This window comes from Ferrimonas marina (genome assembly GCF_900129905.1).
GTDB lineage: Bacteria > Pseudomonadota > Gammaproteobacteria > Enterobacterales > Shewanellaceae > Ferrimonas > Ferrimonas marina.
Map to the genome: position 1 here is coordinate 341,696 of NZ_FQXG01000001.1, position 55,921 is coordinate 397,616.

The window sequence follows — 55,921 nt, forward strand, 5'->3', positions numbered from 1 at the left end:
AGGCCCATCAGTTTCTTCACCAGGTTGCCGTGGGAGATAACGATGTAAAACCCGATCATCATCAGGATGATCACCACCCAGTAGTTGTACTGCGCTAACAGATTCACTTCGCCCCCTTGGACTGCATCGCCCGCTCAAAAAAGGTGAAGAACAGCAGGATGATCACCGCGGTGACCGTCACCCCAACCCCCAGTTCCACCAGGAAGATCCCCATGTGCTGGCCGGACAGGGGATCCGCCGCCAGGGCGTCGTAATCCAAAAAGGCCTCGCCGCTGAGCATGGAGACCATGCCGACACTGCCGTACAGCAGTACCCCGAGGGCGGAGATAAAGCGGATGACGGGCATCGGGAAGATCCGCTGGGCCCGCTCCAGGCCGAACACCATGGCGTAGAGGGCGATGGCGGCGGCGAAGATCACCCCGGCCTGGAAGCCACCGCCGGGGCCAAAGTCACCGTGAAACTGGACATAGAGGGCAAACAGCATGATGGGCGGGATCAGCAGTTTACTGGCCACCCGCAGGATGCGGTGATCCGGGAAAGCCTCATCACCGTCCTGATGCTGACGCTTTTTGCGAATGCCCACCGCTGGGCCACCAAGCAGTGCCAGCACGCCGATACCGGCGGTGAAGATCACCACGGTTTCGCCAAAGGTGTCGTAGCCGCGGTAGCTGGCCAGTACCGAGGTCACCATGTTGGGGATCCCGATCTCCTCCATCGACTCCTCGATGTAGTAGCTGGAGACCTGTTGCTGTACCGGGGTGTTGGGATCGCCAAACATCGGCATATCGATCAGGCCATAGAACAGCAGGCCGCCAGTGAGAAACACCACCACCAGGGCGGCTTTGGGCTGGATGCTGTCGGCCTTCTCAAACCGGCTGGTGACCATCAGCGCCGCCAGCATCAGCAACGAGGAGATCCCGGCACCCACGGCGGCTTCGGTGAAGGCCACATCCACCGCGTCCATGGTGACGAAGAACACCGCAGAGACCAGGCTGTAGAGGCCACAGAGCATGACCGAGGAGAACAGGTCCTTGGTGCGGGCGATGGTCAGGGCCAGCAACACCAGGAAGCTGAGCAGCACCACATCAATGACAAACTCGATCATTGTTTGATCTCCTTTTGTCCTTGGCTGGCTTGCGCTTCTTTGGGACTGCCCTGCGGGCCCAGCAGGGGAGCCAAGCCGCCTTTACGCGCGGCCTTGGCCAGGGCATGGGCAGCGGTGGGGCTGGTAAGGGGAATGAACACCAGGATGAAGCACAGCTTGGCGATCACCAGCCAGTGGATGCCGGGCTGGAGGATAAGGCCAAGTACCAGCAAGCCGCAGCCCAGGGTGTCGGTGACGCCGGCGGCGTGCATTCGGGTATAGAAATCAGGAAAGCGGAACAGGCCGACGGCGCCAATGAGGCAGCAGCCACAACCGGCAATAATCAGGGCTGCGCTGAGCAGCGATAACAGCTCGGTCATCATTGGGCCTCCTCCTCTTGCTGTTCGTGTTGCTCGAAGAAGCGCAGCACACCGACCACACCGATGAAGTTGATCAGGGCGTAGACCAGGGCGATATCAAGAAACTCCGGTCGACCATTGAGAAAGCCAAACACCGCGATGAGCAAAACCGTTTTGGTGCCAAAGATGTTTACCGCCAGGATCCGGTCATACATGGTGGGCCCCAGCACAGCCCGCAACAGCGCCAAGGCCATCGAAACCAGTACCGCAATGGCGGCCACGGCAAATACCGTCATTGGCTTAACTCCTTAACCCGTTGAATAACCGAAACCTCTTGCAGTGCGGCGATGTCGTCATGGTGCAGAGCGTGCACCGTAATAGTGGTTTCATCGATATCCAGGGTGAGGGTACCGGGGGTGAGGGTGACCGAGTTTGCCAGCATTACGCGGCTGGCATCGTCCTCCAAAGGGTGCTCCAGCACAGCGACCGCCGGGGCCAGCTTCTTGGGGCCCTGGATGACCAGCTTGATCACCTGCCAGTTGGACAGCAGCAGCTCCTTGATGAGCCAACAGAAATAGCGTGGCAGTCGGCGGGCGAGATGCAGCGGGTAGGGCTCTTCATCCACCAGCTCCATACGGTGGGCCAGCCACATCACCAGGGCGATGGAGGCGACACCGAGAGCGAGGATAAAAGAGGTGTAATGACCTGAATTTAAAAGCCAGATCAGGGTTAAGCAGAGCAACAAGGAGAGTGTATATCGCATCCGACTGCGTTCCGCATCCTTACAAACCAGATGCCCAATTTATACCACGCAACAGGGCGGCAACACTACGTCTTCAATTACTTGAATTGCGGTCACATGTCACATAATGGTTTGATATCACAGGTGATTATTTCTGAAACCTATCAAGTTATGGCGGAAGTGGTTGAAATGGCCTGTTTCCAATAGCTTAAGGCCTTCAACCCGATCCCTCTGAACCACAGGCAGATAGGGCCTCTGAGGTCATCGGTACAGCAAGAAATCATCCCAGCCTGGTCGTCGGGATTGAAGAAAGAAGGATGTTCTTGGCGAGGGAATGCTGCTCTGCCTGCACATCGATCTCTTTCCCGCCATTTGTGCAAAAGCTGCATAAGTACTGTTCCGCTTGCCTGCTTTTTCAAAATCCACGCTTCCCTACAATGCTGCCCATTCGCTGGGGCAAGCCCAATCAGTTGCAAGGCCCAAGACAGGAACTCGAGTAAAGGTTTCTGTTTGTGTTGGCCTTAACCCGGGCTTTCCCAACCCCTATTCGTTCGTAACGAGGAGAGCAGTCATGGCCATCCCAGGACTCAAGACCCCAGATCACATCGGTTTTACCGTACCCAACCTGGCAGAGGCGATTGCCTTCTTTCAGCAGCACTTTGGCTTTGAGCTGGCCTACGAGTTTGGCCCCTTTGCCTCGGATGACAGCTGGATGGCGGATCACCTCAACGTCGATCCCCGAGCTGAGATCAGCAAGATTGCGGTGATGAACGGTAACAGCATCAACCTCGAGATCTTTGAGTATGCCGACACCGTGGCTCGCAACAAGGTCGCGCCCAACAACGCCGACATCGGTGGCCATCACCTGGCGTTCTACGTTGATGATATGGCAGCGGCGGTGGCCTACCTCAAACAGCAGGGGCTTACCGTGTTGGGTGAACCGACGCAGATGACTGAGGGGCCGAGCGCAGGGGAGTCCTGGGTGTACTTCCTGGCGCCCTGGGGTATGCAGTTGGAGCTGGTGTCTTACCCCGCCGGCAAGGCCTATGCCCGTCACTCCGACGTTGCGCTGTTTGACCCACGATGAACCTTCTATTTATCGCGCTTATCGTGGCGGCAGGCATGGGGCTGTCGTTTGAAGCGGGCCTGCTGGGCCCGCTGGGTGAAGAGGTGGGCCACCTCTGGGCCACCCTCAGCATATTTGGTGTAGGCACCGCCCTGTTATGGCTGATCCGCTTGTTTAGCCCGGAAGGGCGCTTTACCGACTGGAACAGCATCCCAAAATGGCAGCTGGTGGGGGGATTGCTGGGGCCTATCTATGTGGTAGCCCTGACCCTGTCGACGCCGGTTTTGGGGGTCACCATGACGATGATCTGCGTGTTGCTGGGGCAGGTGACCAAGAGCGTTGCCATCGACAGCTTTGGCTGGTTTGGCGCGCAAAAACAGGCGTCCAATCCATTGCGATTACTGGGCCTGGGCTTTGTGGGTTTGGCCTTATGTTTTGTCTACCTGGGGGCGCAATCATGACGCTGATTATCTTACTTGCGGTCGCCTCCGGGATGGCACTCAGTGCCCAGGCGGCGATCAACGGACGGCTGGGGGCGCGGGTTGGGGTGATTGAAAGCGCGCTACTGACCTTTGCCATGGGCACGGTGATCACCGGTTTACTGATCTTCTTTTTTGAACCCAGCTACGACGCCACCTTGCTGACCGTGCCCAAGTGGCAGTTAGCCGGCGCGCTGTTTGGCATCGTCTACATGATTGTCATGGTAGCGGCGGTGCCCAAGGTGGGCGTGACCATCGCGACAGTGGCAACCATCTTGGGCCAGATGAGCATGAGCCTGGTAATCGACACCCTGGGCTGGCTGGGTAACGCGCCCATCGAACTGAATTATTGGCGACTGGCGGCCATGGCCTGCATCGCCCTGGCACTGGTGTGTATCTACCTTGCCAACCAACAACCTGCGTCGACCGCGCAGGAAACTGAACTGAAAGAGGAGCCGCTGCATGTCAGCTAAAACACTGATCGTCTTCTTCAACTTGAAGCCCAATACCACCGAAAGCGATTATCTGAATTGGGCCAAAGAGGTCGACCTGCCGACGGTTAATCAACTGGGCAGTGTCTCATCGTTCGAGGTATTCAAGGGGCTGACGATGTTTGGCGAACAGAAGCCCTCGCCCTGGCAGTATTTCGAGGTGATCCACATCGCTTCTGAACAGGCCTTCCTGGCGGATGTTCAAACCGAGGAGATGCAGAAGGTGGTAGCCCAGTTCAACGCCTTTGCCGAGGATGCCCACTTTATCGTGACCGAGAACATCCTGGCGGCCTGATTATCAGACACCGAAGCAAGCCCGGCGTGGCTTGCTTTTTTTATGGTCGCTACATAGGCTTGCCCCATCGACAAGGAGAAGCTGGTGAACTACGACGTTTCTTTGTTGGAGATCAAGCTGTTTCTCCTGACCACCCAGCTGGGTAACTTCTCAGAGGTGGCCCGCCGGGAGAACATGAACCCCTCCTCGGTTTCCCGCAAGATCGCTCAGCTTGAAAAGAAGGTGGGCACCAAGCTTCTGCATCGCCACACACGTTCCATTTCGCTGACCGACGAAGGGCTGGCCTTCAGCAAGTTTTGTGGCGAGGCCATCGGCCAATACGAGCGGGTAGTGGGACAGATCGAACAGCGGGCGGATACCCCCCGTGGCACGGTCAAGATCAGTGCGCCGGTGGCCTTTGGTCGCTTACACATCGCCCCCTACCTTCCTGAACTGCTGGCGCGCTACCCACTGCTTAAGCTAGAGATCCACCAGACCGACGCCTTTATTGATCCAGCAGCGGAAGCGGTCGATCTGATGATCCGCATCGGGGTCCCGCAGGACTCCTCGCTGAGGCTGAAGCGCTTTGGTCTTCAGCGCTTCGTGATGGCGGCCAGTCCGGCCTACCTCAAGGCCCATGGCACACCTCAGCTGCCGGAGGATCTCAAACACCACAACTGCTTGGTGTTTAAAGGCCAGACCGGGTTGCAACGCTGGTATATCGGCAAGGAGACGCTGGTGCCTTACGAGGTGAGCGGGTCGACCTACGGCAACAACGCCGAGACCCTGGTAACGGCGGCGGTGGGTGGCAGTGGCATCGTGCTGTTTCCCACCTGGCTGATTGGCGAGCAGCTGGCCAATGGTGAGCTGGTGGCTGTCTTGGCGCAGTACCAGGTCTCCACCAGTACCGAGCAGCAGGTGATCAGTGCGCAGTACCTGGACACCGCCAAGCTGGCCACCAAGGTGCGGGTGCTGATCGACTTCCTCGCGGAGAAGTACCAACACCCCAATCACCCTGGGCTTTGCTATTGGGACAGAGGGTAGGGGGTCTTTAGCCTATCTATCCAAGGGCCTTGCTCTTTGTCGTCACAAAACATGAGCAGCGATCATGAGGCCTGTCTCGGCCGGCCACATAACGCGCAAGGTAACGCGCAACGAAAAGCCGCTGCACTGCAGCGGCTTTTCCTGTTGCCCCTTCAGGTCTAACGCCATCTGGCTTAACCGCGGAACGGGTTGCGCATCTCCGACACGTTCTGCCAGCGGCCATCACGCTTTTGCCAAACCGAGTTGTATTTGAATACCTCAGTTTTCTGGCCGGGCAGCTTGACGTTAGCCAGGCCCCAGGCCCAGGCCATGTCCTGCGAGTCACTGACAAAGGCCTCCACCGGCTCCCACTCGAATGCGGCATCCTCCAGCTCGAGGAAGGCCTTAAACATCGCCATCTGTTGCTCGCGGCCCCGTAGGATCTGGCCATCGAAGTCGAACAGCAGACCGTTTTCATCAAGTCCTGCAGCCAGGGCATCCAGGTCTTTCGTCGCCAGGGCGCGATAGAGCTTGCGCTCCATCTCCAGGATCTCCTGCACCTGCGGTGTGTCCTTGAACATGGGGGTGCGCAGTTTGGTGGTGTCTGTGATGGTCAGGGTGTCATTGACGATAAATTGCATCTTGGTCTCTCTCATTCGGTCTAGTGACAACAGGTCAGTCGTTGTTGTTTCGGATCTCAGCGGCCACCTTCCATTGGCCGTTCTCTTTCACCCATACCGAGACGTACTTGCCGTGTCTTTGCTTGCCGTCGGCGTCGGTGATGGTGATTACCCCATGAACCCAGCCCATGTCGTCCGAGGCACTGACCTGGGCTGACACCGGCTCCCAGAAGAAGCCGCCGTTGCCTTGACCACCTTCGGTTTGGGCGCCGGAGTCTGACTCACTGCGGCTTTGTTCTGGTTGTTGAGCCAGGGCAGCGTCGTACACGTCGCTGGCCAGCTTGGCCTCGCTGCCAGGGGAGAACATCAGGGCATCTTTGGCGTGCAGTGCTTTCATCCAGGCTATGTCTCGCGCCATGGTGCGGCGGTAGGCTTCCCGTTCGAGCTCCATCAAGGTCTGTTCGCTTTGGGTCTGGGCGTTCATGGCAATGTCTCCGGGTGAGTAGGTTGGCAACGGGGTCAATTATCCCCGCCGCTAGCTGTGGCCAACAGCCCCTAAACCGGCACCTTATTCGTGCCTAAATGGCACTAATAAGCGGAGGATTGTTGTGCTACCGGACCTGACTGCGGCCATCTAGGGCTTGTTGGTTGTAGGGTGGCTAGGAGCTTGTGCAAAAACAGCACTAAAATCCGAACAGGACGTCCTTGTGCCAGGGGAAGCGAGTATGGATCTGACCGGCCGATTACTGTTGTTGCTGGATGTGGTAGAGCGGGGCTCCTATGCCAAGGCGGCGGAGCTTCGAGAGATCGACCGTTCGGTGGTCTCCAAGCAGATCGCCAAGCTGGAGCAGGAGCTGGGGGTGCGCTTGCTGAACCGGACCACCCGCAGCTTTGCCTTGACCGAGGCGGGCAGTGAGGTGGTGAATCGAGCGCAACTGCTGCGCCAGACCCTGGCGGAAACGGTAGAGGCGGCCAAGCGGGCACACCAAAGGCCGACGGGAGTGTTAAAGATCGCCACCATGTCGGCCATGGCACGTCATATCCTGCGTCCGGTGATCCTGGCCTACCAGCAGCGCTACCCCGAGGTGGTTATCGAGCTGCGGGTCGACAATCGCATGGTGGATATCGTGGGGGAGGGGTTTGATATCGCGTTTCGGATTGGCGAACTGCAGGATTCCACCTTGATTGCCCGCTCTATCGCCCGCACCCGCCAGTTGCTGGTGGCTTCCCCCGGCTATCTGGCCCGCCATGGCACGCCCAACACGCTAGAGCAGCTTCAGGCACTGCCTGCTGGCGGCTACGTGGTGGACAGCTACCGGGAAACCCATTTGGACTACCTGGATGGCGACGGACAATCGCAGCAACTGCCAATGAACATCCGTTACTACACCAGCGACATCGAACTGTTATTGCAGCACGCCGTCGATGGCCAGGGACTGGTGCTGGTGCCTTCCTTCTTGATTCGGGATGAGATCGCCACAGGGCGTCTGGTTGCCGTAATGACCCAGCTGACACTGCCGGATTTTCACGATCTCTATGCCGTCTACCCTCATCGCGATCTGCCCCGGCGCACCCGGTTGTTTCTCGATGCGGTGATGGCGCACATCGGTGACGGCACCCCCGTGTGGGAGCGGCGGATCCCCGGTTTTGACAGGATGTACGGCCACAGCGGCTAGGTAGAATGCAGGCACAAAAAAACGCCGGCCTAAGCCAGCGTTTTTTGTTTCAGCCTTGCGGGCTTACTTGGCGTTCATCAGCGCCACGGCGTTGTCCAACATGCGGTTGGAGAAGCCCCACTCGTTGTCGTACCAGGACATCACCTTGACCAGGCGACCGGAGACGCGGGTTTGGGTGGCGTCGAACACGGAGGAGGCCGGGCAGTGGTTGAAGTCGGAGGACACCAGCGGCTCGTGGTTCACGTACAGTACCTCGGCCAGGACCGGATCGGCGGCAACCGCCTTCTCGATGATGGCGTTGATCTCTTCCACGCTGGTGTCTTGCTTGGCGATAAAGGAGAGGTCAACCACGGATACGTTCAGAGTCGGAACACGTACCGCGCCACCGTCCAGTTTGCCAGCCAGCTCAGGGATCACCAGGCCAACCGCAGCAGCAGCGCCGGTCTTGGTGGGGATCATGTTGGCTGCAGCAGCACGGGCACGACGCAGATCGCTGTGGTACACGTCGGACAGACGCTGGTCGTTGGTGTAGGCGTGCACGGTGGTCATCAGGCCGCTTTCGATGCCAACGGCATCGTGCAGTGCCTTGGCGAAGGGCGCCAGGCAGTTGGTGGTGCAGGAAGCGTTGGAGATGACGGTCATGTCGGCGCTCAGCACGTCCTGGTTCACACCGTAAACCACGGTAGCGTCAACCTCTTTGCCCGGAGCAGAGATGATCACCTTCTTGGCACCCGCATTGATGTGGGCAGAGGCCTTCTCTTTGGTGGTGAAGATCCCGGTGCACTCGAATACCACGTCAACGCCCAGCTCGGCCCAGGGCAGTTCAGCCGGATTGCGCTCGGAGAAGGTCTTGATCAGGTCGCCGTTGATCTTGATGCCACCCTCAACCTGTTCAACGTCGGCGTTGAAGCGGCCATGTACGGTGTCGTACTTGGTCAGGTGCGCATTGATGGCGGCGTCGCCCAGATCGTTGATGGCCACGATCTGGATGGGGTAATCCTTGTTGCTCTCGTACAGAGCCCGCACTACGTTACGACCGATACGGCCATAGCCGTTAATGGCAACTTTAATCATCCTAGTGTTTCCTAGTTAAGTTAGCAGTTCAATCTGTAGTAAATTTACAGCAAATTCTCGCCCCATCAAAGGGATTACGGGCAATTTGTCGGTAATAGAACAGAAAAATCCCGCCGAGTGGCCACTGCTTCTCAACTTTAGTACAGCACCGGGCCCTTACCTGGCCCGGATCGCCAGTGTGTTGTGCTTCAGAGCCACAACTGCACAGCAATTAAGCAGTTAAAATGAAATTGAATTACAGATTAAACTGTTTTGGATCCCACTGGCCGGACTTGAGACCTTGCTCAATCAGCTCAACCTTGGCCATCAATTGAGGCACCTGCCGTGGGTCGAGCTGATGATGGCGTGCCAGAGCATTGGCGCTGAAACTGCGATCCTTTCGGTGCGCCAGTGCGGCGAACAAAAAGGCCTGCTCAGGCTTGCCGAGGGCTGTGTAGGCCTGGCTCAACGAGTCCCACTCCAGCGGGGATTTTGAGGCCTGTTGCGGTGCCAACAGAAGGTATTGCAACAGGTGATGGCGGGTCTTTTCCGGGTCGCGGCCACTGAAGTAGAGGCCCGCCAGGCGGTGGCCAATCTCGCCGCTTACCTGGCCTTTTGCCTCGCCTTCGAGGAAGCGTTCCAGCCCTGCCTGGTTCTTAAAATGCATCCAGTGATAAAGACTTAGGCTGGGATCCGGGTGTTCGGCAGTGTCCTTGAGGCGCTGCTCCAGGCTCTGGTTTGCCTGCAGGTACCAGTGCTCGCGCAGACTGCCGCTGGTTGACACTACCTGGGCCACTGAGGCCATGCACTCAACGTGTTCCGACAGCAGTACCAATTGGGCCAACTGACCGTCAGGGGAGGGGGGCACACCGGCCTCGGCACGGCTGCGAATGAGCGCAGCCCGGCTGGCGTTACACCAGCCCCGATCATTCAGGTCCTGGCAGAGCTGCGGTTGCTGCTGACACAGCGCCGCTAAGGGGGTGGTGTCCTGGCATGCCACCAGGCCCAGGGGGATAAGACACGCAATCCATTGCAGTTTCTTCATGACGGTTAATTACCAAAATACGGCCATCCGTGCCGATATTTATGTTGGTAAGCAACAGGTTAGCAAAACCACCCAAGTGGTCAAGCTCTATGCTTTCAGCGTAAAATAGTGTCAGCAACAGGCCGTTGTCGCATCGAGGTTCTGGCCTCGATGAAACCTGCCTGTCCCTCAATCGTGTATTTAGCTGCTGCTGATTAGGAACCCCCAATATGACCGCTGATAAACACCTGCAAAGCTGGCAGGAACGCTTTGAACTGGCCGAGGCGATGCAACCCCTGCTGGGTAAGCTGTATCGCAATCAGGGCGTTGAGGTATTGATCTACGGGCGTCCGCTGCTCAATGCTTCCACCATTGATATCACCAAGGCACACCGCCTGGTGAAGAAATATGAAGGCGATAAGCTGCGTCTTCGCGACAGTTTCCCCTTTGTCGAAGCCCTGAGCCGCTTGAACGTTAAGCACGCTCGTGTCGACATCGGCAAGCTGGCGGTCAACTACTGGCGTAACCACACCGACGGTTCCGAGATCGACGCCTACATGGCGGAGCAGCTGGCACCGGCGCTGAACAAAGAGATTGAGCCCCGTGACGTGGTGCTGTACGGCTTCGGTCGTATCGGTCGCCTGCTGGCTCGTCTGCTGATTGAGCGCACCGGCGTGTCCAACACCATGCGCCTGAAGGCGATTGTGGTGCGCGGCGGTCGTGACGGTGATCTGGAGAAGCGTGCCAGCCTGCTGCGCCGTGACTCTATCCATGGCCCGTTCAACGGCTCCATCGAGGTGGATGCTGAGAACAATGCCATCATCGCCAACGGCACCTACATCCAGGTGATCTACGCCAACAGCCCGGACCAGGTGGACTACACCCAGTACGGTATCGACCGTGCCCTGGTGGTGGACAACACCGGGATCTGGAAGGACGAAGAGGGCCTGGGCTTGCACCTGAAGTCCAAGGGCGTTGAGAAGGTGCTGCTGACTGCACCGGCCAAGGGCGAGATCAAGAACATCGTCCACGGTGTTAACGACAGCATGATCACCGAGCAGGACAACATCCTGTCCGCGGCGTCCTGTACCACCAACGCCATCACCCCGGTGCTCAAGGCGGTGTACGACAAGTTCGGGATCCGCAGCGGCCACGTGGAAACCGTGCACTCCTACACCAACGATCAGAACCTGATCGACAACTACCACAAGGCCGAGCGCCGTGGTCGCAGCGCCCCGCTGAACATGGTGATCACCTCCACTGGTGCCGCTAAGGCCGTGTCCAAGGCGTTCCCTGAGCTGAAGGGCAAGCTGACCGGTAATGCCATCCGGGTTCCGACCCCAAACGTCTCCATGGCGATCATGAACCTCAACCTGGAGCAGGCCACCACTCGTGAAGAGATGAACGAGTTCCTGCGCTGGACTGCGCTGCACAGTGATCTGCAAAACCAGATTGATTACACTGCCTCCACTGAGATCGTATCCACTGACCTGGTGGGCAGCCGTTTCCCGGGCATCGTTGACTCTGAAGCCACCATCGTTGATGAAGACCGTGCCGTACTGTACGTCTGGTACGACAACGAGTTCGGCTACAGCTGCCAGGTGATGCACGTGATGCAGGAGATCCTGCAGGTCACCAACGTGGTTCTGCCCTAACCGGCAGCACCAAGGAGAGCCGGCCTCGAGCCGGCTTTTTTTATGCTGAAAAACCTGTCGCTTTACCTGCTTGTTGGGGTGTTGGCCCTGGCCCTGGGTGGCTGGGCTCGTGGTCTGATGATGGCGCCGCTGGACACCCAACTGCCGGAACAACGCTTGCCCACGCTGGCCGGCACATCGACGTCACTGCTTGACCCTGACGGACCACAACTGCTCTACCTGTTTGCCCCCTGGTGCACCTTCTGTAAGGCCACGGTGGACGATGTGCTCGACCGGCAAGGGCAGGGGGCTTCGATGGCGGCAGTGGCGCTGTCCTACCAGAGTGTTGACGAGGTGGCGGAGATGGTGGGGGAACACCCGCAGCGTCACCAGGTGCTGCTGGGTGGCCCGCAGTTATCGAGCCAGCTGGGGGTGCGCGGTTTCCCCAGCTACGTGATTGTCGATGCACAGGGCCACCTGCTGTGGCGTCGCAGCGGTTACATGCCAGATTGGATGCTGGGGCTCTACCTGCGCTGGCACAAGGTACTGTGATTGGCTTTGACCTGTGTCACAGGTATATTGGTGGCCCCTGAATCAACATGGAGTGCCCGATGGCGTTGATCCATTGCGCGGCGTGCGGGAAGCGTATTTCCAGCAAGGCCCCCCATTGTCCCCATTGTCAGCACAGCCTGTCGTCCGATCCTGAGGCGGTGGAGCGTGCCCAGCGGATCCGCAATATCCGTAACGAACAAAAGCTGATGAACCACAGCTTCCTGGCGCTGTTTCTCTTCGTCGGTGGCTTTGCCATCTGGTGGTGGGGCGGCGAAGCCAACGAGAACTGGCGTCAGCCGGTGGGCGTGGGCTCCATGGTGCTCGGCTTCTTAGGCTACCTGGTGACCCGGGCCCGGATCATCCTCAGTCGGAGGCAGCGCTGATGGAATGGCAACAGATGATCGACAGCCTCACTCCCGAGTTGGTGGAGCGGCTGCAGTACGGCGTGGAAACCGGCAAATGGCCCGATGGTACGCCGTTGACCGATGAGCAGCGCGACAGCGCCATGCAGGCAGTGATGTTGTGGCAGGCCCGCCATGATGACCAACACCAGCACCTCACCGTGGGCAGCGGCGGCCAGCTTAACCAACTGTCCAAGGCGGAGCTCAAGCGCCAGTTTGTCGAAGAGCCCATTACCCGATTGAAGCCGGAGTAAACGGACAGAATCAAAAAAAGCGCCCTAAGGGGCGCTTTTCTCGTCTTATTTAAGTTTACGGTTGATATAAGCTTGCCGTCTTAACTCTTTGATAATGACTTTGCCGGGTTGCCGGCAGCAACCAATGGGGCGTCCCGCCCCCTTGGAACCCCCGCTTGCCTCCGGCCGTCGCTTTTCCTCACTCTCATGGCCAAAGTCTGCGGCTCTGGCTTGAGTCGACATCCCTGTCTCCGCAAGCCACTCAGGCCATCCTGGCCTTCGACCTTATCTTTGACCACTTCGCTCGGGCGACTCCAAGTCGGCGAAGAGCTGGCGGGTCACATATTGCCAGTGTCTTAAAAGAGCTACGGAGGTGCCCTTAGCAACTCTAGAGGGGACTTTTGCTATCTGAACCGGGGCTACTGGCTTAATTCGCCGCGCAGGGATTGCTGCATCAGGGCCTGGCGCTCGGCAAAGCTCAATGGCTGGGACAGTAAGAAGTGCAGCTTGGTTAGCGCCGCTTCGGTGGTCATATCAAAGCCGGAGATAACGCCGCTGCGGGACAGGGCGTTGCCGGTGGCGTAGCCGGCCATGTTGACCTTGCCCTGCAGGCACTGGGTCAGGTTAACCACCAGGATCTCCCGTTGCTGCGCTTGTGCCAGCAGATTGAGTAGATCCGCCCGCTCCGGTGCGTTACCGACGCCGTAGGAGAGCAGGATCAGTGCCCGTACCGGCTGTTGCAGCAGATTGGCGATGACCTCGGTGCTGATCCCAGGGTAGAGGGTGACCACACCGATCGCCTGGGGGGTGATCGGGTGTACCGTCAGCGGGGTGTTTTCGTCACTGGGCAGGGCCGGGTGACCGGGGCGGATCTCGATGCCTGCTTCCAGCAGCGGCGGCAGATTGGGGCTGTCGAAGGCGGCGAAGCCGTCGGCGTGCACCTTGGTGGCACGGTTGCCCCGCAGCAGCACGTTGTTGAAGAACAGGCACACCTCGGGGATCGGGTAGTTGGCCGCCAGGTACAGGGCATTGAGCAGGTTTTGCTGACCGTCGCTGCGCAGCTGCGCCAGCGGGATCTGTGACCCTGTGACGATCACCGGCTTGTTCAGTCCTTCCAGCATAAAGGAGAGCGCCGAGGCGGTGAACGCCATGGTGTCGGTACCGTGCAGGATCACGAAGCCATCGAACTGGTCGTAATGGGCCTGGATGTCGTCGGCGATCAGCTGCCAGTCGTCCGGGCTCATGTTGGAGGAGTCGATCAGGGCGTCGTACTCGTGGATCTCAAACGCCGGCATCTCCTGGCGCTGAAACTCAGGATTGGCCTTGACGCTTTCGGTCAGGAAGCCGGCGACCGGGGCGTAGCCCTGTTCGGTTCGCTGCATACCGATGGTGCCGCCGGTGTAGGCGACGTAGATGCGTTTGCGCGGCATGGTATAGCCCAAAGGATTGAAGATGCCGGGATTATAGCGGTGAATGGGGGAAAAGAAAGCCCGGCGGATGCCGGGCTTGTGAGGTTAGAGTTCGCTGCCGCACTCGAGGCAGAGCAGGTAGAGATGCTGGGGATCATCCAGGGTCAGCTGCTGCTTCAGTGGCGCCAGGAACTGGTGCGCCAGTTTGCTCCAGCTGGCGTTGTGGCTCTGCGGCAACCAGGCCTGGGCTTCACCCAGCAACTGCTGGATAAACTCCTGCTCCGGGCTCAGGGTGGGGCCGATGATGCGCTGCTGGAAATCATCCAGTTGCGCCAGGGCAGCGGCTGTCTCCACGGCCTGATCCAGATCGCCCAGTTCATCTACCAGGCCGATACCCAGCGCCGCCTGGCCACTCCAGACCCGGCCCTGGGCGATGTTATCCACCTCGTCGACGCTGAGGCCACGAGCCTCCGCTACCAGCTCGATGAAATCGCGGTAGCCCTTGTCCATGTTCAGCTGCAGGATCCGCTTGAAGCCATCGGGCAGGGGGCGCAGCACGCTCAGGCCGGCCATTTCGGTGGTAGCGACGCCGTCAACGGAGACACCGATGGCGTCCGCCGCGTCCTCAAAGGTGGTGATCAGGCTGATGATGCCGATGGAGCCGGTAATGGTGTTGGGCTGGGCGTAGATATGATCGGCATTGGCCGCGATCCAGTAGCCACCGGAGGCTGCTACGCTGCCCATGGAGGCCACCACAGGTTTACCGGCCTGCTGCAGGGCCACCACTTCCTGGCGGATCTGCTCAGAGGCGTAGGCGCTGCCGCCGCCGCTGTCGATGCGCAGCACCACGGCTTTCACGTTGTCGTCCTGACGGGCTTCGCGCAGCAGTCGGGCAGTGCTGACGCCACCGATGGTGCCGGCAGGCTGTTCGCCATTGAGGATGGTGCCCTTGGCGACGATGATGGCCACCTGCTGATCGCCGTTGGGCGGCAGGGTGGGGCGAACATGGCCCAGGTAGCCATTGAGGCCAATCGCCTTCAGTTCATGTTCTTCACCCTTGCGGTGACCAAACTGGTCAAACAGGGCCTGGCGCATCTCGATGTCAGTGGCCAGGCTGTCCACCAGGCCGCCGGCCAGGGCCAGCTTGGCAAAATCACCGTCTTGCTGTTCCAGCACTACGGCCAATTGATCCAAATCCAGGTTCAGTGCGGCCGGGTCCAGGGTGCGGTTGGCGCTGACCTTGGCGACGTAGCTGCTCCACAGATCATCCAGCACCGCCTGGTTGGCTTCCTTGGCCTCGTCGGACATGCTGTCGCGGGTGTAGGACTCGGCGAAGGACTTGTACTTGCCAACCCGGAACAGGTGGGTTTTGACCTTCAGCTTCTCCAGCACCTCTTTGTAATAGAGGCGGTAGATCCCCATCCCCTCGATGGCCACCATGCCGCCGGGGTTGAGCTGGATCTCGTCGGCGAAGCTGGCCAGGAAGTAGTTGCGCTGGTCCAGGTAGCCCGCCTGCATCAGTACTGGCTTGCCGCTCTCTTTAAACTGCTCAATCGCCTTGCCGATGTCGTCCAGCTTGGCCATCCCTGCTTGCAGCGAGCCGGGCTTGAGCACCAGACCGGCGATGCGGTCATCCTCACCGGCCTCGCGGATCGCCAGCAGGATGTCGGCCAGCAGGATCTCACGGGGGGCATCACTGCTTTGGGTGATCATCTCCAACGGATCTTGATGGCGCTTCTGTTCGACCACGATGCCATCGAGGTTGAGCACCAGCGCAGAGCCTGGCTCCAGCTCCACGGTGTCGTCCTGGCTCAGACCCACCAGCAACAGGCCGAGCAGGCCAAAGAACACCAGGTTGACGATGATCTTGCGCAGGGTGTTGAAGACCGAGCCGAGTAAGCGGAAAAAGCGCCCAATCAGAGAGGGTTGTTTTGACATAAGTGTCCATCCAAAAAGGGTATCTTCTCTATGCTATCCCAACCGGCCGCCAACCGGGAGTGGGAATTGTAACGCTTTATATTGGTTGATGACTTGAGCTTCTAAGAGCCTCGCTATAGTCTAGAACAAAGGTTTTAAACAGGTGTTTAAAGGATGAATAACCCGTACCCCCATATGTTGGCGCCCCTGGACCTGGGCTTTACCCAATTGAACAATCGGGTCCTGATGGGCTCGATGCACACCGGCCTGGAGGAGGAGAGTGGCGGCTTTGCCAAGCTGGCCGCCTTCTATGCTGAGCGGGCCAAGGGGGGCGTGGGCCTGATGGTGACGGGGGGGATCAGCCCCAACTTCCGTGGCCGCCTCTATCCCCAGGCCAGTCAGCTCTCCTTCCCCTGGCAGGTGAGCAAGCATCGTCAGATCACCGACGCGGTACACCGGGAGGGCGGTAAGATCTGCATGCAGATCCTCCATGCCGGTCGCTATGCCTATCATCCTCTTGCGGTGGCCCCCAGCGCCATCAAAGCCCCCATCTCCCGTTTTAAACCCCGTGCGCTGAGCAGCGGCGGGGTGCGCACCACGGTGCGCCAGTACGTGCGTTGCGCCCGGTTGGCCGCCAAGGCCGGTTACGACGGCGTCGAGGTGATGGGTTCGGAAGGCTACCTGATCAACCAGTTCCTGTGCCGGGCCACCAACAAGCGCAACGACGAATACGGCGGCAGCCTGGAGAACCGCAGCCGGATGGCGCTGGAGATCGTCCGTGGCATTCGCGAGGCGGTGGGCCCCAACTTTATCCTTATCTTCCGTCTTTCCATGCTCGACCTGGTGGAGGGGGGCAACAACTGGGATGAGGTGGTGCAGCTGGCCAAGTGGCTGGAGCAGGCCGGGGTCAGCATCATCAATACCGGCATCGGCTGGCACGAGGCGCGGATCCCCACCATCGCCACCAGCGTCCCGCGGGCCGCTTTTGCCGAGATCACCGAGCGGTTGCGCAAGGAGGTGTCGGTGCCTGTGGTGGCCACCAACCGGATCAACACCCCGGAGACCGCGGAGCAGATCCTCAGCAGCGGCCAGGCGGACATGGTGTCCATGGCCCGCCCGATGCTGGCAGACCCCCATTTCGTTAATAAGGCAGCAGAGAACCAACGGGCAGACATTAACGTCTGCATCGGCTGCAACCAGGGCTGCTTGGACCACACCTTCCAGCTCAAGCGGGCCACCTGCCTGGTGAACCCCTTCGCCTGCTACGAAACCGAGCTGTCGCTGGTGCCAGCCAGCCAGGCCAAGCAAGTGGCGGTGGTGGGCGGTGGACCTGCCGGCATGGCGGCAGCGACCTATGCCGCTGAGCGCGGCCACAAGGTGGTGCTGTTCGAGCAGCGCAGTGAGCTGGGCGGTCAATTTAACCTGGCAGCGCAGATCCCCGGTAAAGAGGAGTTTCACGAAACCCTGGCCTACTTCCGTCACCAACTGAGCAAACACAAGGTGGAGCTTCGGCTGGGCCAGCCAGCGACGCCGGAGCAACTGGCGGCGTTTGACGAGGTTATCCTGGCCACCGGTGTGGTTCCCCGGGTTCCCGGCATCGACGGCGTTACCGGCCCCAACGTGGTGACCTATCAGCAGGTGCTGCGCCAGGAGGTGGAAGTGGGCGAGCGGGTCGCGCTGATCGGCGCCGGCGGCATCGGCTTCGACATGGCGGAGTTTCTGTCCGAACAGCACGAGTCCGCCAGCCTGGACGTGGGCCGCTGGTTGGCTCAATGGGGCATCGACATGGACTACCAGACCAACGGTGGCCTGTCAGAGCGTGACCCGTCGGCGTTTGAGTCTGCCCGCGAGATCTTCCTGGTGCAGCGTAAAACCAGCAAGCCTGGCAAAGGTCTGGGTAAAACCACCGGCTGGATCCACCGGGCGGTGCTAAAGGATCGTGGCATCCAGTTTGTCACCGGCGCCGATTACCAGAAGATCGACGAGCAGGGGCTGTATCTGAGCTGTGATGGCCAGGAGCGGCTGCTGGCGGTGGATACCGTGGTGCTCTGCGCCGGCCAGGAGTCCAACCGTTCGCTGGCGGAGCAGTTGGCGGAGCAGGGCGTGGATTACAAGTTGATCGGCGGCGCCGATGTGGCGGCGGAGCTGGACGCCAAGCGGGCGATTCGTCAGGCTGCCGAGGTGGTCAACGCCATCTAATCCGCTGAGTTGAAACACACTGCGGTGCAATACAAGGAGGCTGGTGAAAACCGGCCTCTTTTTCTATGGTGAAGGCATTAACGTCAGGGGTTTGCCAAGCCATTAAACCCTGTCCAAACCCTTATCTAGCCATCTGAACATGGAGCCCTGCCATGGCCGACCAACCGGAGTGCACCCTCAATCCCTACTTGGTGGTGTCCGATGCAAGCGCCGCCATCGACTACTACCAGCGCCACTTCGGCGCCAAATTGGTGCTGTCGATGCCGATGCCCGACGGCAAGATGGGCCACGCCGAGCTGCAGCTGGGCAACAGTCTGTTGATGCTGGCGGACGAGTTTCCCGACATGGGCTTTCATGGTCCCCACCATTACCAGGGAAGCCCGGTGTCGTTCTGCTTATATGTCGAAGATGCCGATGCGGTGGTGGAGGCCGCGGTGGCGGACGGCGCTGAGGTGCAGCGCCCGGTGGCGGACCAGTTCTATGGCGACCGAGCCGGCACCATCAAGGACCCCTTCGGCCATACCTGGACCATCGCCACCCGCAAGGAGAGTCTGACCGAAGCGCAGATCCAGCAGCGCTTCGCCGAGTTCCTAGCTAAGCAAGCAGAGTGAGGAAGCAGGCAGAGTAGGGAAGCAGGCATATAAAAACGGCGCCCGTTAGGCGCCGTTTTTGTTTGATTGAAGAACTACTCAAAGAGCTACTCCAATTCTAGATCTGTCACCGGGCGGCAGCAGCAGGGCAGGATCTCCCCGGGCCGGGTGTAGGCCATGGGGGCAGTGAGGTAACGTACCTCACCCTGTTTCAGCGTGGTCTTGCAGGCGCCGCAGTAGCCCTGCTTGCACTCGCTGTAGTGCCCGGACAGATGTTGGAGTAGAGGGGTGCCGTCATCGGGGACGCTGATATGCCGCCCCCGATAACGGACCTGATGGCTCACAGGGTGAACCCGGACAGGTCATCCTCTTTGATCTCGCTGTCGATCTGGTTGGTCAGGTAGGAGCTGACCTCCACTTCCTGGGGCGCTACCTGTACCGCATCGGATTCCAGCCACTTGCTCATCCAGGGCAGCGGGTTGGTGCGCTTGTCGAACAGCGGCGCCAGACCGATGCCCGCCATCCGCTCGTTGGTGATGAACTCAACGTAGTCCTCGATGATCTGCTGGTTCAGACCCATCATCGAGCCATCCTTGAACAGGTAACCGGCCCAGGCCTTCTCCTGCTCGGCGGCACGGCGGAAGATCTCGATGGACTCGGCGTGACACTCCAGGGCGATCTCCGCCATCTCCGGATCATCACGACCGTCGGCCATCAGGTTGATCATGTGTTGAGTGCCCACCAGGTGCAGCTGCTCGTCACGGGCGATCAGGCGGATAAGCTTGGCGTTACCCTCCATCTTTTCGCGCTCGGCAAAGGCGAAGGAGCAGGCGAAGGAGACGTAGAAGCGCACCGCCTCCAGCACATTGACCGACATCAGACAGAGGTAGAGCTTCTTCTTCAGGCCACGCAGGGTCAGGTTGACGGTTTCGCCATTGATCTGGTGCTCGCCTTCCCCGAACTGCTGGTACAGCTGGGTGGCTGCGATCAGGTCGTCGTAGTAGAAGGCGATGTCACCGGCGCGCTTGAGGATCTCCTCGTTGACCACGATGTCGTCAAATACCACACCGGGATCCTTAACGATGTTACGGATGATGTGGGTGTAGGAGCGGCTGTGGATGGTCTCGTAGAAGGACCAGGTCTCAATCCAGGTTTCCAGCTCCGGCAGGGACACCAGCGGCAGCAGCGCCACATTGGGGCTGCGGCCCTGGATGGAGTCCAGCAGGGTCTGGTACTTCAGGTTGGACAGGAAGATGTGCTGCTCGTGTGGCGGCAGGGCATTGAAGTCAATGCGATCCTGGGTCACGTCCACCTCTTCCGGGCGCCAGAAGAAGGAGAGCTGCTTCTCGATCAGATCCTCGAAGATGCGATGACGCTGTTGATCGAAGCGGGCCACGTTAACCGGGTTGCCCAGGAACATCGGCTCCTTCAGCGCGTCGTTGGCAATGCGAGAAAAGGTGCTGTAGTTGTGGTTCATGATGCTTCCTTAGATCTTGCAGGCGCCACCGGCGCAGTCGTCGTCGGCAGAGTTGGCTTTGCTGGTCTGGGCGTCGGACTGACCGTCGCGGGTGTTCTGGTAGTACAGGGTCTTGAGACCGTACTTGTAGGCCAGCAGCAGATCGGTCATCAGCACCTTGAGCGGCATCTTATTGCCCTCGAAGCGACCGGGGTCGTAGTTGGTGTTGGCGGAGATCGCCTGGTCGACGAACTTCTGCATCAGGCCCACCAGCTGCAGGTAGCCGGTGTTGCTGGGGATGTCCCACAACAGCTCGTACTGCTCTGCCAGGGTATCGATGCCCGGTACCACCTGTTTCATCACCCCATCCTTGGAGCCCTTCACGCTCACCAGGCCACGGGGCGGCTCGATGCCGTTGGTGGCGTTGGAGATCTGGCTGGAGGTCTCGGACGGCATCAGCGCCGACAGGGTGGAGTTACGCAGACCGAACTCACGGATCTCGTGGCGCAGGCCCTCCCAGTCCAGGTGCAGCGGCTCGTCGCAGATCTCGTCCAACGCCTTCTTGTAGGTGTCGATGGGCAGGATCCCCTGGCTGTAGGTGGTTTCGTTGAACGCCGGGCAGGCGCCTTTTTCCTTGGCCAGTTGGTTTGACGCCTTGAGCAGGTAGTACTGGATCGCCTCGAAGGTCTTGTGGGTCAGGTTGTTACCACTGCCATCGGAGTAGCGCTTGCCGTGCTTGGCCAGGTAGTAGGCGAAGTTGATCACGCCGATACCCAGGGTACGGCGGTTCATGGTGCTGATGTGCGCTGCCTTGACCGGGTAGTCCTGGTAATCCAACAGGCTGTCCAGCGCGCGCACCGCCAGTTCGGCCAGTGACTCCAGCTCGTCCAGGCTGTCGATGGCACCGAGGTTGAACGCGGAGAGGGTGCACAGGGCAATCTCACCGTTTTCATCTTCCAGGTGATCCAGCGGCTTGGTGGGCAGGGCGATCTCCAGACAGAGGTTGGACTGCTTCACCGGCGCCACGGACGGGTCGAACGGGCTGTGGGTGTTGCAGTGGTCGACGTTCTGGATGTAGATACGACCGGTGCTGGCGCGTTCCTGCATCAGCAGGGAGAACAGGGTGATCGCCTTGATCTTGCGCTTACGGATGCTGTCGTCCTGCTCGTACTGTTCGTACAGCTGCTTGAACTTGTCCTGATCGGCAAAGAAGGCGTCGTACAGGCCGGGTACGTCGGAGGGTGAGAACAGGGTGATGTCACCGCCATCCACCAGGCGCTGGTACAGGGTGTGGTTGAGCTGCACGCCGTAATCCATATGACGGATACGGTTGGCCTCGGTACCACGGTTGTTCTTCAGTACCAGCAGATCTTCCACCTCCAGGTGCCACAGCGGGTAGAACAGGGTGGCAGCACCACCACGAACGCCGCCCTGGGAGCAGGACTTCACCGCGGTCTGGAAGTGCTTGAAGAAGGGCAGCAGGCCGGTGTGGAAGGCTTCACCGCCACGGATCGGGCTGCCCAGGGCACGGATGTTGCCGCCGTTGATGCCGATGCCGGCGCGCTGGCTGACGTACTTGACGATGGCCGCGGAGGTGGCATTGATGGAGTCCAGGCTGTCGCCACACTCGATCAGTACGCAGGAGCTGAACTGACGGGTGGGGGTGCGCACGCCACTCATGATCGGCGTCGGCAGCGAGATCTTGAACTGGGACACCGCGTCGTAGAAGCGGGTGACGTACTCCAGTCGGGTCTCTTTGGGGTAGTTGGCGAACAGACAGGCGGACACCAGCATGTAGAGGAACTGGGCGCTCTCAAACACCTCACCGGTCACCCGGTTCTGCACCAGGTACTTGCCCTCGAGCTGCTTCACCGCGGCGTAGGAGAACTTCATGTCCCGCCAGTGGTCGATGTGGCGGTTGAGGATCTCGAACTCTTCCCGGGTGTAATCCTGCAGCAGGTGCGGATCGTAGCGACCGGCCTCCACCAGCCCGACCACATGATCGTACAGGTGCGGTGGCTTGAACTGACCGTAGGCCTTCTTCCTCAGATGGAAGATCGCCAGGCGGGCAGCCAGGTACTGGTAATCCGGGGCTTCTTCGGAGATCAGATCGGCCGCGGCCTTGATGATGGTCTCGTGGATGGCGTTGGTCTCAATGCCATCGTAGAAGTGGATGTGGGCGGCCAGTTCGACCTGGGAGACGGAGACGTTATCCAGGCCGTCGGCGGCCCAGTAGATAACGCGGTGAATCTTTTCGAGATCAATCGGTTCCTTCCGACCGTCCCGCTTGCTGACAAGTAGGTTGCTGTTCATCGCCTATGCGCTCTACCTTGTTGGTTCCCTGAGAGATAAATATCGGGTTTGGGCCCCCATCTGGCATTTGCTGCTATACCGGGCCCGCCCAAAAAGCCGCAGATCCTGCGACACTGCATATTCTGGTTTTGTTGTGCGCAAACACTATATGTTGTGTTGCATTAACGTACCCATACAAGATAGGGCGGTTCGTCGAGGGTTTCAATAGACAAAAATGTGGAAAGTGTGTGCATAACTTGGGAGCAAGTAGGAAGGTTAGTGGCGCCTTACCGTCAATGGCTTGACGCTATTGACGCCACCAGATTGCAAACACTTTTTGGCTTTTTTATTTGTTCGATCCTTTGGTGATCGAGTGCTGTTTTCCTCAACAGTCCAGCGTTTTACAGACCCATCAGCGGCATCAGCTCGCTCGGGCACTGGCACAGATGATCGCCACCCCAGGCCTGGGGTTGATCCTCCGGCCGCAGGTAGCCCCACAGCGCCACCGCACCGGCCATGCCCGCGGCTTGAGCCGCCTGCATGTCCCGCTCAGCATCGCCGACGTAAAGGATCTGGTTGGGATCCAGCCCGATCGCTTCAGCCCCGGCCATCATCGGCTTGGGGTGAGGCTTGGGGTGCTCGAAGGTATCGCCGGCGATGCGGCAGCGGGCCCGGTCCAGGCTGGGCCAGAGGTCCAGCAGCGGCTCGGTCAGCCAGCCCGGCTTGTTGGTGATGATCCCCCAGGGGATCCCGGCACCGTCCAGTCCGCTGATCAGATCCTCCACCCGATGGAAAAGCCGGGTCTCTACCGACAGCGCCTGGCGGTAGGCATCCAGCAGGTGGTGGCGCATCGGCAGGATGTCGGTACGGGCCAGGTTGGCGCCCATGACCGCACCCAGCAGGCCGTTGACCCCATGGGAGCTGACCTGGCTGGCGATGGCCGGGGTCAGTTCCGGATAGCCAAACTGACGGAGCGCCACGTTGGCCGCCGCGCCCATGTCCGGCGCGGTGTCCAGCAAGGTGCCGTCGAGATCGAACAGGATCCCCTGGTATTGGCTCATTCCGCCTCCGGTTTCACGGCATGCAACAGATAGTTGATCTTCATCGACTTGGTCATGGAGAAGGTCCCAGTCAGCGGGTTGTAGGCGACGCCATCGGCGTGCTGCACCTTAAGGCCCGCCTGCTCACACCAGCGGATCAGCTGGGAGGGGCGCAGGTACTTGTCGTAGTCGTGGGTGCCCTTGGGCAGCACCTTGGCGATGCGCTCAGCGCCGAGGATGGTCAGGGCGTAGGCCTGCGGGGTCTTATTAATAGTGGAGAGGAACAGGTGGCCGCCGGGCTTGACCATGGCCGCACAGGCGGCGATCACCGCACCCGGGTCCGGCACGTGTTCCAGCATCTCCATGCAGGTCACCACGTCGTAGTGGTTACCGTGGTGGGCGGCGTGCTGTTCGGCGGTGCCGTTGAGGTAGTCGATCTCCATGCCGCTCTCCAGCGCATGCAGGCGGGCCACCTCCAGTGGTTCCTCACCCATGTCGACGCCGGTGGCCTTGGCACCGCTGCGGGCCATCGCCTCGGTCAGCAGGCCGCCGCCACAGCCGATGTCCACCACGGTCTTGCCAAACAGGCCGTCAGCGTGACGCTCAACGTAGGCCAGTCGCAGGGGGTTCATCTTATGCAGGGGGCCGGAGTGGCCCTCCGGGTCCCACCAGGTGGCTGCCAACTCTTCAAACTTGGCCACTTCCTTGGGATCGACGTTGGGATGCTGATTCATATCTTTGTTACTGCCTGGGTTGAAATTTCGCGATTCGATTATATCGACAGCAAGCCGACAGCGGAATCGGTTCTCAGACTTCTATTGCTATTTGCTTGTGTTAGAATCCGAAATCACTGTTTTTTCCAGTAGGACCGAGGCATGGATCCAGGGGTCTGTGCTGACAAGGGATCGAGTATTGTATGACTGATCTGGCCAAAGAAATCACGCCAATAAACATCGAAGAAGAACTAAAGAGCTCTTACCTCGATTACGCCATGAGCGTGATCGTGGGGCGTGCTTTGCCTGACGTACGTGATGGGTTGAAACCGGTACACCGTCGCGTTCTTTTCGCAATGAATGAACTGGGCAACGATTGGAACAAGCCCTATAAGAAATCCGCCCGTGTGGTCGGTGATGTCATCGGTAAATATCACCCCCACGGTGACAGCGCGGTCTACGACACCATCGTTCGTATGGCCCAGCCTTTCTCACTGCGTTACACCCTGGTGGACGGCCAGGGTAACTTCGGCTCCGTCGACGGCGACTCCGCTGCTGCGATGCGATACACCGAAGTGCGGATGGACAAGATCTCCCACCAGCTGCTGGCAGACCTGGATAAAGAGACCGTTGACTACGTCCCCAACTACGACGGCACCGAGCAGATCCCCGCGGTTCTGCCCACCCGGGTACCCAACCTGCTGGTCAATGGCGCCTCCGGCATCGCCGTGGGCATGGCCACCAACATTCCGCCCCACAACCTCAACGAGGTGGTGGATGGCTGTCTGCACCTGATCGACAACGAACACGCCACCATCGACGAGCTGATTGAGATCATCCCAGGTCCCGATTTCCCCACCGGCGGCATCATCAACGGCCGCAAAGGGATCTTCGATGCCTACCGCACCGGCCGCGGCAAGATCTACGTTCGTGCCGTCACCGAGGTGGAAGCCGATAAGAACGGCCGTGAGGCGATCATCGTCAATGAGCTGCCTTACCAGGTGAACAAGGCCCGCCTGATCGAGAAGATCGCGGAGCTGGTAAAAGACAAGAAGATTGAAGGGATCAGCGGCCTGCGTGACGAGTCCGATAAGGACGGCATGCGCATCGTGATCGAACTCAAGCGCGGTGAAGTGCCCGAGGTGGTACTGAACAACCTGTACGCCCAGACTCAGATGCAGACCGTGTTCGGCATCAACATGGTGGCCCTGGCCAATGGACAGCCCAAGCTGTTCAACCTCAAGGAAACCCTGGAAGCGTTCATCCGCCACCGCCGTGAGGTGGTGACCCGTCGTACCGTGTACGAACTGCGCAAAGCCCGCGACCGTGCCCACATCCTGGAAGGTCTGGCCATTGCACTGGCCAACATTGATCCGGTGATTGATCTGATCCGTAACGCCGCCACCCCGGCCGAAGCCCGCCAGGGCCTGCTGGATCAGGGTTGGGATCTGGGCACCGTGGCCGCAATGCTGGAGAAATCCGGTGATGACGCCGCTCGCCCCGAGTGGCTGGAGCCGGAGTACGGCATCCGCGACGGCAAATACTACCTGACTGAGGAACAGGCCAAGGCGATCCTGGATCTGCGTCTGCACAAGCTGACCGGCCTGGAGCACGAGTCCATCCTCAATGAATACCGCGAGCTGCTGGAGCAGATCGCCGAGCTGCTGCACATCCTGGCCAGCACCGCTCGCCTGATGGAGGTGATCCGCGAGGAGCTGGAAGAGGTGAAAGCCGGCTTCGGTGACGAGCGTCGTACCGAGATCAGCGCCTCCTCTGCCGACATCTCCATGGAAGACCTGATCACCCAGGAAGATGTGGTGGTGACCCTGTCCCACGAAGGCTACGTCAAGTACCAGCCGCTGACCGATTACGAGGCCCAGCGCCGTGGTGGTAAGGGCAAAGCCGCAACCCGGATGAAGGATGAAGACTTCATCGAGCGTCTGCTGGTGGCCAACACCCACGATACCATCCTCTGCTTCTCCAGCATCGGTAAGGTGTACTGGCTGCGGGTGTTCCAGCTGCCGCTGGCCAGCCGTACCGCCCGTGGTCGTCCCATCGTTAACCTGCTGCCGCTGGGCGAGGGTGAGCGGATCACCGCCATCCTGCCGGTTGACGAGTACTCCTCGGATCGCAACATCCTGTTCGCCACCTCCAAGGGTACCGTTAAGAAGACCGCACTGGACGCCTACAGCCGTCCGCTGTCCTCCGGTATCCGTGCGATCAACCTGGCGGACGACGATGAGCTGATTGGTGTGGATATCACTAACGGCGACGACGAGGTGATGCTGTTCTCCGACGCCGGTAAGGTGGTGCGTTTCAACGAAGACCAGGTTCGCCAGATGGGCCGGACCGCTACCGGTGTGCGTGGCATCAACCTGGAAGGTTCTGACCGCGTGGTCTCGCTGATCGTGCCCAATGGCGAGGGTGCCATCCTGACCGTCACCGAGAACGGCTACGGCAAGCGTACCCCGGAAGCGGAATACCCGACCAAGAGCCGGGCCACCAAGGGGGTTATCTCCATCAAGGTATCCGAGCGTAACGGTCTGGTGGTTGGCGCAGTACAGGTGAATGACGCGGATGAGATCATGATGATCAGCAACCGCGGCACCCTGGTGCGTACCCGGGTTTCCGAGGTCTCCGAGGTCGGTCGTAACACCCAGGGTGTTACCCTGATCCGCACCGCCGACGATGAGCAGGTGGTTGGCCTGCAGCGCATCGACGAGGTGGAGGAGGATCCGGACGCCTTGATCGACGTGGAAGGTGAGGCCGGCGCCGAAGGCGAAGCCAGTGCCGAGGGCGAGGCCCCGACTGAGCAGGCCGACGGCGAGCAGCCGGAAGCCGACCAGGAATAACGGGTTACATTCCCGGGCGCCCCCAGTGGGCGCCCGTTTTTGTTTTTAGGGAACAGCAATGAGCATTTACAACTTTTGCGCCGGTCCGGCGATGTTGCCCGCCGAGGTGATGGCCAAGGCCGAGGCGGAGTTTCGTAACTACCAACAGCTGGGTGTGTCGGTGATGGAGCTGTCCCACCGCTGCCCGGAGTTTATGGCGGTGGCCGAAGAGGCGGAGCAGAACCTGCGCGACCTGATGGCGATCCCCGACAACTATGCCGTGCTGTTTATGCACGGCGGCGCCCGCGGCCAGTTCTCGGCTATCCCGATGAACCTGCTGGGCCAGGGCAAAGCCCTCTACCTGCTCAACGGCCAATGGTCCGACTCTGCCGCCAAGGAGGCCGAGCGCTACGGCCAGGTGGAGACCTTTGATCTGCGCCAGGGCAAGGGCTGCTTCTCTTTGGATGGGCTGGGTGACACCAGCGACTACCGCTATGTGCACTATTGCCCCAATGAGACCGTGGATGGTGTTGCCCTCTACGATATCCCTGAGGTAGACGCCCCCTTGGTGGCGGATCTCTCCTCCTGCATCCTGGGTCGCGAGCTGGATGTCAGCCGCTTCGGTCTGCTTTACGCCGGTGCGCAGAAGAACGTCGGTCCCGCCGGTTTGGCGCTGGTGATCGTGCGTCGGGACCTGCTGGATCAGGCGCGCCCGGAAACGCCCTCCATCCTTAACTACCAGGTGGCACAGAAGTCTGACTCCATGTACAACACGCCGCCCACCTTCGCCTGGTATCTCTCCGGCGAGGTGTTCAAGTGGATTAAGGAGCAGGGTGGGGTGGCCGTGATGGCCGAGCGCAACCGCCGCAAGGCGCAGACGCTGTACGACTTTATTGACGCCAGCCCGTTCTACCAAAATAACGTCGCGGCGGCGTTTCGTTCCGAGATGAATGTTACCTTCCAACTGGTGGATGAAGGCCTCAACCAGCGTTTCCTCAAGGAGGCGGAGGCCGCCGGCCTGCGTGCCCTGGAGGGCCACCGCATTGTCGGCGGCATGCGTGCCAGCATCTACAACGCCATGCCTCAGCAAGGGGTGGATGCCCTGGTGGCGTTCATGACTCGCTTTGCCGAGGCACATCAGTAAAAGAAGGAAAGAGGACAAGGCAGTGTCGTTTGATTTTGCACAGATTGCGAACCCGGGTGTGAATGGCTTGCACCCGTACCAGCCGGGTAAGCCGGTGGAGGAGTTGGAGCGGGAGCTGGGGATCAGCAATATCGTCAAACTGGCCTCCAACGAGAACCCGCTGGGGCTGAGCCCCAAGGCCCGCGACGCGGTGGCCGCCCAACTGAGCGAGCTGGCCCGCTACCCGGATGCCAATGGCTACTACCTCAAGGCCGCGCTGTCAGAGCAGTTGGGTGTTTCCCCGGCCTCGCTGACCCTGGGCAACGGTTCTAACGAGGTGCTGGAGATCCTGTTCCGCACCTTTGTGCGCCCCGGCGACGAGGTGATCTTTGATCAGCACGCCTTTATTGTTTACGCCCTGCTGACCCAATCCAGCGGCGCCACCGCCCGTGCCATCCCGTCCCAGGATTGGGGCCATGACCTCGATGCCATGCTGGCGGCCATCAATGAGCGTACCCGGGTGGTCTGCATCGCCAATCCCAACAACCCCACCGGGACCTTCCTCAGTGCCGATGCACTGGAGGCGTTCCTGCAGCAGGTGCCGGAGAACGTGTTGGTGGTGCTGGATGAGGCCTACTTTGAGTATGTACCCCAGGACCAGCGTGCCGACTCCATGGGCTGGCTCAAGCGTTTCCCCAACCTGACCGTCAGCCGCACCTTCTCCAAGGCCTACGGCCTGGCGGGCCTGCGGGTAGGTTACCTGGCCTCCAGTGAAGCCATTGCCGATCTGCTCAACCGGGTACGGGAGCCCTTCAACTGCAACGCTCCGGCCCTGGCCGCGGCCACCGCTGCGCTGGCGGACCAGGACTTTGTTCGCCAGAGCGTAGAGCTGAACCAGCAGGAGATGGCGCGACTGGAGCAGTACTTTGACCAGCGCGGGATCCGCTATATCCCCAGTCATGGCAACTTCATCACCGCTGAGCTGAAGCCGGCGGCGACCATCTACCAGCAGTTGCTGGAGCAGGGCGTGATTGTCCGCCCCATCGCCGGTTACGGCATGCCGGATCACCTGCGTATCAGCGTTGGCCTGGCACAAGAGAACGACCGCTTTATGCAGGCGTTGGACACCATACTCGAACAACAATAACGACATCAGGAGTACTATGAAGCAGTTAACCCTAGACCCTATCGATGCCGTGCAGGGCGATGTATACCTGCCGGGTTCCAAGAGCATCTCCAATCGGGCCCTGTTGCTGGCCGCGCTGAGTGAAGGCACCACGGTGCTGACCAACCTGCTGGACTCCGATGACATTCGACATATGCTCAATGCCCTTAAGATCCTGGGTGTGGAATACCAGTGGCGTCCAGAGCAACGGGAGATCACCGTTGTGGGTCGGGGCAGTGCCATCGCGGCGCTGGACAGTGACCAACCGGTGGAGCTCTACCTGGGCAACGCCGGCACCGCCATGCGCCCGCTGGCCGCGGCATTGGCCGTGGGGCAGGGCAGCTACCTGCTGACCGGCGAACCGCGAATGAAGGAGCGCCCGATTGGCCACCTGGTGGATGCGTTGCGACCGCTGGGGGCCAAGATCCAGTACCTGGAGCAGGAGGGCTATCCGCCGCTGCAGATCGACGCGGGCGTGCTGGCCGGTGGCAAGGTGCAGATCGACGGCAGCATCTCCTCGCAGTTTCTGACTGCGCTGCTGATGGTGGCGCCGTTGTGTGCCGAGGACCTGGAGATCGAGGTGATCGGTGAGCTGGTGTCCAAGCCCTACATCGACATCACCCTGGCGTTGATGGCACGCTTCGGCGTGACCGTGGAGAACCACGATTACCTGCGCTTTAGTGTCAAAGCCGGCCAGCAGTACCAAAGTCCGGGCACCTTCCTGGTCGAGGGCGACGCGTCTTCTGCTTCCTACTTCCTGGCTGCCGGTGCCCTGGGCCGTGGCCCGGTGACGGTGCACGGGGTGGGCCGACAGAGCCTGCAGGGGGATAAGTTGTTCGCCGATGCCCTGGCGGCCATGGGCGCCGACATTGAGTGGCACGACGACAAGATTGTCGCCCGTGGCGCACCGCTCAACGGCATCGATATGGACATGAACCACATCCCGGATGCGGCCATGACCATCGCCACCACCGCGCTGTTTGCCGAGGGAACCACCACCATCCGCAATGTATACAACTGGCGGGTTAAGGAAACCGACCGTCTGGCGGCGATGGCTAACGAGTTGCGTAAGGTTGGCGCCGAGGTGGTTGAGGGTGAGGACTACATCCAGGTGACGCCAGTGGCGCAGCTTAAGCACGCTGATATCGACACCTACAACGACCATCGCATCGCCATGTGCTTCTCATTGTTGGCGGTTGGCGGCCAGAAGGTCACCATCAATGACCCGGATTGTACCGCCAAGACATTCCCGGATTACTTTGAAAAGCTGAAGGAAATCAGCCAATAAACCAGCAGTCAGACGCGATTTGACCAAAGTAGCACGCGAAGGCGAGGCAGTTGATGTATACTGCGCTCGCCTTTTTCTTGGCTTGGCTTAACCCCAACCCACTCCATCACTTCAGCGTGGTCATCGACCAACGCTCAGGCGGGGTTTTGGGCTAAGCGAGGCCCACAATGAACACAATGCTGGAGGATAACTATGCCTGAACAGGCACAGGTTATTACCATCGACGGACCCAGCGGTGCCGGTAAGGGCACCATCTGCCAACTGCTGGCAGCCAAGCTGGGCTGGAACCTGCTCGACTCCGGTGCCATCTACCGGGTATTGGCCCTGGCGGCACTGCATCACAATGTCGAGCTGGATAACGAAGACGCCCTGGCCCTGCTGGCGGCCCACCTGGACGTGCAGTTCCAGCCCTCCGACGAGGGTGTGCGTGTGGTGCTGGAAGGGGAGGTGGTCTCCTCGGAGATCCGCAGCCAGGAGTGCGCTAACGCCGCCTCCAAGGTGGCGGCGCTGCCGCGGGTTCGCGAGGCCCTGCTGCGCCGTCAACGGGCGTTTCGCCAGGAGCCGGGTCTGATTGCTGACGGCCGCGATATGGGCACTGTGGTGTTCCCCGAAGCGGAAGCCAAGATCTTCCTTACCGCCAGTGCGGAAGAGCGGGCGGAGCGCCGCTACGCCCAGTTGAAGGAAAAGGGCTATGATGTTAGCATTGACCGCCTTTTAGGCGAGATCCGTGAGCGAGATGACCGCGATGCCAACCGTAAGGTGGCTCCGCTCAAGCCCGCCACAGATGCTCTCGAAATCGATACCACGGGAATGAACATCGACCAGGTTCTGGATTCGGTGTTGGCTCACGTGGTTGCGAGTCTGGACCGGTCCCTCTAAGCCGGTCCATTTTGGTGTCGACCTCAAGGATGATGTCGGCGAAGGACAATAACCCCGCGTCCAGGATGGCCGTGGATGACCTAAATTAAATTGTATTTACATGACTGAATCATTTGCTCAACTGTTTGAAGAGTCCCTGCAGAACCTGGAAACCCGTCCGGGTGCCATCGTTAAGGGTACTGTAATCGCCATCGAGAACGGCATCGTTCTGGTTGACGCTGGCCTGAAGTCTGAGTCCGCCATCCCGGCTGACCAGTTCAAGAACGCCAAGGGTGAACTGGAGATCGAAGTCGGCGCTGAAGTTGATGTAGCTCTGGACGCCATCGAAGATGGTTTCGGTGAGACTCAGCTGTCCCGCGAGAAGGCCAAGCGTCACGAAGCTTGGGTACGCCTGGAGAAAGCCTACGAAGACCAAGAAACTGTTGTTGGTGTTATCAACGGCAAGGTTAAGGGTGGCTTCACCGTTGAGCTGGACGGCATCCGTGCCTTCCTGCCGGGCTCCCTGGTAGACGTACGTCCGGTACGCGACACCACTCACCTGGAAAACAAAGAACTTGAGTTCAAGGTGATCAAGCTGGACCAGAAGCGCAACAACGTGGTTGTTTCCCGTCGTGCGGTTATCGAGTCTGAGAACAGCGTTGAGCGTGAGCAGCTGCTGGAAAGCCTGGCCGAAGGTCAGGAAGTTAAGGGGATCGTTAAGAACCTGACCGACTACGGTGCCTTCGTAGATCTGGGCGGCGTTGACGGCCTGCTGCACATCACCGATATGGCTTGGAAGCGCGTTAAGCACCCGAGCGAGATCGTAAACGTTGGTGACGAGATCAACGTTAAGGTTCTGAAGTTCGACCGCGAGCGTACCCGTGTTTCCCTGGGTCTGAAGCAGCTGGGCGAAGATCCGTGGGTATCCATCGCGAACCGCTACCCGGAAGGCGCCAAGCTGACCGGCCGTGTTACCAACCTGACCGACTACGGCTGCTTCGTTGAGATCGAAGAAGGCGTTGAAGGCCTGGTACACGTTTCCGAAATGGACTGGACCAACAAGAACATCCACCCGTCCAAGGTTGTAAACCTGGGCGACTCCGTGGAAGTTATGGTTCTGGACATCGACGAAGAGCGTCGTCGTATCTCCCTGGGTCTGAAGCAGTGCAAGTCCAACCCGTGGGAAGACTTCTCTCAGAACTTCGCCAAGGGCGACAAGGTTACCGGCAAGATCAAGTCCATCACTGACTTCGGTATCTTCATCGGTCTGGAAGGCGGCATCGACGGTCTGGTTCACCTGTCCGACATCTCTTGGAACGCTACCGGTGAAGACGCCGTTCGCGAGTACAAGAAGGGCGACGAGATCGACGCAGTTGTTCTGTCTGTAGACCCGGAGCGCGAGCGCATCTCCCTGGGTGTTAAGCAGATCGAAGAAGATCCGTTTAACAAGTACCTGTCTGACAACAAGAAAGGTGCTATCGTTACTGGTACCATCACTGCAGTTGACGCCAAAGGCGCCACTGTAGAGCTGGGCGAGAACGCTGAAGGCTACATCCGTGTGGCTGACATCTCTCGCGACCGCATCGAAGATGCAAGCACCGTTCTGAACGCTGGTGAGTCTGTTGAAGCGAAGATTATGGGCGTAGACCGTAAGAACCGCACCATCAGCCTGTCCATCCGTGCGAAGGACGAAGCCGAAGAGAAAGAAGCCATTGAGTCTCTGAACCAGCAGGAAGACACTGTGTTCTCCAGCGCCATGGCTGAAGCTTTCAAGGCTGCCCGTAACGACTAATCGCCTGCAGTACAGGGGGCGCGAAATGCCCCCTGAAAGGCGACTGTACATTGGCTATCAGGAGAGCGAGGATGACGAAGTCCGAACTTATCGAACGACTTGCCAGCAAGCAGTCGCACCTTTCCGGTAAAGAAGTGGAAGGTGCCATCAAGGAGATGTTGGAGCAGATGGCCAACACCCTTGAGCATGGGGATCGCATCGAGATCCGCGGTTTTGGGAGTTTTTCGCTGCACTATAGAGCACCCAGAACAGGCCGTAACCCGAAAACCGGTCAGTCGGTTGAACTGAACGGCAAGTACGTGCCCCACTTTAAACCGGGCAAGGAACTGCGCGAACGCGTCAACAACGTCTAAAGCGTTGAATAAACCCCGCCAATCTGGCGGGGTTTTTTTATCTCTCTCGCTAGGACCGCAGCCTTTAAAGGTGGTTAGCCCAGTCAGTCCTCAGGCCGAATTGCCGGCAACAGGGCTACCTAAAAGCTATGACCGTTCGGCTCACTAGTTTCTCTAGCTGCTTGAGTGTTGGTCACAAAGCACTCGGTTTACCCCTTGCCCGGTGAATTGAAGCGGCAAATGGCCTCACTTTCTTAGCGAAGCGGTACTAGAATGCTTTTGTTTTTTGGTGGATAATTCGAGTTACTCCCTATGGACAAAAGGCTTGGTGTGAAAGCGTTTTTTATCACCGTTGTCGTTGCTGCGCTGTTTATCGTCGCCCTGGCGTTTGGCGCCCGAAACGAGCAGATGGTGCAGATCAATTACTTTATTGCCCAAGGGGAGTTCCTGCTCTCCTGGGTACTGGCAGCCACCTTCCTGGCGGGCTTTGTCATCAGTTGGTTGTTGGCCCTTTGGGTTGTTACCAAGCAGAAGTTCGCCATTCGTCAGCTGAAACAGCGCTGCCGTCGGTTGCAGTCTGCCGAGCCTGACAGCGAACACTAATGCTCGAACTGCTGTTTCTGCTTCTGCCGATCGCAGCGGCCTACGGTTGGTACATGGGGCGCCGCAGCATGCGCGTCAACCAGCAGCGCAGTCAGCAAAACCTCTCCCGTAACTACGTCGAAGGCCTCAATTTCCTGCTGTCCGACCAGCCGGACAAGGCGGTCGATCGCTTTATCGAGCTGCTTCAGGTCGACTCCGACACCTTCGATACCCATCTCTCCCTGGGCAACCTGTTCCGTAAGAGGGGCGAGGTAGATCGTTCCATCCGCTTGCACCAGAACCTGATAGCGCGACCCTACCTGGAGCCGGAGCAGAAAGACCTGGCGATGATGGAGCTGGCCAAGGATTTCCTTGCCGCGGGTCTGTACGACCGGGCCGAGGAGATTTTGCTGCAGTTGGTGAAGGAGCCGGACCACAGCCAGGAGTCGGAGCAGCTGCTGCTCTCTATCTACCAGGCCAACCGGGAGTGGTGGAAGGCGATCCGACTGGTGAAGAAGTTCCGCCGTGCTGACCGCCAGAGCATGATGCCCCAGGTGGCCCATTTCTATTGCCAGCTGGCAGAGCAGGAGGCTGACCCGCAACAGCAGCGCAAGCTGTGGTTCAAGGCGCTGAAGGTCGACAGCGGTTGTGGTCGCGCCAATATCGCGCTGTTCCGGCAAAGCCTGGACCAGGGCGAGGATAGCGAGGGGATGGCGGCGGTGGAGCGGTTGGTGAAACACAGCCCGGAGTGGTTGTGTGAGACCCTGCCGGATGCCCTGATCCCCTTCGAGCGGCAACAGCGGCTGGAGCAGTACGAACAATTGCTGGAGCAGGTGATGAATCGGCTGCCGGCCACCAGTGCCGTGTTGGCCCTGGCTGAGCTGGTAGTGCAGAAGCAGGGGCGCGAGGCGGCGCAACAGTTGATCCTGTCGCAGCTTAAGCGTCATCCCACCCTACGGGGCTTCCATCGCCTGATGGGCCTGCATACCGACGCCCTGGGGGCGGAACCGGCCAGGGACAGCCTGATGCTACTGAGTGATCTGGTGGAGAAGCAGATCCGGCTCAGACCCAAATACCGCTGCCTGCAGTGTGGCTTTCCCGGCCATAGCCTGCATTGGCAGTGTCCTTCCTGTAAATCCTGGGGCCAGATCCAACGGATCCGTGGCCTCGATGGAGAGTAAACCCAATCGTGGAGCAACCGATGCAAACCGATCCCAAAGTCCTGGTCGCCCTGGACTTCGCCAGCGAAGCCGATGCCCTGGCGTTTGTTGACCAGCTTGACCCGTCCGCCTGTCGCCTCAAGGTGGGCAAAGAGATGTTCACCCTGTTTGGTCCCCAGTTTGTTCGTCAGCTGGCACAGCAGGGCTTTGATGTGTTCCTGGATCTCAAGTTCCACGACATCCCCAACACCGTAGCCCGTGCGGTGGCCGCTGCCGCTGAGCTGGGCGTGTGGATGGTCAATGTCCACGCTAGTGGTGGCAGCAAAATGATGAAGGCCGCTGCCGAGGCTCTGGCGCCTTATGGCGACAAGGCACCGAAGCTGATTGCGGTGACCATGCTCACCAGCATGGGTGAGGAGGAGCTTCCGGAGCTGGGCTTGTCTGCCAACAGCCAGGAACACGTGCTGCGCCTGGCCAAGCTGGCCCAGGCCTCGGGTCTGGACGGGGTGGTCTGCTCCGCCCAGGAAGCCTCCCTGCTCAAGGCGGAACTGGGCAAGGCCTTTGAGCTGGTGACCCCTGGGATCCGTCCCGCCGGTGCCGATCTGGGTGATCAGCGTCGGGTGATGACCCCCAAGCAGGCGGTCGAGGCGGGCAGTGATTACCTGGTGATTGGTCGTCCCATCACCCGTAGTGACGACCCGCTGGCCACGCTGAAGGCGATCAACGCCAGCCTGGCGTAAATACCGCTATCAACTTGAGGGGGCCGTGGCCCCCTTTTTTGATCCAGCTCGCATCCCGCCGCTGTGCTGTTTCGCTCCTATACGGCAAGCTGCGATTCTTGACCTGACCCAAAAACGGCTTAAAATCAAACGAACGTTTAAAAGGATCGTTTGCCAACGAAGGTACCCTATGCACTATCAAGCCCCCCTCGACGATATGCAGTTCCTGCTCACCGATGTGTTCCAGGCCGAGCAGCAATGGCAAAACATGCCCGCGGTGGCAGAGATGATTGATATGGACACCGCCCTGGCGGTGCTGGAGGAGGGCGCCAAGATCACCGGTGAGCTGATCGCCCCATTGAACCGGCCCGGTGATGAGCAGGGGGTGCGTCTTATCGATGGCCAGGTGGTCACGCCAGATGGTTACAAGGCGGCGTTCGCCACCTTTGCCGAGGCCGGCTGGGTAGGGTTTGGTGGCGATCCGGAGTTTGGTGGCATGGGCATGCCGAAGATGCTCGGCGTGCTGTTTGATGAGATGTGCTACAGCGCCTCCAACGCCTTCGCGTTGTACAGCTCGCTGACTGCGGGGGCGGCGCTGTGCATCGCCAGTCACGGTACCGAGGAGCAGAAGGCCCTGTACCTGCCCAAGCTCTACAGCGGCGAGTGGTGTGGTGCGATGGATATGACCGAACCCCAGGCCGGCTCGGATCTGCGCCACGTTCGCACCAAGGCCGAACCGCAGGAGGATGGCAGCTACCTGGTCACCGGTACCAAGATCTTCATCACCGGCGGCGACCATGACCTCAGTGACAACGTGGTGCACCTGGTGCTGGCTCGCCTGCCGGATGCGCCGGCGGGCTCCCGTGGCCTGTCACTCTTTATCGTTCCCAAGAGGCAAAGCGATGAGCAGGGCAACCTGACCGGCGCCAATGGCGTCAGCTGTGGCTCGGTGGAGCACAAGATGGGGATCACCGCCTCTGCCACCTGTGTGATGCACTTCGACAAGGCTAAGGGCTACCTGCTGGGCAAGCTCAACCGCGGCTTGATGGCGATGTTCACCATGATGAACTACGAACGCCTCTCCATCGGTATCCAGGGGCTGGGCTGCGCCCAGATGGGCTACCAGATGGCGGCCGCGTACGCCAAGGAGCGCAAGCAGGGCCAGAAGTCCGGCGGCCTGTCCCAGGGCATCGATCCTATCCTGGTGCACGGTGACGTGCGACGGATGTTGATGACCAGCGCCAGCATCACCGAAGCGGGCAGGGCACTGGCGGTGCTCACCGGCCTGCAGCTCGACCGTCAGAAGTACCAAACCGAAGGGGCGGAGGACGCCGATGCCCTAGTGGGGCTGTTGGTACCGCTGTGCAAGGCGTTCTTCACCGATCTTGGGCTGGAGTGCAGTGTGCTCAACCAGCAGGTGTTCGGTGGCCACGGCTACATCCGCGAGACCGGAGTGGAGCAACTGGTGCGGGACGTGCGCATCGCCCAGATCTATGAGGGTACCAACGGCATCCAGGCGCTGGATCTGCTGGGCCGTAAGGTGCTGCCCAAGCAAGGGGAGGCGCTGCGCATGCTGATGGCCGATGTGGAGGTCACCCTGGGCGAGGCGAAAGCGCGTCACCCCCAGTGGGCAGAACAGGTTAACCAGGCCTTTGCTGAGCTGGTGGATGCCGCAGATCTGCTGCGCAACAGCGATCAGGGCGCCGATGCGGTGAACTGCGCCGCTAATGACTACCTGCACGCCCTGGGTTACGCCACCTATGGCTACCTGTGGTTGAAGATGCTGAATGCCCTGGATGAGCGCGATGACGAGTTTGCACAAAGAAAGCACCACCTGGGTGCCTTCTATTTTGCTCGTGTGTTCCCGCGTTTCGCCACACACATTGCGGCGGCACGCAGTGAGGCGGCGCTGATCACCGCCATGGACGAGTCGCTGTTCTAACCCACCTCGGTGCGCCGCAGTCGCGGCGCGCTGTCCAGGTCGTGGACATTGGGCGCTATGGGTTGGCTATAGCGGTCCGCGACCTTCTTCCAATACTGTTCCGGCAGGAAAAACAGAAAGTATTTCTCCTTCAGGGTGTCAGTCACAAAGCCCATACCGTGGCGGGTGAGCTCGAAGTGGACATCGGCAATGAAGTCCTGACGCAGGGTCTGGCGACCGGACAACACCTTGAGGTCCTCACGCTCCAGGTACACCCCCTGCGGGTGGTCACTGAAGCGGTCAATCATCCAGATGGCAAATTCCTTGGCACTTTTCATCGACATGGTGTTTCCCCCTAAAAAATTGGCTAATTTCCGTCCGCCAATGAAGTAGTTATAGACAAGATTTGGGAGAAACAAGAAGCAATGGTGAAAATTTGTCCGGGTGGCTAGAGCGGCGAAGCCAGGCTCCAGCGGGTGGCCTCTTCCGGGTCCAGAAGCTGGGTTAGATCGTGGTCCCACTGGGTGATCAGGCGCACCGCCAGCTGACTTTCACCCTCGAGCGAACAAGCCTGAATCCATTGAGAAACCTGCTTGTCGACCTTGTTGGCGATGGCCTGGATCTGCTGCCTGGGGGCCTCGCCATGGTGGTCGAAACAGGCGGTAAGCAGCGCCAGGCTGTTGGCATCCAGCTGGGCCACCACATCCTCAGAGCGCAGCACCTGGCGTAGATCGGCAGCCAGCTCCGGCCAGGGTGGCGTGTGCTCGCCCTGGTATTGGATAAAGATCAGCGCCGCCACCTGTTGATTGCGGGCCAGCCGGGCCAGTTCCTGGCGCAGGCGTTCACGAAAATCCTGTTGATTGGGCAGGCCCTGGCTCAGCGGCAGGGCGTTGGCTTGGCTGGGGGTCAGCACCAGCAGGTGGCCACTGGCCGGGTCAATCGGCAGCAACTGGGCTTGATAGCCGTCAACGGCTGGGCCTGAGCTGGGCTGATCGCCTCGTACCAGCGGCCCCAGCAAGGCCGGACGGTGTTGCTGCCAGCGGGTCCAGTCACTGTCCTGCAGATCAGCCAAGGGGCACTGCCACAAGGCGGAGAGGCCATAGGAGGGGTCCCGCATTCGGCCCTGGGGGTCGATGCGGACAAAGGCTTGCGGGTTGACCTGTAGGGCCTGCTCCAGCTGCTGTTGGTGCAGCTGCTGCTGGCGGGCCACGAGATCCGCAGCGATGCGCTGGGCGGCGGTGTTGAGCAGGGTGCGGGGCAACTCCTGCTCTGCCCGCCGTTGTCGGTCCGCCAGGAACAGGTGAAACTCCCCCAGAGGCGTGTCGATGCGGCAGGCGTAGTAGCTCTGTAGGCCCCACTGCTGACGCAGCCTCCATAGGGGAAAGCGCTCCAGGTGGCCACACAGCAGGTGACTGTGCTCCGGATGATGAGGGCGGTACAGCAGCTGACAAGGCGCTTGCTCCAGCGGGTAGACCCCGGTGGGCTGCAGTTGGCCGCGGTCGCTGATCGCTACCAGGCGAACCTGGTCGTCCAATCGCTGCGCCAGGGCGGCAATGGGCCAGCCGGTGGCGCGGAAACAGGCCTGGTTTACGGCTTGAAGCAGGGCATTGCCACTGGCGGCTTGGGCGAGGATCCGCCAGGCGTCCGGATTCATATGCGCTCCTTTGCGTCGTCTGCAAAGCAGGATTGCTGTACGCAGCGGTACAGGGCCTGCTCGAACTCGGTCAGCATCCGGCGGTTGGTGTCGTTGTCTTCGGCGATACCAGAGACCATCTGCACCACGATAAGCTCACTGCCATCGGCACGCGTGACCACCCCTGCCAAGTTCCTTACCTGAGCAAAGGTACCGGATTTTCCACGGTATTGGCCAGTCACTGGTGCCAGGCCCGCACGCCGTCGCAGGGTGCCGTCCTGTCCGGCGGTGGGCAACAGCGGCAGCAGCGGTGCCAGTCGCTCATCCTGGTGCCAGTGGCGCAGCAGTTGCGCCAGGTCTTGGGCCCGTATCAGGTTGTAGCGGGACAATCCGGAGCCGTCATACAGTGCTACATTGCCCAGCGGCAGTGCCAGCTCGCGCAGCAGCACCTGCTTAACGGCGATGGCACTGGCCTGGAAGCCGCTGTCCGGTTTGCCCTCTGCCAGGGCGATATGGCGAAACAGGCTGTCGCTGATCTGGTTATTGGAGTCGGCCAGCACCCGGCGCAGCAGCTTGTCCAGGGCCACCGAGCGGTGCTCCACCAGCAGCGGGGCCTGACGTGGCTCGGTTACCGCCCGGATGGTCCCGTCCAGACGGATCCCCAACTCGGCCAGCTGCTGGGTCAACACCGCAGTGAGGTAAGCCTCGGGATCGGCAATGGCGATGGCCAGGGGCAGATCCTTATCAAAGCAGCCGCGCAGTTGATAACGGTTCTCCCCTCCATGGGTCAGCTCCAGTGGGCAATAGGGGGAGGGTGGGGCCAGGGTGATCTGGTGGGATAAGGCAATGGGCAGCCAGGGCGCCAACTCCAGTCGGTAGCTTTGCTCCCGTCGTTGCAGCCGGGCCTTGGCACAGCCACTGTCCAGCATCAAGGCGCTGCTGGCGGCGGCGAAGCAGATCCCGAGGTCATCCCAGGGCCAGCCCTGGGCCATGGTATAGCCCTGGAACTGGGAGCCATCGAGCAGCAGGTCGCCGCGGATCCTCGTGACCCCAAGAGCCTGAAGTTGCTGCAGTAAACGGTAGAGATCCGAGCGGGAAAGAGTGGGGTCGCCGCTCATCCGCAAAACAAGGTCATCCGCCAGGACGCCATTGACCGGTTTGGTGCCGAGAAACTGGGTGTGAAAACGAAACTCCGGGCCCAGCGATAACCAGGCGGCGGTGGCGGTGAGCAGTTTGGTGGTGGAGGCGGGGGGCACCAGCAGATCGCCGCCATGGCTATACTCAACCTGTCCCTCCGGGCTCATCAGCACCAGATTGAAGGTACTGCCTTTGGGCAGCAACTGGCCGAAATCGCGGTAGTCCGCCCAGGATGGGACGGCGACCAACAACAGCAATAGGGGAAGCAGCGATTTCATAGCGGTTTGGTGAATTGTAATATCATGATTTCTATGAGACTAATGAATTTCCGACCAACTGGCTACGGGGCTTCTATGAAACAAGATTTAAGATACGCGCTACTGGCAACGGCGGGCAGCCTGACGGTGATCGTTATCCTTGGTTTGGTGGCCATCGTCTACTCCTAGTCAGGGCAGCGCAGTGCCGTTGATGGCCGGTGGAGCGTGAAGGCAATCACAATCCGTTGGTCCATTACACAAATCGTTGATTTGGTGAGCAACTCGGGCATTCCCGGGCTTGCTCCCACGACGCCTGTCTGTTTTACTAGCCCGCTAGTTTCTATTCTTACCCATACGGCGGCGCCGCAGGGGGCTTAGCCCAAGCCTCTGGCCAGACCCAAGCCAAATCACTGATGACTATGCAACTGGTACCTTACTCTCACTCCAACGGAATCGACGGATTGCCGCACACAGCCGTGGCGGCGGATCAGATCGAGGTGCTGATGAGCACGGCGCAATACAAAGAGCGCCTGCTACAGCTGATTGAGGGGGCCAAGAAGCGGATCTACATCGCCGCGCTGTATCTGCAGGACGATGAGGCCGGTCGCCATGTATTACGCCAGCTCTACCTGGCCAAGCAGCGCAATCCCGAGCTGGATGTGCAGGTGCTGGTGGATTTCCACCGGGCCCAACGGGGCTTGATCGGCAAGGGGCCCCAGGTCGGTAACGACGCCTTCTATCGCAAGATGGCTGAGGAGTTTTCCCCTATCGCCATTGGCATCCATGGGGTGCCGGTGAAGAACCGGGAGTGGGCCGGGGTGTTGCACCTCAAGGGCTTTGTGTTTGATGACACCGTGTTCTATAGCGGTGCCAGCATCAACGACGTCTACCTGGGCTGGCAGGGTCGCTATCGCTACGACCGCTATCATCTGATCACCGACGCTGCCCTGGCAGATGCCATGGTGCACTTCCTGCGTCAGGACCTGATGGGCTCCGACGCAGTGGTTTCCCTGCTGCACCAACCGGTACCCACTGCCAAGGTTTTGCGTCGCAGTATCAAACGGCTGAAGATGCGCCTGAGTCGCGCCCGCTACCAGATCCCGGCGGCCAACCAGAGTGGCGAGGTCAATGTGATCCCGCTGCTGGGGCTGGGTCGCCAGGGCAACCAGCTCAACCGCACCATCGTCCAGCTGCTGCGTACCGCCCAGCGTAAGGTGTTTATCTGTACGCCGTATTTCAACCTGCCCAGCCAGCTGACCTCGGTGATCGGCAAGTTGCTCAAGCGTGGGGTCAAGGTGCAGATCGTTGTCGGGGACAAGACCGCCAACGATTTCTACCTGCCGCCGGACCAGCCGTTCTCCCCAGTTGGTGCTCTGCCTTACCTGTATGAGCAAAACCTCAAGCGGTTTGCCAAGCGGCATCAAAAGGCGATTGCGGCTGGCTTACTGGATCTTCGCCTGTGGTGGCATGACGATAACAGCTACCATCTCAAGGGGATCCAGGTGGACGACCACGCCTACCTGTTGACCGGCAACAACCTCAACCCCCGTGCCTGGGCACTGGACCTGGAAAATGGCCTGTTGCTGCTGGACCACAGCGGTAAGCTCAAGCATAAGTTCACCCAGGAGCAGGAGGCGATCCTGGCCCACACCCAGACCCTGTCCGGACACCAGGCGATCGAGAGCACTGAGCAGTACCCGGCACCCGCGGCCCGCTTGCTCAAACGGCTGAAACGGGTTCGGGCAGATCTGCTGCTCAAGCGTGTGTTGTAAACCAAGCGCCTTCGGGCGCTTTTTGCTGGCCTGTGGTTCAGAAAAACTGTCGCCAGGTCGATTTACCGATTTAATGTCTGTCTTTATTTTTCCTGTGTTAGCGAGCTTCGGAGCCTGTGATGTTTCGTGAACTCAGCCCAGTAGCCTGGGGCTGTGTCGTCGTTGTATGTGTGGTGGTTGGCTTGCCCTGGTGGCAACAGCAGTTAACCCCCCATACCGTGGCAGTGGACCTGATACCCATCACCGTGCTGCTACTGAGCACCCTGACGGCGCTGCGCTTTCGTCAACCCATCTACAGCTACCTTGGGGTGCTGCTGCTGGTGCTGTTTCCCTTCCATGTGGAGAGCCTGGGGATTGAGCACCACCTGTCGTTGCGCCCACAGGATCTCTACCTGCTGATCGCCTTCAACCTGCTGTGGCTGCCCAGCAGCGCCGCCACCTTCAGCTACCTGCTGATCTGGTTCGGCTTCCTGCTGGGGCAGTGCCTGATGCTGCAAAACCTGGCTAACAGCTGGCTGGACCTGGCCACCAAGCTGCCCTCGGAGTTCCTGCTGATGCTGCCGGCGGGCCGCTTCGTGTTTGGCCTGTTTAACGGCGAGCGCAGCTACCTGATCCCACTGATCCTGGGCTCAATGGCCTGGTTGGTGGTGGCCTGGCCCATGCCCTGGCCGGGGCCGGTGCTGCTGTTTATCGGTATGAGCCTGATCCTGATGCTGGCGGTGTTTGATGGCGCCTACCGCCTGGCCTTTCGCGATGGCCTGACCGGACTGCCGGCGAGGCGCACCCTCGATGGGGATATGGCCTACAGCGGCGGCCGCATCCACGTGGTGATGATCGACGTCGACCACTTCAAGGAGTTCAACGACCGCTTTGGCCACAACACCGGCGACGACGTGCTCTGTGTGGTGGCCGACACCCTGCGCAAGGTGAAGGGCGCTAAGGCCTACCGTTATGGCGGTGAGGAGTTCACCCTGGTGTTTAAGAACCTGCCCCGGGATGAGGTGCTGCTGACCCTGGATAAGTTGCGCAAGAGCATCGAGCAGATGCCACTGCTGGTGGCCAACGGCCGCTTGCTCGAGCGGCGACAGCTGCTGTTGATGCGCAACAAGGACAAGGAATCGGTAGAGCGAGCGCAGATCACCGTCAGCCTGGGTGTGGCTCAGCGCCATGGCCAGCATGAATCGGTTAAGAGCGTGATCAAGCGGGCTGATAAGGCGCTCTACCGGGCCAAGCAGGATGGTCGTAACCAGTGGGTTCTGGGATAATCATCCTTCCCAATCCCATGAGGTGGCGATGAACCACGACCAGGCGCTGACCGCCGTTACTCAGCAGCTGATCCAGTGGCAGGCGGTGTGGCGTGCTAACCCCTACCAGGACCTGTTCCCCCGCTGGCTGCAGCAACATCCCGAGCTTGAACAGGCGTTGATGGCGCTGTGCCACCGTGACGTCCAGGTGCTGGAGCAAGACGAGGCCGCTCTGGCCCATTGGCTGCAGCAACAAGGGGGTCTGAAGGGCCTGCCCGCACTGCCCAAGGTCGCAATCAGCGAACCGGTGTTGGATTACCGGCCCAATCCCCGCCAGTTTGCCCACATTCCCGGGCGCAAGTGGACCCAGATCCTGGGCTTCAGTGCCCATATCCCCAGTCTGAACCTGCCCTTTGTGGAGTGGTGCGCCGGTAAGGGCCATCTTGGCCGCTTGCTCAGCCTGGCCCAGCAGCAACCCGTGCTGAGCCTGGAATACGATGCCCCCCTGGTAGCAGCGGGCAACCAGCTGGCCCAGCGTGCCGGGGCTCAGCAGCAGTGCGTGCAGCAGGACGTGCTGGACCCCGCCTGCCAACAGCACCTTAAGCAACAGCAGCACGCCGTCGCGCTGCACGCCTGTGGCGATCTGCATGTGCAACTGATGCGCCTGGCCTCTGCCAAAAAGACACAGGCGATCAGCCTCAGCCCCTGCTGCTACCATCTGACCGCCGATGAGCACTACCAGCCCTTGTCAGCCCAGGCACAAACGCAACCGCTGCTGCTGAGCCGGCAGGAGCTGCGCCTGGCGGTACTGGAAACCGCCACCGCACCCCGTCGGGTGCGGCGGCTGCGCAGTCGCGAGATGAGCTATCGTCTGGCCTGTCGTTGGCTTTATCAGCAGTTGCTGGGTCAGCCGGCCCCCAACCTTAGCTCGGTGCCTAAGCAGCGCCTGGGTCATGGCTTTGCCGATTTTGCCCGCTTTGCCTTTGGCCAGTGGCAACAGCCCCTTGCAGGCGACGCTCCGTTGGCTGAGGCGCTGGTGCAGGGGCGACAACAATGGCGCCGGTTGCGCCGTTTGGAGCTGCTGCGGCAAACCTTCCGACCCTACCTGGAGCGCTACCTGGTGCTGGACAGGATCCGCTACCTGGAAGAGCAGGGCTATCGCGTCGAGCTGACCCGGTTTGCCCAGCGCGAGGTGACCCCTCGCAGCTATCTGATCCAGGCGCAATGGCAAGAATCACAGCCATCGACCCCGTCAATGGTGTAATAGCCGCTAAAACGGGTCGCGCCGGGGCTGCCAGCCTGACAGCCATAGGCTGGGGGTGATATCATCTGGGCTTTGATCACCAGCCCGATAAGCGTTTCCAGATGTTTGAAAAGATTGAACTTGCCCCAGCTGATCCCATTCTTGGCCTGAACGAGGCCTTCCGTAACGATGACCGCCCCACCAAGGTGAACCTGGGGGTTGGTGTCTATAAGGACAACGACGGACGCACGCCGGTACTCAACTGCGTGAAACAGGCGGAAGCGCGGATCCTGGCCAGCCAGACCAGCAAGGGTTACCTGGCCATCGATGGCCACCCTGAGTATCGCGCCATGGTTCAATCGCTGCTGCTGGGTGCATCTCATCCGGTGCTGGCGGAGCAACGTAGCCGCGCAGTCCAGGCGCCGGGCGGCACCGGTGCGCTGCGCATCGCCGCTGACTTTGTCGCCAGCCAGACCCCGGTTAAGCGCGTCTGGATCTCCGATCCCAGCTGGGCCAATCACCGTCAGATCTTCGAGACCGCAGGGCTTGAGGTGCATACCTACCGCTATTACGACGCCGCCAACAAGACCCTCAACTTTGATGGCATGCTGGCGGATCTGGACGCCCTGGGGCCGCAGGACATGGTGGTGCTGCACGGTTGCTGCCACAACCCCACCGGGGTGGATCCGGATCTGGCCCAGTGGCAGACCCTGGCCGCTTGTGCCAAGCAACAAGGCTGGCTGCCGCTGTTTGACTTCGCCTACCAGGGCTTCGCGGTTGGGGTCGAAGAGGACGCCGCGGGTCTGCGCCATTTTGCCGAAACGGTCAGCGAACTGCTGGTGGCCAACTCCTTCTCCAAGAATTTCGGCCTCTACAATGAGCGCATCGGTGCCCTGACCCTGATCGCCGCCAACGGCGAAGCAGCGGACAAGGCGCTGTCCCAGATCAAGCGTGTGGTTCGGGCCAACTACTCCAACCCGCCGAGCCACGGCGCCGAGGTGGTGGCCACCATCCTGGCGGACGCGGAGCTGCGTGCGTTGTGGCTGGATGAGCTGGCGCAGATGCGTGAACGGATCCAGGGGATGCGCAGTGCACTGGTTGAGGGCCTGTCCAGTGCCGGTGTGGCGGGGGATTTCGGCTTTATCCAGCGTCAGAACGGCATGTTCTCCTTCTCCGGCCTCAATGGTGAGCAGGTGGCCAAGCTGAAACAGGACCACGGCATCTACATTGTCGGCTCCGGCCGCATCAATGTGGCCGGCTTGACCGGTCATAACCTGGACGCTGTGATTGCTGCCATCAAGGCCGTAAGCGAATAAACTAACCATTGCTGAAAGCTTGAGCATCAGATAATTGTGTTTTATTTCAACGATTTGTCTGATGCTTGGCCAGTTAAGGTGGCGGTCGGGAAAGAAGGGTGAACTGGGTCATGCTTTTGTCACCCCAGGCGGCAAATCCAGTTGCGCTCCCCCCGGCCATCTGTTTTAATTAGCCCCGCTTTCGAGGCAAACCTCAAAGCAGATGGCGCGTTGGCAGAGTGGCTATGCAGCGGATTGCAAATCCGTGGACCTCGGTTCGACTCCGGGACGCGCCTCCATTATTCGATACAAAAAGGCCACCCTCTGGGTGGCCTTTTTGTTTTTCCAGCCCGAACCTCCTAGGCTAACAAGCTGATTACCCACAATGTTGCAAGGACTTGCGGATGCGCAAAGGCGCAGGGGGATGGATAGGGCTGCTGTGGTGTCTGATGGCGCTGTTGGCACGCCCGTCGATGGCCAATGAGCGTTGCCAGGACTGCCACCGGGCCCAATGGCAGGCGTGGCAGGACTCCCACCATCAACAGGCGATGATGGAAGCCAACAGTGCCAGCGTGCTCGGCCAGTTTGATGGCCAGACCCTGGACCAGCAGGGCTTTGCCGCTCGGCTGTATCAACAGCAGGACCAGTACTTTGCGCTGCTCAGTGATGGCCGCGGCCAGAGCCAGGTCTACCGGATCCTCTATACCTTCGGCGTCTACCCCTTGCAGCAGTACCTGGTGGCGCTGCCCGGTGGGCGGTTGCAGCTGATCCCTTTTGCCTGGGATGCCCGTCCCAGCGAGCAGGGTGGCCAGCGCTGGTTTCTGCTTCATCCCGAACAGGGGCCTGCAGATCCCTTCTACTGGACCAACCCGGGGCAGAACTGGAACAGCACCTGCGCTGACTGTCATGTCACCGGCTTTACCAAGGGCTACGATCCCGGCAAGCACAGTTTTGACAGTCAGTACCAGGCTTTGGGGGTTACCTGTGAGGCCTGCCATGGCGATACCAGTGAGCACCAGCGCTGGGCAAGGCAAGACAGCGAGTCACGGCAAGCGGGTGACGCAAAGCTGGCCCGCAACCTGGCCAAGCCGGTGAGTCATTGGCAATGGCAACAGGGCAGGGCGACCGCCAGCGCCATCAACCCCTCGGATCAGGTGCTGGTCTGCGCTCAATGCCACAGCCGTCGCCGTCAGGTGGCCGATGTGTCTACGGCAGAATATGACTTTCATCGCGCCTACCGGCTGAACCGGATCAGCCCAGCGCTCTATTATGCCGATGGTCAGGTGCGGGACGAGAACTACGTGGTCGGCTCCTTTATGCTGTCGCGGATGCATCAGCAGGGGGTGGTGTGCAGCCACTGTCATCAGCCTCACAGCACCGAGCTGAAGCTGCCCGAGCCACAGTTGTGCCTGCAGTGTCACCAGCAAGGGGACTATGACAGCCCGGCCCATCACCACCATCCCGCCGGCAGTGCCGGAGCCCAGTGCACTGGCTGTCATATGCCAAAAACCACCTACATGCAGGTGGATGACCGGCGCGATCACAGCCTTCAAATCCCCAACCCGGTGCAAGCCGCCCAACTGGGCACGCCGGATCCCTGCACCCGCTGCCACATCGAGCAAACGCCCCAGTGGGCGGCCAGTCAATCCAAGCGCTGGTGGCCATCCCTGGCTCCGTCGCCCTATGCCGAACTGTTTGATCAGGCGCGCCGGCAACGACCGGAGGCCGGCGACCCGCTGGCACTGTTCGCTCAGGACGCCAATCACCCCGTTATGCAGCGAGCTGCAGTACTGAGCCGCCTGGCAGCGTATCCCGGGGTGAACAGCGCCTTTGCCATCAAGCGGGCCATGCAAACTGGAGAGCCCTTGTTGGTGGACGCGGCAATCGAAGCCAGCAGCGGCTTTCACGCCGAGGACCGGTGGCGCCTGCTGGCCCCGGTGCTGGCGGCAGGCAATGACAGGCAACAGGCTGCGGCCGCCCAGAGCCTGTTGCCGGTCTTCGCCCAGCTCACCGCGCAGCAGCAACGCACCTTGGCACCGGCGTTGAACCGACTGGAGACGGAGCTGAGCTACCAGCTGGACCGAGGGGCGGGGATGACCTTGATGGGGGATCTGGTTCAGGCCAAAGGCGACATGGACCAGGCGCAGAGCTGGTATCAACGGGCTATCGAGCGCGAGCCGGGCTTCGAGGTGAGCTATCTGCACCTGGCGGAATTGCAGCGCGCACAGGGTAGTGAGGCCAAGGCGCTGAACACCCTGACACAGGGACGAAAGGCCCAGCCCAAGGGCGCCAGCCTGGCCCACGCCCATGGCCTGGCGCTGATCCGAGCCGGGCAAGGAAGTGCAGCGCTGTCGGCGTTACGTGACGCGGTGGCATTGGCACCGCAAAGCGGCCGGTATCGCTACGTCTACGGATTGGCACTGGAGCCGGAGAGCCCGAAACTGGCCTACCGGTCATTGCAGGAGGGCTTTGTCGTTACAGGCCAGCCCAGGCTGCTCTACAGCGCCTGCGAGATTGCCCTTCGTAACCGGCTTAGCGAAGCCAAGGTATGCCTGTTTCATCTGACTGAGCAGATCGGCACTGAGCCTGTGGCAGAGCTGCAAGCCCGTTATCCCTTCTCAGGCTAATAGGCAGCTGATAGGTAAAAAGAAAACGCGCCACTGTGTGTCACAGTGGGCGCGTTTTGATTTCCTGCCTTAATGGTTGGCGCCGCTTTGCAACGATTCCATCACCTGATCGAGTGAGAAGCTGGCGGCCTTCTGCCTGGGGGGGTATTCCTGGAAGGTCTTAAGGAATTCCCCGACGTACTCCTGGGCCGGCACCAGCAGGTAGACACGGTCGATCATCCAGTCGTAGTAAGTGTTGGAGGTGATCAGTCCCTGCTCGTAGGGATCACGGCGAAGGTTGATGATGATCGGCACCCGCAGAGGTACGAAGGGCTCCATCCATACCCGCAGAGTGCCCGGTGACTTCTGCTCCATAAAGATCAGCTTCCAGTCGCGGTAACGCAGCGCGGTGAGGTCACCGTCATCGGAGAAGTAGAAGATCTCGTTGCGGGGGCTGTCGGTGTTGCCGGGATCCTTGAGATGCTCGCGCAGGTCATAGCCATCCAGGTGGATCTTGTAGTCCCGGCCCAGGGCGGAGGAGCGATAGCCATCAAGCAGATCGGCCTTGATGTCCTCCTTGCCGGCGATAGCGGCAAAGGTGGGCAGCCAGTCCATATGGTGGACCACGGCGTTACTGACCGAGCCGGCAGGGATCTGCCCGGGCCAGCGCACCATGGCGGGTACCCGCCAGCCGCCTTCCCAGTTGGAGTTCTTTTCCCCCCGGAAGGGGCTGGAGGCGGCATCGGGCCAGGTGTTCTTGTGGGGGCCGTTGTCAGTGGAGTAGAACACCACGGTGTTGTCGGCGATCTCCAACTCATCCAGCAGATCGAGGAACAGACCGATGTGGCGGTCGTGTTCCACCATGCCATCGGAGTACTCATCCTGGCCTGAAATGCCCCTGTTCTCCGCCTTCACATGGGTGCGGAAGTGCATCCGGGTGGCGTTCCACCAGACAAACCAGGGGGTGCCGGCTTCGGTGTGCTTGCGGATAAAGTTCAGCGCCGCCTCTGCGGTCTCGTCGTCCACCGTCTCCATCCGTTTGCGGGTCAGGGGGCCGGTGTCTTCCACCTTGCCGTCTGCGTAGCTGTGCAGCACGCCACGGGGGCCGTACTTCTGCTTGAAGGCGGGATCCTTGGGGTAATCCTCGTTCTCCGGTTCCTCTTCGGCATTGAGGTGGTAGAGGTTGCCGAGAAACTCATCGAAGCCGTGATTGGTGGGCAGGTGGGTGTCCTGATCCCCCAGGTGGTTCTTACCAAACTGGCCGGTGGCGTAGCCCTGGTCTTTGAGGATCACCGCGATGGTGGGGTCCTCCACCATCATCCCCTCTTTGGCCCCGGGCAGGCCCACCTTGGACAGGCCGGTGCGGAATACGCTCTGGCCGGTGATAAAGGAGGAGCGGCCCGCGGTGCAGCTCTGTTCACCGTAGTAGTCGGTAAACAGCACCCCCTCGTTGGCGATGCGGTCGATGTTGGGGGTCTGGTAGCCCATCATGCCGCGACTGTAGGCGCTGATGTTGGACTGGCCAATATCGTCACCCCAGACCACCAGGATATTGGGCTTGTCGGCGGCCAGGGCGACGCCGGGCAGCAGGGTAAGTGCCAAGGCTGCCCACCGAACCAGTGGGTGCCGCACGCGAGCTATCATGGTGACTCTCCTTAGTAGGTTATGGTTACACCGACCCACGCAATGCGGCGTGTTCAGCGCTGCGGAAAGATGCGGTTCCAATCCTGTTTCATGCTGACCAGCAACCAGCCCCGATCTGCGGCCTCACCCAGGCCACGGTTGAGCCTGCCGACGCCGGAGTTCTTGTCGTAGGCCCACTCCCGCTGGTCATCGTCGTGATGGATCAGGATAGAGAGGCTGGGGCCCTGGCGGGCACTGGTCCACTCCAGCATCTCGAAATCGCCATCGGAGTTGCCCACCGCCAACAGCGGACGACGGCCGATGTGCTGGTGGATCCCCACAGGCTTGCCGGGACCGTCGTTGATAAACCAGAGCTGAGGGACTTTCTCAAGGAAGGGCTGACCATTGTTGGAGCGGTACTTGGCCTGGACGCTGCTGCCCACCACCTGTTCTGGCGGGATGCCGTAGACCGGCTCAGAGAAGGTTCGGATAAAACCGGTGCCACCGCCGGAGACGATGAAGGTCTTAAAGCCCTGGCTGCGCAGGTACTCCAGCAGCTCCAGCATCGGCTGATAGACCATGTCGGTGTAGGCACGTCCGGTGGTGGGGTGGCGGGCCACTGCCAGCCAGTGGGTGACCACCTCGGAAAACTGATCGGTATTGAGGTCGCCATGGGCGGTCAGGGCAAGATCCAGCAGGGTTTCCTTCTTCATCGCCTTGATGCTGGGAATGTCGTGCTCGATCACGGCCTTGAAGCTGGTTTGCTCGGCCCAGTCCGGGTGGTCGGGGGCCATCTCGCGGATCCGGTCGAAGGCGAACAGGCCCTGGAAGTAGAAGGGCTGCTCAGCCCAGAGTGTACCGTCGTTGTCGAACACGGCGATGCGCTCACTGGCTTTGACGAAATCCTCATGCTCCGGATCGGTGACCCGCTGGACAAAATCCATGATCACCTTTCGATTTTCGGTGTCGCGCCAGGAGGGCAGGGGATCGCCCAGGACCGCGGTGCTCGCGATCAGGGCAAAGATCAGACACAGGATCCGTTGCATAGCCACATCGTCCTTCAGGGTGTGGCAAAAAGTGTAGATGATCCTGACCGCAGTCGTTTTGACGATACAAAAAAGGCCCCTGATGGGGCCCTTGATGGTTTGTGTTCGTTGGTGCTGATTAGCGTCCGGTACGCAGTCGCTGCCAGTAGCGGTCGTACAGCTCAATCGCTTCACCCACATCGGATTGGAACTCGCCCGCTTCGATGATCTCCGCTGGCGGGAACACCATGGGGTTGTTGGCGAAGTCCTCGTCCAGCAAGCCCTTGGCGGTCTTGTTAGGGGTCGGGTAGCCGATCTCCTCACACACCTTGGCGGCGATCTCCGGACGCAGCAGGAAGTCGATCAGTTTGTGGGCGGCTTCGGTGTTCTTGGCACCGGCGGGGATCGCCAGGTTGTCCATCCAGAAGATCGCGCCCTCTTTGGGGTAGATCATGCTGATGGCAGGGTCCTCTTTCTGGGCCTCGAAAGCCGAGCCGTTCCAGATCATCCCCAGTACGGTATCGCCGGAGATAAACGGCGCGCCGGGGTTGTCGGAATTGAAGGTCAGGGCGTTGGGCATCAGTTTCTTGAGCAGCTCGTAGGCCTGCTCAATCTCTTTCGGATCGGTGCTGTTGGAGGAGTGGCCGTTGATCCGCAGCGCCATATGAAACACCTCGCGGGTGTCGTTCATCAGCATCAGCTCGCCGCGCCATTGGCTGTCCCACAGATCCGCCCAGCTGGTGATGCTGTCCGGGTCGACCTCGTCGGTGTTGATGCCGATGCCGGTGGCACCCCAGATGTAGGGCAGCGAGTAGGTGTTGCCCGGGTCGTACTCCTTGTCCATCAGGGCGGGATCCAGGTGACCGAGGTTGCTGAGCTTGGACTTATCCAGCGGTTGCAGCATCTTCTCTTCCGCCATCTTGGCGATGTAGTAGGTGCTGGGCACCACGATGTCGTAGCCCTCGGAGCCGGTCAGCTTCAGCTTGGCGTACATCGCCTCGTTGGAGTCGTAGGTGGTGTAGATCACCTTGATACCGGTCTCCTTCTCAAACTCCTGCAGCAGGCCGTCGGGGATGTATTCGGACCAGTTGTAGAAGTACACCACGTCATCCTGGGCGGAAACGAGTCCGGGAAGGGCCACCAGCAGGGTGGCGATCAAGCGTTTGGTCAGTGTTTTCATCACATCACCTGTTATTGAGTCCGGGCGGTCAGCCCGGCTGTTTCTGTTTAAGCAGTACCTGTGACAGCAGCACAAGCACCAGGGAAAGCAGCAGCATCAGGGTGGCCAGGGCATTGACCGCCGGGGTTACCCCCACCTTGACCATGGAGAACACCTTCAGCGGCAGGATCTCGTAGGTTGGCCCGGTGACGAAGGAGCTGATGATCACGTCATCCAGCGACAGGGTGAAGCTGAGCAGCCAGCCCGCCAGCACCGCCGGCAGGGCCATCGGTAGCAGGATCTGGCGCAGGATCCGCCACTCGCTGGCGCCCAGGTCGCGGGCGGCCTCGATCACCGTGCGGTCAAAGCCGGATAAGCGGCTGTAGACGCTGACTACCACGAAGGGCAGGCAGAAGGTGATGTGGGCGGCCAGCAGCGACCAGAAGCCCAGACTGACGCCCAGGGCGACGAACAGCGCCAGCAGCGAGACCGCCATGACGATGTCCGGCGAGGTCATCACCACAAACAGCATGCCGTTAAGCGCCAGCTTGCCGCGGAAGCGATAGCGAAACAGCGCCACGGCGGCCAGGGTGCCGATCAGGGTCGCCAGGGTGGCGGACAGGGTGGCGATGGTCAGGGAGTTGACCGCCGCCTCCATCAGCCCGGCGTTGCTCCACATGGAGTCGTACCACTTGGTGGTGAAACCGCCCCAGCGGATGCCGCTGCGGGTGGTGTTGAAGCCGTTTACCACCAGCACCACGATGGGCAGGTAGAGGTAGAAGAACAGGGCGGCCATAAAGCCGATCTTGCCGATGCGGGAGATCATGCCAGCTTTCCTCCCTGCATGGCCTTTAGGGCCCGTTGATAGGCCCACAGCATGATCGCCAGCATGGCGATCAGGGTCACCGACAGCGCCGCACCGAAGGGCCAGTTCCGGGCCACCAGGATCTGGTCACGGATGATGTTGCCGATCAGCAGGTTACTGGCACCGCCGAGCAGATCGGAGATGTAGAACATGCCCAGGGCCGGCAGGAACACCAGCAGGCAACCGGAGATCACCCCCGGCAGGGTCAGCGGCCAGATTACGGTGCGGAAGGTGCGCAGCTTGCCGGCACCCAGATCCTTGGCCGCTTCAAGATAGCTGCCGGGCAGCTTCTCGATACTGGAGTAGAGCGGCAGGATCATAAAGGGCAGCAGGATATAAACCAGGGCTAGGATCACCGCCGCCTCGCTGTAGAGCAGGCGCATGGGCGAGTCGATGATCCCCAGCTCCAGCAGGGTCTTGTTAACCAGGCCGCGGTTGCCGAGGATCACCTTCATGGCGTAGGTGCGGATCAGCGAGTTGGTCCAGAACGGTACGATGATCAGAAACAGCAGCACCGCCTGGGTACGACGCCTTGTGTGGGCGATTATCCAGGCGGCGGGGTAGCCGATCAGCAGGCAGATCAGGGTGGCCAGGCCCGCCAGGTAGAGCGAGTGCAGCAACACCTCGGCGTAGAGCGGGTCGAGCAGGCGCACGTAGCTGGAGAGATCAAACTCCGGCCGAACCAGCTCGCGGGTGTCCGGCGTGAGGAAGGAGACCGCCAGCACCATCAGGTTGGGGAACAGCACGAAGATCACCAGCCAGGTGGTGAGCAGACCGATGCTGAACCACTTCAGTCCATGGTTAGCCTTCATAGGGCAGCACCACCTCCCAGCTGGGCACCCAGGTGATCGCCACCCGCTGGCCCAGGCTGTGGTCGAAATCCGGGTCGTCCTCGTCGAAGAACTCGCTGATCTGCAGCTGCTTGCCGCTGTCCAGCTCGATCAGCGAGTCCAGGGTCATGCCCTTGTAGTTGCGTTCCAGCACGGTGCCAATGAGCCCCGCCTCGCTGTCGCCGTTATTGAGCTCCTTGAGCCGCATATCCTCGGGACGCAGCAGCACGTGCACCCGGTCGCCAGGCTGCAGCTCCAGCTTGCTGTGGATCTCAAAGCTCTGGCTCTCGATGCGGGCGCGGTAGCGATGGTTGCCCAGGCTCGACTCGATGTCGGCATCGAAGCGGTTGGACTCGCCGATAAAGTTGGCAACAAACAGGTTGGCCGGGCTTTCGTAGATCTCCCGCGGTGTACCCTGTTGCTGGATGCGACCGTCGTCCATCACCACGATGCGGTCGGACATGGACAGCGCCTCTTCCTGGTCGTGGGTGACGAAGACAAAGGTGATGCCCAGTTGGCGCTGTAGCCGCTTCAGCTCGATCTGCATCTGCTTGCGCAGCTTGTAATCCAAGGCGCTGAGGCTTTCATCCAGCAGCAATACCTTGGGCTTGTTGACCACTGCCCGGGCGATGGCGACCCGCTGCTGCTGGCCGCCAGAGAGCTCGGCAGGCTTGCGCTGCTCGTAGCCGGACAGCTGCACCAATCCCAGCATCTCGGTGATCCTGTCCTGGATCTCACGCTCCTCCAGGCCCTGGGTGCGCAGGCCGAAGGCGATGTTGTCGTACACCGTCATATGGGGGAAGAGGGCGTAGCTTTGGAACACGGTGTTGACGTGGCGCTTCTCCGCCGGCACCTGGGTGATCACCTGGTTCTGCAGCAGCAGATCACCGGCGTCGAGCTGTTCCAGTCCGGCAATGATACGCAGCACCGTGGTTTTGCCGCAACCGGAGGGCCCCAGCAGGGTAACGAATTCGCCGTCGGCGATGGTCAGGTCAAACTGACTCAGGATGCGCTTGTTGCCGTAGCTTTTATCGACGCCCTGTAGGCGGATCACGGCATTCTGGGTGTCTTCATTCATTCTTTGGTATCGACCTGTTCGGCCCATTTTGAAGCCAATGTGAGTGCGGTGAATTC

At 60.4% G+C, this 55,921-nt stretch carries 54 protein-coding genes and 1 tRNA gene (1 of these 55 only partly in view); 30 read left to right on the top strand and 25 right to left on the bottom strand.

All coding sequences use genetic code 11. The features are described 5' to 3' along the window. The 5 genes in view from BUC04_RS01575 to BUC04_RS01595 are tightly spaced (each overlapping or abutting the next) and all read right to left on the bottom strand, a layout consistent with a single transcriptional unit that may run on beyond the window. Positions 1–107, bottom strand: the 5' end (the start) of a protein-coding gene (locus BUC04_RS01575; protein ID WP_082766527.1) for a cation:proton antiporter subunit C. 334 nt of this gene lie to the left of the window's left edge; 107 of the gene's 441 nt are visible here — the first part of the coding sequence; its start codon is at positions 105–107; the stop codon falls past the left edge of the window. Further along, positions 104–1,105: a DUF4040 domain-containing protein gene (locus BUC04_RS01580; protein WP_067654460.1), complete on the bottom strand. Its 1,002-nt coding sequence runs from the start codon at positions 1,103–1,105 to the stop codon at positions 104–106. The genes BUC04_RS01575 and BUC04_RS01580 overlap by 4 nt, the downstream gene beginning before the upstream one ends. Beyond that, positions 1,102–1,464 (bottom strand): monovalent cation/H(+) antiporter subunit G, encoded by a 363-nt coding sequence (mnhG, locus tag BUC04_RS01585; RefSeq protein ID WP_067654868.1) that lies wholly within the window; start codon positions 1,462–1,464, stop codon positions 1,102–1,104. The genes BUC04_RS01580 and mnhG overlap by 4 nt, the downstream gene beginning before the upstream one ends. Further along, complete coding sequence (locus tag BUC04_RS01590) at positions 1,464–1,739, bottom strand: MrpF/PhaF family protein (protein ID WP_067654463.1); 276 nt, start codon at positions 1,737–1,739, stop codon at positions 1,464–1,466. The genes mnhG and BUC04_RS01590 overlap by 1 nt, the downstream gene beginning before the upstream one ends. Then, on the bottom strand, positions 1,736–2,206 hold the full coding sequence (locus tag BUC04_RS01595; RefSeq protein WP_073325513.1) for a Na+/H+ antiporter subunit E: 471 nt from the start codon (positions 2,204–2,206) through the stop codon (positions 1,736–1,738). Before BUC04_RS01595 ends, BUC04_RS01590 begins: the two co-directional genes overlap by 4 nt. Positions 2,207–2,756: 550 nt before the next feature. Between BUC04_RS01595 and BUC04_RS01600 the strand changes: the two genes are divergently transcribed. From BUC04_RS01600 to BUC04_RS01620, 5 genes are all read left to right on the top strand, one after another. After that, entirely contained in the window at positions 2,757–3,272 is a 516-nt protein-coding gene (locus BUC04_RS01600; protein WP_067654467.1) for a VOC family protein, read from the top strand. Continuing rightward, positions 3,269–3,712, top strand: coding sequence for a DMT family transporter (locus tag BUC04_RS01605; protein ID WP_067654469.1), 444 nt, complete (start codon positions 3,269–3,271; stop codon positions 3,710–3,712). Before BUC04_RS01600 ends, BUC04_RS01605 begins: the two co-directional genes overlap by 4 nt. Further along, positions 3,709–4,203 (top strand): DMT family transporter, encoded by a 495-nt coding sequence (locus BUC04_RS01610; protein WP_067654471.1) that lies wholly within the window; start codon positions 3,709–3,711, stop codon positions 4,201–4,203. The genes BUC04_RS01605 and BUC04_RS01610 overlap by 4 nt, the downstream gene beginning before the upstream one ends. Then, positions 4,193–4,516: a hypothetical protein gene (locus BUC04_RS01615; RefSeq protein ID WP_067654473.1), complete on the top strand. Its 324-nt coding sequence runs from the start codon at positions 4,193–4,195 to the stop codon at positions 4,514–4,516. Before BUC04_RS01610 ends, BUC04_RS01615 begins: the two co-directional genes overlap by 11 nt. Before the next feature lie 84 nt (positions 4,517–4,600). Next, positions 4,601–5,539 (top strand): LysR family transcriptional regulator, encoded by a 939-nt coding sequence (locus tag BUC04_RS01620; RefSeq protein ID WP_067654475.1) that lies wholly within the window; start codon positions 4,601–4,603, stop codon positions 5,537–5,539. Positions 5,540–5,712: 173 nt separating this feature from the next. Here BUC04_RS01620 and BUC04_RS01625 read toward each other — a convergent pair whose 3' ends face one another. Beyond that, on the bottom strand, positions 5,713–6,159 hold the full coding sequence (locus BUC04_RS01625; protein ID WP_067654477.1) for a YybH family protein: 447 nt from the start codon (positions 6,157–6,159) through the stop codon (positions 5,713–5,715). A gap of 34 nt (positions 6,160–6,193) precedes the next feature. After that, complete coding sequence (locus tag BUC04_RS01630; RefSeq protein WP_067654479.1) at positions 6,194–6,622, bottom strand: YybH family protein; 429 nt, start codon at positions 6,620–6,622, stop codon at positions 6,194–6,196. 241 nt (positions 6,623–6,863) lie between these two features. Between BUC04_RS01630 and BUC04_RS01635 the strand changes: the two genes are divergently transcribed. After that, the gene (locus BUC04_RS01635) at positions 6,864–7,814 is read left to right on the top strand and encodes a LysR family transcriptional regulator (protein WP_067654481.1); all 951 of its coding nucleotides are present in this window, start codon (positions 6,864–6,866) and stop codon (positions 7,812–7,814) included. Between the two features lie 63 nt (positions 7,815–7,877). Here the strand turns inward: BUC04_RS01635 and gap are convergent, their stop codons facing one another. Together gap and BUC04_RS01645 are read right to left on the bottom strand one after the other, a co-directional pair. Next, positions 7,878–8,888 carry a type I glyceraldehyde-3-phosphate dehydrogenase gene (gene gap / locus BUC04_RS01640; RefSeq protein ID WP_067654483.1) on the bottom strand — a complete coding sequence of 337 codons (1,011 nt, stop codon included), beginning with the start codon at positions 8,886–8,888 and terminating at the stop codon, positions 7,878–7,880. A gap of 235 nt (positions 8,889–9,123) precedes the next feature. Continuing rightward, complete coding sequence (locus BUC04_RS01645; RefSeq protein ID WP_067654485.1) at positions 9,124–9,912, bottom strand: DUF2989 domain-containing protein; 789 nt, start codon at positions 9,910–9,912, stop codon at positions 9,124–9,126. Positions 9,913–10,121: 209 nt separating this feature from the next. On the opposite strand from BUC04_RS01645, the gene BUC04_RS01650 reads away from it, so the two are divergent. Genes BUC04_RS01650 through BUC04_RS01665 form a run of 4 tightly spaced genes read left to right on the top strand, consistent with a single transcriptional unit; the run spans position 10,122 to position 12,732 of the window. Next, positions 10,122–11,546 (top strand): glyceraldehyde-3-phosphate dehydrogenase, encoded by a 1,425-nt coding sequence (locus BUC04_RS01650; protein WP_067654487.1) that lies wholly within the window; start codon positions 10,122–10,124, stop codon positions 11,544–11,546. Between the two features lie 42 nt (positions 11,547–11,588). After that, positions 11,589–12,077, top strand: a complete 489-nt coding sequence (locus tag BUC04_RS01655) for a TlpA family protein disulfide reductase (protein ID WP_067654489.1) — start codon at positions 11,589–11,591, stop codon at positions 12,075–12,077. A 59-nt stretch (positions 12,078–12,136) separates the two neighbouring features. Further along, on the top strand, positions 12,137–12,460 hold the full coding sequence (locus BUC04_RS01660; RefSeq protein WP_067654491.1) for a hypothetical protein: 324 nt from the start codon (positions 12,137–12,139) through the stop codon (positions 12,458–12,460). Continuing rightward, positions 12,460–12,732, top strand: a complete 273-nt coding sequence (locus tag BUC04_RS01665; RefSeq protein WP_067654493.1) for a YeaC family protein — start codon at positions 12,460–12,462, stop codon at positions 12,730–12,732. Before BUC04_RS01660 ends, BUC04_RS01665 begins: the two co-directional genes overlap by 1 nt. 398 nt (positions 12,733–13,130) lie before the next feature. Here the strand turns inward: BUC04_RS01665 and ansA are convergent, their stop codons facing one another. Both ansA and sppA read right to left on the bottom strand, forming a co-directional pair. Further along, complete coding sequence (gene ansA / locus BUC04_RS01670; protein WP_067654494.1) at positions 13,131–14,141, bottom strand: asparaginase; 1,011 nt, start codon at positions 14,139–14,141, stop codon at positions 13,131–13,133. An 84-nt stretch (positions 14,142–14,225) separates the two neighbouring features. Next, positions 14,226–16,058 carry a signal peptide peptidase SppA gene (gene sppA / locus BUC04_RS01675; RefSeq protein ID WP_067654496.1) on the bottom strand — a complete coding sequence of 611 codons (1,833 nt, stop codon included), beginning with the start codon at positions 16,056–16,058 and terminating at the stop codon, positions 14,226–14,228. A gap of 153 nt (positions 16,059–16,211) precedes the next feature. On the opposite strand from sppA, the gene BUC04_RS01680 reads away from it, so the two are divergent. Together BUC04_RS01680 and BUC04_RS01685 are read left to right on the top strand one after the other, a co-directional pair. Continuing rightward, on the top strand, positions 16,212–18,236 hold the full coding sequence (locus BUC04_RS01680; protein ID WP_067654498.1) for an NADPH-dependent 2,4-dienoyl-CoA reductase: 2,025 nt from the start codon (positions 16,212–16,214) through the stop codon (positions 18,234–18,236). Positions 18,237–18,388: 152 nt separating this feature from the next. Further along, positions 18,389–18,847 carry a VOC family protein gene (locus BUC04_RS01685; protein ID WP_067654500.1) on the top strand — a complete coding sequence of 153 codons (459 nt, stop codon included), beginning with the start codon at positions 18,389–18,391 and terminating at the stop codon, positions 18,845–18,847. 86 nt (positions 18,848–18,933) lie between these two features. On the opposite strand, the gene BUC04_RS01690 is transcribed toward BUC04_RS01685, so the two are convergent. From BUC04_RS01690 to ubiG, 5 genes are all read right to left on the bottom strand, one after another. Further along, the gene (locus BUC04_RS01690; protein ID WP_067654503.1) at positions 18,934–19,170 is read right to left on the bottom strand and encodes a 2Fe-2S iron-sulfur cluster-binding protein; all 237 of its coding nucleotides are present in this window, start codon (positions 19,168–19,170) and stop codon (positions 18,934–18,936) included. Next, entirely contained in the window at positions 19,167–20,303 is a 1,137-nt protein-coding gene (nrdB, locus tag BUC04_RS01695) for a class Ia ribonucleoside-diphosphate reductase subunit beta (RefSeq protein ID WP_067654504.1), read from the bottom strand. The genes BUC04_RS01690 and nrdB overlap by 4 nt, the downstream gene beginning before the upstream one ends. A gap of 9 nt (positions 20,304–20,312) precedes the next feature. Beyond that, positions 20,313–22,595: a class 1a ribonucleoside-diphosphate reductase subunit alpha gene (nrdA, locus tag BUC04_RS01700; protein WP_067654506.1), complete on the bottom strand. Its 2,283-nt coding sequence runs from the start codon at positions 22,593–22,595 to the stop codon at positions 20,313–20,315. 380 nt (positions 22,596–22,975) lie between these two features. Further along, the gene (locus tag BUC04_RS01705) at positions 22,976–23,635 is read right to left on the bottom strand and encodes an HAD family hydrolase (protein WP_067654508.1); all 660 of its coding nucleotides are present in this window, start codon (positions 23,633–23,635) and stop codon (positions 22,976–22,978) included. Then, positions 23,632–24,348 carry a bifunctional 2-polyprenyl-6-hydroxyphenol methylase/3-demethylubiquinol 3-O-methyltransferase UbiG gene (gene ubiG / locus BUC04_RS01710; protein ID WP_067654509.1) on the bottom strand — a complete coding sequence of 239 codons (717 nt, stop codon included), beginning with the start codon at positions 24,346–24,348 and terminating at the stop codon, positions 23,632–23,634. The genes BUC04_RS01705 and ubiG overlap by 4 nt, the downstream gene beginning before the upstream one ends. 182 nt (positions 24,349–24,530) lie before the next feature. On the opposite strand from ubiG, the gene gyrA reads away from it, so the two are divergent. The 11 genes from gyrA (at position 24,531) to BUC04_RS01765 (ending at position 38,119) form a co-directional block, all read left to right on the top strand. Further along, positions 24,531–27,179, top strand: a complete 2,649-nt coding sequence (gyrA, locus tag BUC04_RS01715) for a DNA topoisomerase (ATP-hydrolyzing) subunit A (RefSeq protein WP_067654511.1) — start codon at positions 24,531–24,533, stop codon at positions 27,177–27,179. Between the two features lie 58 nt (positions 27,180–27,237). Then, on the top strand, positions 27,238–28,302 hold the full coding sequence (serC, locus tag BUC04_RS01720; protein WP_067654512.1) for a 3-phosphoserine/phosphohydroxythreonine transaminase: 1,065 nt from the start codon (positions 27,238–27,240) through the stop codon (positions 28,300–28,302). Positions 28,303–28,324: 22 nt separating this feature from the next. Then, a complete protein-coding gene (hisC, locus tag BUC04_RS01725; protein ID WP_067654514.1) occupies positions 28,325–29,428 on the top strand; it encodes a histidinol-phosphate transaminase in 1,104 nt (367 codons plus the stop codon). A gap of 16 nt (positions 29,429–29,444) precedes the next feature. Continuing rightward, entirely contained in the window at positions 29,445–30,734 is a 1,290-nt protein-coding gene (gene aroA / locus BUC04_RS01730) for a 3-phosphoshikimate 1-carboxyvinyltransferase (RefSeq protein ID WP_067654516.1), read from the top strand. Positions 30,735–30,926: 192 nt separating this feature from the next. Continuing rightward, the gene (cmk, locus tag BUC04_RS01735) at positions 30,927–31,613 is read left to right on the top strand and encodes a (d)CMP kinase (RefSeq protein ID WP_067654518.1); all 687 of its coding nucleotides are present in this window, start codon (positions 30,927–30,929) and stop codon (positions 31,611–31,613) included. Between the two features lie 100 nt (positions 31,614–31,713). Continuing rightward, positions 31,714–33,384, top strand: coding sequence for a 30S ribosomal protein S1 (rpsA, locus tag BUC04_RS01740; protein WP_067654520.1), 1,671 nt, complete (start codon positions 31,714–31,716; stop codon positions 33,382–33,384). 71 nt (positions 33,385–33,455) lie between these two features. Further along, positions 33,456–33,737 (top strand): integration host factor subunit beta, encoded by a 282-nt coding sequence (gene ihfB, locus BUC04_RS01745; protein ID WP_067654522.1) that lies wholly within the window; start codon positions 33,456–33,458, stop codon positions 33,735–33,737. Between the two features lie 309 nt (positions 33,738–34,046). Continuing rightward, positions 34,047–34,319, top strand: a complete 273-nt coding sequence (locus tag BUC04_RS01750) for a LapA family protein (protein WP_067654871.1) — start codon at positions 34,047–34,049, stop codon at positions 34,317–34,319. Beyond that, complete coding sequence (lapB, locus tag BUC04_RS01755; protein WP_067654524.1) at positions 34,319–35,479, top strand: lipopolysaccharide assembly protein LapB; 1,161 nt, start codon at positions 34,319–34,321, stop codon at positions 35,477–35,479. The genes BUC04_RS01750 and lapB overlap by 1 nt, the downstream gene beginning before the upstream one ends. Before the next feature lie 20 nt (positions 35,480–35,499). Continuing rightward, positions 35,500–36,198 carry an orotidine-5'-phosphate decarboxylase gene (gene pyrF, locus BUC04_RS01760; protein ID WP_067654526.1) on the top strand — a complete coding sequence of 233 codons (699 nt, stop codon included), beginning with the start codon at positions 35,500–35,502 and terminating at the stop codon, positions 36,196–36,198. Between the two features lie 169 nt (positions 36,199–36,367). After that, complete coding sequence (locus BUC04_RS01765) at positions 36,368–38,119, top strand: acyl-CoA dehydrogenase family protein (protein WP_067654530.1); 1,752 nt, start codon at positions 36,368–36,370, stop codon at positions 38,117–38,119. Here BUC04_RS01765 and BUC04_RS01770 read toward each other — a convergent pair. The 3 genes from BUC04_RS01770 to dacB form a co-directional block, all read right to left on the bottom strand. Then, the gene (locus tag BUC04_RS01770) at positions 38,116–38,442 is read right to left on the bottom strand and encodes a hypothetical protein (RefSeq protein WP_067654532.1); all 327 of its coding nucleotides are present in this window, start codon (positions 38,440–38,442) and stop codon (positions 38,116–38,118) included. The genes BUC04_RS01765 and BUC04_RS01770 overlap by 4 nt on opposite strands. 104 nt (positions 38,443–38,546) lie before the next feature. Continuing rightward, entirely contained in the window at positions 38,547–39,752 is a 1,206-nt protein-coding gene (locus BUC04_RS01775; protein WP_067654534.1) for a nucleotidyl cyclase domain-containing protein, read from the bottom strand. Then, complete coding sequence (gene dacB / locus BUC04_RS01780) at positions 39,749–41,146, bottom strand: D-alanyl-D-alanine carboxypeptidase/D-alanyl-D-alanine endopeptidase (protein WP_067654536.1); 1,398 nt, start codon at positions 41,144–41,146, stop codon at positions 39,749–39,751. The genes BUC04_RS01775 and dacB overlap by 4 nt, the downstream gene beginning before the upstream one ends. 75 nt (positions 41,147–41,221) lie before the next feature. Between dacB and cydH the strand changes: the two genes are divergently transcribed. The 7 genes from cydH (at position 41,222) to BUC04_RS01810 (ending at position 49,306) form a co-directional block, all read left to right on the top strand. Then, the gene (gene cydH, locus BUC04_RS23825) at positions 41,222–41,314 is read left to right on the top strand and encodes a cytochrome bd-I oxidase subunit CydH (protein WP_159437645.1); all 93 of its coding nucleotides are present in this window, start codon (positions 41,222–41,224) and stop codon (positions 41,312–41,314) included. Between the two features lie 230 nt (positions 41,315–41,544). Beyond that, positions 41,545–42,897, top strand: a complete 1,353-nt coding sequence (pssA, locus tag BUC04_RS01785) for a CDP-diacylglycerol--serine O-phosphatidyltransferase (protein WP_067654538.1) — start codon at positions 41,545–41,547, stop codon at positions 42,895–42,897. Positions 42,898–43,016: 119 nt separating this feature from the next. Further along, positions 43,017–44,162, top strand: coding sequence for a GGDEF domain-containing protein (locus BUC04_RS01790; protein ID WP_067654540.1), 1,146 nt, complete (start codon positions 43,017–43,019; stop codon positions 44,160–44,162). Between the two features lie 28 nt (positions 44,163–44,190). Further along, positions 44,191–45,405 (top strand): methyltransferase, encoded by a 1,215-nt coding sequence (locus BUC04_RS01795; protein WP_067654542.1) that lies wholly within the window; start codon positions 44,191–44,193, stop codon positions 45,403–45,405. Between the two features lie 101 nt (positions 45,406–45,506). Then, positions 45,507–46,700, top strand: coding sequence for an amino acid aminotransferase (locus BUC04_RS01800; RefSeq protein ID WP_067654544.1), 1,194 nt, complete (start codon positions 45,507–45,509; stop codon positions 46,698–46,700). A 204-nt stretch (positions 46,701–46,904) separates the two neighbouring features. Continuing rightward, positions 46,905–46,978: transfer RNA gene (locus BUC04_RS01805), tRNA-Cys, on the top strand. Positions 46,979–47,083: 105 nt separating this feature from the next. After that, complete coding sequence (locus BUC04_RS01810; protein WP_082766530.1) at positions 47,084–49,306, top strand: multiheme c-type cytochrome; 2,223 nt, start codon at positions 47,084–47,086, stop codon at positions 49,304–49,306. A gap of 69 nt (positions 49,307–49,375) precedes the next feature. Here the strand turns inward: BUC04_RS01810 and BUC04_RS01815 are convergent, their stop codons facing one another. The 6 genes from BUC04_RS01815 to potA all read right to left on the bottom strand — a co-directional run bounded on the left by BUC04_RS01815 (position 49,376) and on the right by potA (position 55,865). Next, entirely contained in the window at positions 49,376–50,929 is a 1,554-nt protein-coding gene (locus BUC04_RS01815; RefSeq protein ID WP_067654556.1) for an arylsulfatase, read from the bottom strand. Positions 50,930–50,982: 53 nt separating this feature from the next. Further along, positions 50,983–51,954, bottom strand: coding sequence for an HAD family hydrolase (locus tag BUC04_RS01820; RefSeq protein WP_067654558.1), 972 nt, complete (start codon positions 51,952–51,954; stop codon positions 50,983–50,985). Positions 51,955–52,072: 118 nt separating this feature from the next. Continuing rightward, entirely contained in the window at positions 52,073–53,113 is a 1,041-nt protein-coding gene (locus BUC04_RS01825; protein ID WP_067654560.1) for an extracellular solute-binding protein, read from the bottom strand. A gap of 28 nt (positions 53,114–53,141) precedes the next feature. Further along, positions 53,142–53,918 carry a spermidine/putrescine ABC transporter permease PotC gene (potC, locus tag BUC04_RS01830; RefSeq protein ID WP_067654562.1) on the bottom strand — a complete coding sequence of 259 codons (777 nt, stop codon included), beginning with the start codon at positions 53,916–53,918 and terminating at the stop codon, positions 53,142–53,144. After that, the gene (gene potB / locus BUC04_RS01835; RefSeq protein WP_067654564.1) at positions 53,915–54,769 is read right to left on the bottom strand and encodes a spermidine/putrescine ABC transporter permease PotB; all 855 of its coding nucleotides are present in this window, start codon (positions 54,767–54,769) and stop codon (positions 53,915–53,917) included. Before potB ends, potC begins: the two co-directional genes overlap by 4 nt. Next, positions 54,759–55,865 (bottom strand): spermidine/putrescine ABC transporter ATP-binding protein PotA, encoded by a 1,107-nt coding sequence (gene potA, locus BUC04_RS01840; RefSeq protein WP_067654566.1) that lies wholly within the window; start codon positions 55,863–55,865, stop codon positions 54,759–54,761. Before potA ends, potB begins: the two co-directional genes overlap by 11 nt. Between the last annotated feature and the right edge of the window lie 56 nt (positions 55,866–55,921).

Coding starts and splice junctions, on each gene's coding strand:
- BUC04_RS01765 (WP_067654530.1), top strand. CDS start 36,368: ATGCACTATCAAGCCCCCCTCGACGATATGCAGTTCCTGCTCACCGAT.
- BUC04_RS01685 (WP_067654500.1), top strand. CDS start 18,389: ATGGCCGACCAACCGGAGTGCACCCTCAATCCCTACTTGGTGGTGTCC.
- gyrA (WP_067654511.1), top strand. CDS start 24,531: ATGACTGATCTGGCCAAAGAAATCACGCCAATAAACATCGAAGAAGAA.
- BUC04_RS01800 (WP_067654544.1), top strand. CDS start 45,507: ATGTTTGAAAAGATTGAACTTGCCCCAGCTGATCCCATTCTTGGCCTG.
- sppA (WP_067654496.1), bottom strand. CDS start 16,058: ATGTCAAAACAACCCTCTCTGATTGGGCGCTTTTTCCGCTTACTCGGC.
- BUC04_RS01660 (WP_067654491.1), top strand. CDS start 12,137: ATGGCGTTGATCCATTGCGCGGCGTGCGGGAAGCGTATTTCCAGCAAG.
- BUC04_RS01810 (WP_082766530.1), top strand. CDS start 47,084: ATGCGCAAAGGCGCAGGGGGATGGATAGGGCTGCTGTGGTGTCTGATG.
- mnhG (WP_067654868.1), bottom strand. CDS start 1,464: ATGACCGAGCTGTTATCGCTGCTCAGCGCAGCCCTGATTATTGCCGGT.
- BUC04_RS01645 (WP_067654485.1), bottom strand. CDS start 9,912: ATGAAGAAACTGCAATGGATTGCGTGTCTTATCCCCCTGGGCCTGGTG.
- ansA (WP_067654494.1), bottom strand. CDS start 14,141: ATGCCGCGCAAACGCATCTACGTCGCCTACACCGGCGGCACCATCGGT.
- BUC04_RS01630 (WP_067654479.1), bottom strand. CDS start 6,622: ATGAACGCCCAGACCCAAAGCGAACAGACCTTGATGGAGCTCGAACGG.
- BUC04_RS01820 (WP_067654558.1), bottom strand. CDS start 51,954: ATGCAACGGATCCTGTGTCTGATCTTTGCCCTGATCGCGAGCACCGCG.
- nrdB (WP_067654504.1), bottom strand. CDS start 20,303: ATGAACCACAACTACAGCACCTTTTCTCGCATTGCCAACGACGCGCTG.
- cmk (WP_067654518.1), top strand. CDS start 30,927: ATGCCTGAACAGGCACAGGTTATTACCATCGACGGACCCAGCGGTGCC.
- BUC04_RS01615 (WP_067654473.1), top strand. CDS start 4,193: ATGTCAGCTAAAACACTGATCGTCTTCTTCAACTTGAAGCCCAATACC.
- pyrF (WP_067654526.1), top strand. CDS start 35,500: ATGCAAACCGATCCCAAAGTCCTGGTCGCCCTGGACTTCGCCAGCGAA.
- BUC04_RS01590 (WP_067654463.1), bottom strand. CDS start 1,739: ATGACGGTATTTGCCGTGGCCGCCATTGCGGTACTGGTTTCGATGGCC.
- BUC04_RS01635 (WP_067654481.1), top strand. CDS start 6,864: ATGGATCTGACCGGCCGATTACTGTTGTTGCTGGATGTGGTAGAGCGG.
- BUC04_RS01775 (WP_067654534.1), bottom strand. CDS start 39,752: ATGAATCCGGACGCCTGGCGGATCCTCGCCCAAGCCGCCAGTGGCAAT.
- BUC04_RS01610 (WP_067654471.1), top strand. CDS start 3,709: ATGACGCTGATTATCTTACTTGCGGTCGCCTCCGGGATGGCACTCAGT.
- serC (WP_067654512.1), top strand. CDS start 27,238: ATGAGCATTTACAACTTTTGCGCCGGTCCGGCGATGTTGCCCGCCGAG.
- potB (WP_067654564.1), bottom strand. CDS start 54,769: ATGAAGGCTAACCATGGACTGAAGTGGTTCAGCATCGGTCTGCTCACC.
- ihfB (WP_067654522.1), top strand. CDS start 33,456: ATGACGAAGTCCGAACTTATCGAACGACTTGCCAGCAAGCAGTCGCAC.
- BUC04_RS01705 (WP_067654508.1), bottom strand. CDS start 23,635: ATGAGCCAATACCAGGGGATCCTGTTCGATCTCGACGGCACCTTGCTG.
- BUC04_RS01650 (WP_067654487.1), top strand. CDS start 10,122: ATGACCGCTGATAAACACCTGCAAAGCTGGCAGGAACGCTTTGAACTG.
- pssA (WP_067654538.1), top strand. CDS start 41,545: ATGCAACTGGTACCTTACTCTCACTCCAACGGAATCGACGGATTGCCG.
- BUC04_RS01600 (WP_067654467.1), top strand. CDS start 2,757: ATGGCCATCCCAGGACTCAAGACCCCAGATCACATCGGTTTTACCGTA.
- BUC04_RS01655 (WP_067654489.1), top strand. CDS start 11,589: ATGCTGAAAAACCTGTCGCTTTACCTGCTTGTTGGGGTGTTGGCCCTG.
- ubiG (WP_067654509.1), bottom strand. CDS start 24,348: ATGAATCAGCATCCCAACGTCGATCCCAAGGAAGTGGCCAAGTTTGAA.
- BUC04_RS01795 (WP_067654542.1), top strand. CDS start 44,191: ATGAACCACGACCAGGCGCTGACCGCCGTTACTCAGCAGCTGATCCAG.
- dacB (WP_067654536.1), bottom strand. CDS start 41,146: ATGAAATCGCTGCTTCCCCTATTGCTGTTGTTGGTCGCCGTCCCATCC.
- BUC04_RS01595 (WP_073325513.1), bottom strand. CDS start 2,206: ATGCGATATACACTCTCCTTGTTGCTCTGCTTAACCCTGATCTGGCTT.
- cydH (WP_159437645.1), top strand. CDS start 41,222: ATGAAACAAGATTTAAGATACGCGCTACTGGCAACGGCGGGCAGCCTG.
- BUC04_RS01680 (WP_067654498.1), top strand. CDS start 16,212: ATGAATAACCCGTACCCCCATATGTTGGCGCCCCTGGACCTGGGCTTT.
- BUC04_RS01790 (WP_067654540.1), top strand. CDS start 43,017: ATGTTTCGTGAACTCAGCCCAGTAGCCTGGGGCTGTGTCGTCGTTGTA.
- BUC04_RS01625 (WP_067654477.1), bottom strand. CDS start 6,159: ATGCAATTTATCGTCAATGACACCCTGACCATCACAGACACCACCAAA.
- rpsA (WP_067654520.1), top strand. CDS start 31,714: ATGACTGAATCATTTGCTCAACTGTTTGAAGAGTCCCTGCAGAACCTG.
- potA (WP_067654566.1), bottom strand. CDS start 55,865: ATGAATGAAGACACCCAGAATGCCGTGATCCGCCTACAGGGCGTCGAT.
- aroA (WP_067654516.1), top strand. CDS start 29,445: ATGAAGCAGTTAACCCTAGACCCTATCGATGCCGTGCAGGGCGATGTA.
- lapB (WP_067654524.1), top strand. CDS start 34,319: ATGCTCGAACTGCTGTTTCTGCTTCTGCCGATCGCAGCGGCCTACGGT.
- BUC04_RS01580 (WP_067654460.1), bottom strand. CDS start 1,105: ATGATCGAGTTTGTCATTGATGTGGTGCTGCTCAGCTTCCTGGTGTTG.
- BUC04_RS01815 (WP_067654556.1), bottom strand. CDS start 50,929: ATGATAGCTCGCGTGCGGCACCCACTGGTTCGGTGGGCAGCCTTGGCA.
- BUC04_RS01665 (WP_067654493.1), top strand. CDS start 12,460: ATGGAATGGCAACAGATGATCGACAGCCTCACTCCCGAGTTGGTGGAG.
- BUC04_RS01770 (WP_067654532.1), bottom strand. CDS start 38,442: ATGTCGATGAAAAGTGCCAAGGAATTTGCCATCTGGATGATTGACCGC.
- BUC04_RS01605 (WP_067654469.1), top strand. CDS start 3,269: ATGAACCTTCTATTTATCGCGCTTATCGTGGCGGCAGGCATGGGGCTG.
- potC (WP_067654562.1), bottom strand. CDS start 53,918: ATGATCTCCCGCATCGGCAAGATCGGCTTTATGGCCGCCCTGTTCTTC.
- nrdA (WP_067654506.1), bottom strand. CDS start 22,595: ATGAACAGCAACCTACTTGTCAGCAAGCGGGACGGTCGGAAGGAACCG.
- gap (WP_067654483.1), bottom strand. CDS start 8,888: ATGATTAAAGTTGCCATTAACGGCTATGGCCGTATCGGTCGTAACGTA.
- BUC04_RS01825 (WP_067654560.1), bottom strand. CDS start 53,113: ATGAAAACACTGACCAAACGCTTGATCGCCACCCTGCTGGTGGCCCTT.